48 protein-coding genes and 1 pseudogene (1 of these 49 running past the window's edge) are annotated in these 57671 nt (G+C 70.4%); 23 read left to right on the forward strand and 26 right to left on the reverse strand.

Annotation, left to right across the window (positions count from 1 at the left end; all coding sequences use genetic code 11):
* Positions 1–10: 10 nt before the first annotated feature.
* The gene (locus ACWBNA_RS06750) at positions 11–964 is read right to left on the reverse strand and encodes a heme o synthase (RefSeq protein ID WP_482703285.1); all 954 of its coding nucleotides are present in this window, start codon (positions 962–964) and stop codon (positions 11–13) included.
* 354 nt (positions 965–1318) lie between these two features.
* Here ACWBNA_RS06750 and tkt point away from each other — a divergent pair, with 354 nt between their 5' ends.
* Genes tkt through pgl form a run of 5 tightly spaced genes read left to right on the forward strand, consistent with a single transcriptional unit; the run spans position 1319 to position 7969 of the window.
* A complete protein-coding gene (gene tkt / locus ACWBNA_RS06755) occupies positions 1319–3406 on the forward strand; it encodes a transketolase (protein ID WP_482703286.1) in 2088 nt (695 codons plus the stop codon).
* Between the two features lie 34 nt (positions 3407–3440).
* Positions 3441–4559: a transaldolase gene (gene tal / locus ACWBNA_RS06760; protein ID WP_482703287.1), complete on the forward strand. Its 1119-nt coding sequence runs from the start codon at positions 3441–3443 to the stop codon at positions 4557–4559.
* A 4-nt stretch (positions 4560–4563) separates the two neighbouring features.
* Complete coding sequence (zwf, locus tag ACWBNA_RS06765; protein ID WP_482703288.1) at positions 4564–6087, forward strand: glucose-6-phosphate dehydrogenase; 1524 nt, start codon at positions 4564–4566, stop codon at positions 6085–6087.
* Complete coding sequence (gene opcA, locus ACWBNA_RS06770) at positions 6084–7190, forward strand: glucose-6-phosphate dehydrogenase assembly protein OpcA (protein WP_482703289.1); 1107 nt, start codon at positions 6084–6086, stop codon at positions 7188–7190. Before zwf ends, opcA begins: the two co-directional genes overlap by 4 nt.
* Positions 7187–7969 carry a 6-phosphogluconolactonase gene (gene pgl, locus ACWBNA_RS06775; RefSeq protein WP_482703290.1) on the forward strand — a complete coding sequence of 261 codons (783 nt, stop codon included), beginning with the start codon at positions 7187–7189 and terminating at the stop codon, positions 7967–7969. Before opcA ends, pgl begins: the two co-directional genes overlap by 4 nt.
* 235 nt (positions 7970–8204) lie before the next feature.
* Here the strand turns inward: pgl and pgi are convergent, their stop codons facing one another.
* The 12 genes from pgi to uvrC all read right to left on the reverse strand — a co-directional run bounded on the left by pgi (position 8205) and on the right by uvrC (position 23916).
* Positions 8205–9860 carry a glucose-6-phosphate isomerase gene (gene pgi / locus ACWBNA_RS06780; protein WP_482703291.1) on the reverse strand — a complete coding sequence of 552 codons (1656 nt, stop codon included), beginning with the start codon at positions 9858–9860 and terminating at the stop codon, positions 8205–8207.
* Between the two features lie 53 nt (positions 9861–9913).
* Positions 9914–11182, reverse strand: a complete 1269-nt coding sequence (locus ACWBNA_RS06785) for an MFS transporter (protein ID WP_482703292.1) — start codon at positions 11180–11182, stop codon at positions 9914–9916.
* Positions 11183–11319: 137 nt separating this feature from the next.
* Positions 11320–11655, reverse strand: a complete 336-nt coding sequence (locus ACWBNA_RS06790) for an RNA polymerase-binding protein RbpA (protein WP_082412914.1) — start codon at positions 11653–11655, stop codon at positions 11320–11322.
* A gap of 212 nt (positions 11656–11867) precedes the next feature.
* Positions 11868–12098, reverse strand: coding sequence for a preprotein translocase subunit SecG (gene secG, locus ACWBNA_RS06795; RefSeq protein WP_053753335.1), 231 nt, complete (start codon positions 12096–12098; stop codon positions 11868–11870).
* Positions 12099–12199: 101 nt separating this feature from the next.
* Complete coding sequence (tpiA, locus tag ACWBNA_RS06800; protein ID WP_482703348.1) at positions 12200–12955, reverse strand: triose-phosphate isomerase; 756 nt, start codon at positions 12953–12955, stop codon at positions 12200–12202.
* 42 nt (positions 12956–12997) lie between these two features.
* Entirely contained in the window at positions 12998–14209 is a 1212-nt protein-coding gene (locus tag ACWBNA_RS06805) for a phosphoglycerate kinase (protein WP_482703293.1), read from the reverse strand.
* A 292-nt stretch (positions 14210–14501) separates the two neighbouring features.
* Positions 14502–15512 (reverse strand): type I glyceraldehyde-3-phosphate dehydrogenase, encoded by a 1011-nt coding sequence (gene gap / locus ACWBNA_RS06810; protein WP_307673985.1) that lies wholly within the window; start codon positions 15510–15512, stop codon positions 14502–14504.
* 226 nt (positions 15513–15738) lie between these two features.
* The gene (locus tag ACWBNA_RS06815) at positions 15739–18687 is read right to left on the reverse strand and encodes a M14 family metallopeptidase (RefSeq protein WP_482703294.1); all 2949 of its coding nucleotides are present in this window, start codon (positions 18685–18687) and stop codon (positions 15739–15741) included.
* 153 nt (positions 18688–18840) lie between these two features.
* Entirely contained in the window at positions 18841–19830 is a 990-nt protein-coding gene (gene whiA / locus ACWBNA_RS06820; RefSeq protein WP_482703295.1) for a DNA-binding protein WhiA, read from the reverse strand.
* Positions 19821–20888 carry a gluconeogenesis factor YvcK family protein gene (locus ACWBNA_RS06825; RefSeq protein WP_482703296.1) on the reverse strand — a complete coding sequence of 356 codons (1068 nt, stop codon included), beginning with the start codon at positions 20886–20888 and terminating at the stop codon, positions 19821–19823. The genes whiA and ACWBNA_RS06825 overlap by 10 nt, the downstream gene beginning before the upstream one ends.
* Positions 20885–21844 carry an RNase adapter RapZ gene (gene rapZ, locus ACWBNA_RS06830; RefSeq protein WP_482703297.1) on the reverse strand — a complete coding sequence of 320 codons (960 nt, stop codon included), beginning with the start codon at positions 21842–21844 and terminating at the stop codon, positions 20885–20887. The genes ACWBNA_RS06825 and rapZ overlap by 4 nt, the downstream gene beginning before the upstream one ends.
* Positions 21841–23916: an excinuclease ABC subunit UvrC gene (gene uvrC, locus ACWBNA_RS06835; RefSeq protein ID WP_482703298.1), complete on the reverse strand. Its 2076-nt coding sequence runs from the start codon at positions 23914–23916 to the stop codon at positions 21841–21843. The genes rapZ and uvrC overlap by 4 nt, the downstream gene beginning before the upstream one ends.
* Positions 23917–24532: 616 nt before the next feature.
* Here uvrC and ACWBNA_RS06840 point away from each other — a divergent pair.
* The 3 genes from ACWBNA_RS06840 to ACWBNA_RS06850 all read left to right on the forward strand — a co-directional run bounded on the left by ACWBNA_RS06840 (position 24533) and on the right by ACWBNA_RS06850 (position 27758).
* On the forward strand, positions 24533–25480 hold the full coding sequence (locus ACWBNA_RS06840; RefSeq protein WP_482703299.1) for a hypothetical protein: 948 nt from the start codon (positions 24533–24535) through the stop codon (positions 25478–25480).
* A 218-nt stretch (positions 25481–25698) separates the two neighbouring features.
* Entirely contained in the window at positions 25699–26856 is a 1158-nt protein-coding gene (locus ACWBNA_RS06845) for a LacI family DNA-binding transcriptional regulator (RefSeq protein WP_482703300.1), read from the forward strand.
* The gene (locus tag ACWBNA_RS06850) at positions 26853–27758 is read left to right on the forward strand and encodes a carbohydrate kinase family protein (protein WP_482703301.1); all 906 of its coding nucleotides are present in this window, start codon (positions 26853–26855) and stop codon (positions 27756–27758) included. The genes ACWBNA_RS06845 and ACWBNA_RS06850 overlap by 4 nt, the downstream gene beginning before the upstream one ends.
* 135 nt (positions 27759–27893) lie before the next feature.
* On the opposite strand, the gene uvrA is transcribed toward ACWBNA_RS06850, so the two are convergent.
* Positions 27894–30977, reverse strand: coding sequence for an excinuclease ABC subunit UvrA (gene uvrA / locus ACWBNA_RS06855; RefSeq protein WP_482703302.1), 3084 nt, complete (start codon positions 30975–30977; stop codon positions 27894–27896).
* A 223-nt stretch (positions 30978–31200) separates the two neighbouring features.
* Between uvrA and ACWBNA_RS06860 the strand changes: the two genes are divergently transcribed.
* The 5 genes from ACWBNA_RS06860 to ACWBNA_RS06880 all read left to right on the forward strand — a co-directional run bounded on the left by ACWBNA_RS06860 (position 31201) and on the right by ACWBNA_RS06880 (position 35880).
* On the forward strand, positions 31201–31887 hold the full coding sequence (locus tag ACWBNA_RS06860) for a maleylpyruvate isomerase family mycothiol-dependent enzyme (protein ID WP_482703303.1): 687 nt from the start codon (positions 31201–31203) through the stop codon (positions 31885–31887).
* A gap of 47 nt (positions 31888–31934) precedes the next feature.
* Positions 31935–32591 carry an MBL fold metallo-hydrolase gene (locus ACWBNA_RS06865; RefSeq protein ID WP_482703304.1) on the forward strand — a complete coding sequence of 219 codons (657 nt, stop codon included), beginning with the start codon at positions 31935–31937 and terminating at the stop codon, positions 32589–32591.
* A 771-nt stretch (positions 32592–33362) separates the two neighbouring features.
* Positions 33363–34247: an ABC transporter substrate-binding protein gene (locus ACWBNA_RS06870; protein WP_482703305.1), complete on the forward strand. Its 885-nt coding sequence runs from the start codon at positions 33363–33365 to the stop codon at positions 34245–34247.
* The gene (locus ACWBNA_RS06875; protein WP_482703306.1) at positions 34244–35128 is read left to right on the forward strand and encodes an amino acid ABC transporter permease; all 885 of its coding nucleotides are present in this window, start codon (positions 34244–34246) and stop codon (positions 35126–35128) included. The genes ACWBNA_RS06870 and ACWBNA_RS06875 overlap by 4 nt, the downstream gene beginning before the upstream one ends.
* The gene (locus ACWBNA_RS06880; protein WP_482703307.1) at positions 35125–35880 is read left to right on the forward strand and encodes an amino acid ABC transporter ATP-binding protein; all 756 of its coding nucleotides are present in this window, start codon (positions 35125–35127) and stop codon (positions 35878–35880) included. Before ACWBNA_RS06875 ends, ACWBNA_RS06880 begins: the two co-directional genes overlap by 4 nt.
* A 23-nt stretch (positions 35881–35903) precedes the next feature.
* On the opposite strand, the gene aroQ is transcribed toward ACWBNA_RS06880, so the two are convergent.
* The gene (aroQ, locus tag ACWBNA_RS06885; RefSeq protein ID WP_482703308.1) at positions 35904–36377 is read right to left on the reverse strand and encodes a type II 3-dehydroquinate dehydratase; all 474 of its coding nucleotides are present in this window, start codon (positions 36375–36377) and stop codon (positions 35904–35906) included.
* 102 nt (positions 36378–36479) lie between these two features.
* Between aroQ and ACWBNA_RS06890 the strand changes: the two genes are divergently transcribed.
* Positions 36480–37526 (forward strand): S66 family peptidase, encoded by a 1047-nt coding sequence (locus ACWBNA_RS06890; protein WP_482703309.1) that lies wholly within the window; start codon positions 36480–36482, stop codon positions 37524–37526.
* Between the two features lie 60 nt (positions 37527–37586).
* Entirely contained in the window at positions 37587–38894 is a 1308-nt protein-coding gene (locus ACWBNA_RS06895) for an MFS transporter (RefSeq protein ID WP_482703310.1), read from the forward strand.
* A gap of 108 nt (positions 38895–39002) precedes the next feature.
* Here the strand turns inward: ACWBNA_RS06895 and ACWBNA_RS06900 are convergent.
* The 6 genes and pseudogenes from ACWBNA_RS06900 to ACWBNA_RS06925 all read right to left on the reverse strand — a co-directional run.
* Positions 39003–39158 (reverse strand): annotated as a pseudogene (locus ACWBNA_RS06900) (ionic transporter y4hA); the annotation flags it as partial.
* A gap of 92 nt (positions 39159–39250) precedes the next feature.
* Positions 39251–40252 carry a TerC/Alx family metal homeostasis membrane protein gene (locus ACWBNA_RS06905; protein WP_482703349.1) on the reverse strand — a complete coding sequence of 334 codons (1002 nt, stop codon included), beginning with the start codon at positions 40250–40252 and terminating at the stop codon, positions 39251–39253.
* Between the two features lie 226 nt (positions 40253–40478).
* A complete protein-coding gene (locus ACWBNA_RS06910) occupies positions 40479–42758 on the reverse strand; it encodes a TerD family protein (protein ID WP_482703311.1) in 2280 nt (759 codons plus the stop codon).
* Positions 42759–42806: 48 nt separating this feature from the next.
* On the reverse strand, positions 42807–43373 hold the full coding sequence (locus tag ACWBNA_RS06915; RefSeq protein ID WP_482703350.1) for a TerD family protein: 567 nt from the start codon (positions 43371–43373) through the stop codon (positions 42807–42809).
* A 238-nt stretch (positions 43374–43611) separates the two neighbouring features.
* Entirely contained in the window at positions 43612–45750 is a 2139-nt protein-coding gene (gene uvrB / locus ACWBNA_RS06920; RefSeq protein ID WP_482703312.1) for an excinuclease ABC subunit UvrB, read from the reverse strand.
* Between the two features lie 40 nt (positions 45751–45790).
* On the reverse strand, positions 45791–46654 hold the full coding sequence (locus tag ACWBNA_RS06925; RefSeq protein ID WP_482703313.1) for an MHYT domain-containing protein: 864 nt from the start codon (positions 46652–46654) through the stop codon (positions 45791–45793).
* A gap of 280 nt (positions 46655–46934) precedes the next feature.
* On the opposite strand from ACWBNA_RS06925, the gene ACWBNA_RS06930 reads away from it, so the two are divergent.
* Positions 46935–47804 carry a glycerophosphodiester phosphodiesterase gene (locus ACWBNA_RS06930; protein WP_482703314.1) on the forward strand — a complete coding sequence of 290 codons (870 nt, stop codon included), beginning with the start codon at positions 46935–46937 and terminating at the stop codon, positions 47802–47804.
* A gap of 90 nt (positions 47805–47894) precedes the next feature.
* Complete coding sequence (locus tag ACWBNA_RS06935) at positions 47895–48449, forward strand: methylated-DNA--[protein]-cysteine S-methyltransferase (protein WP_482703315.1); 555 nt, start codon at positions 47895–47897, stop codon at positions 48447–48449.
* A gap of 61 nt (positions 48450–48510) precedes the next feature.
* Here the strand turns inward: ACWBNA_RS06935 and ACWBNA_RS06940 are convergent, their stop codons facing one another.
* On the reverse strand, positions 48511–48939 hold the full coding sequence (locus ACWBNA_RS06940; protein ID WP_482703316.1) for a VOC family protein: 429 nt from the start codon (positions 48937–48939) through the stop codon (positions 48511–48513).
* Between the two features lie 100 nt (positions 48940–49039).
* Here ACWBNA_RS06940 and ACWBNA_RS06945 point away from each other — a divergent pair, with 100 nt between their 5' ends.
* Positions 49040–49948 (forward strand): pseudouridine-5'-phosphate glycosidase, encoded by a 909-nt coding sequence (locus ACWBNA_RS06945; protein WP_482703317.1) that lies wholly within the window; start codon positions 49040–49042, stop codon positions 49946–49948.
* 83 nt (positions 49949–50031) lie between these two features.
* Complete coding sequence (locus tag ACWBNA_RS06950) at positions 50032–51111, forward strand: carbohydrate kinase family protein (RefSeq protein ID WP_482703318.1); 1080 nt, start codon at positions 50032–50034, stop codon at positions 51109–51111.
* Between the two features lie 119 nt (positions 51112–51230).
* Here ACWBNA_RS06950 and ACWBNA_RS06955 read toward each other — a convergent pair whose 3' ends face one another.
* Positions 51231–52025 (reverse strand): methyltransferase domain-containing protein, encoded by a 795-nt coding sequence (locus ACWBNA_RS06955; protein WP_482703319.1) that lies wholly within the window; start codon positions 52023–52025, stop codon positions 51231–51233.
* Positions 52026–52266: 241 nt separating this feature from the next.
* Here ACWBNA_RS06955 and ACWBNA_RS06960 point away from each other — a divergent pair, with 241 nt between their 5' ends.
* Positions 52267–53394, forward strand: a complete 1128-nt coding sequence (locus tag ACWBNA_RS06960; protein WP_482703320.1) for a magnesium and cobalt transport protein CorA — start codon at positions 52267–52269, stop codon at positions 53392–53394.
* Between the two features lie 28 nt (positions 53395–53422).
* Here ACWBNA_RS06960 and ACWBNA_RS06965 read toward each other — a convergent pair whose 3' ends face one another.
* From ACWBNA_RS06965 to ACWBNA_RS06975, 3 genes are all read right to left on the reverse strand, one after another.
* On the reverse strand, positions 53423–53854 hold the full coding sequence (locus ACWBNA_RS06965; RefSeq protein ID WP_482703321.1) for a CBS domain-containing protein: 432 nt from the start codon (positions 53852–53854) through the stop codon (positions 53423–53425).
* 209 nt (positions 53855–54063) lie between these two features.
* On the reverse strand, positions 54064–54705 hold the full coding sequence (locus tag ACWBNA_RS06970) for a nucleoside/nucleotide kinase family protein (RefSeq protein ID WP_482703322.1): 642 nt from the start codon (positions 54703–54705) through the stop codon (positions 54064–54066).
* 197 nt (positions 54706–54902) lie between these two features.
* Complete coding sequence (locus tag ACWBNA_RS06975) at positions 54903–55106, reverse strand: hypothetical protein (protein WP_482703323.1); 204 nt, start codon at positions 55104–55106, stop codon at positions 54903–54905.
* A 113-nt stretch (positions 55107–55219) separates the two neighbouring features.
* On the opposite strand from ACWBNA_RS06975, the gene ACWBNA_RS06980 reads away from it, so the two are divergent.
* The 3 genes from ACWBNA_RS06980 to ACWBNA_RS06990 form a co-directional block, all read left to right on the forward strand.
* Positions 55220–55942, forward strand: a complete 723-nt coding sequence (locus ACWBNA_RS06980; protein WP_482703324.1) for a DUF2293 domain-containing protein — start codon at positions 55220–55222, stop codon at positions 55940–55942.
* Positions 55943–56099: 157 nt separating this feature from the next.
* Positions 56100–56579 carry an anthrone oxygenase family protein gene (locus ACWBNA_RS06985; RefSeq protein WP_482703325.1) on the forward strand — a complete coding sequence of 160 codons (480 nt, stop codon included), beginning with the start codon at positions 56100–56102 and terminating at the stop codon, positions 56577–56579.
* Positions 56580–56798: 219 nt separating this feature from the next.
* Positions 56799–57671, forward strand: the 5' portion of a protein-coding gene (locus ACWBNA_RS06990; RefSeq protein WP_482703326.1) for a glutamate synthase subunit beta. It continues 615 nt past the right edge of the window; 873 of the gene's 1488 nt are visible here — the first part of the coding sequence; its start codon is at positions 56799–56801; the stop codon falls past the right edge of the window.

A 57671-nucleotide genomic window follows, 5' to 3' on the forward strand; every position in this document is an offset into this window, starting at 1 on the left:
CCACGGGGAATCAGCGCAGGAAGGGGTCCACGGCGACCGCCACGAACAGGATGGAGACGTAGGTGATCGACCAATGGAACAGCCGCATCTCCTTGAGCTTGCCGCCGGTCACCTCGGCCTTGGCCCGGTTCTGCAGCCCGTGCGCCTCCCACAGCCAGAAGCCGCCCGCCAGCAGCGCGACCGCCGTGTAGAACCAGCCGGTGTAGCCGAGCGGCTGCAGCAGCAGCGACACCGCGACCATCACCCAGCTGTAGAGCACGATCTGCCTGGCGACCACCTTGTTGGAGGCCACGACCGGCAGCATCGGCACGCCAACGCGCGCGTAGTCCTCCCTGACCTTCATGGACAGCGGCCAGTAGTGCGGCGGCGTCCAGAAGAACATGACCAGGAAGAGGATGATCGGCGCCCACGACATCGAGTTGGTGACGGACGACCAGCCGATGAGCACGGGCAGGCAGCCGGCGATGCCGCCCCACACGATGTTCTGCGAGGTACGGCGCTTGAGGATCATCGTGTAGACGACGACATAGAAGAGGAGCGCTCCGAGCGACAGCCAGGCCGAGAGCCAGTTGACGGCGAGACCGAACAGCAGCGTGGAGACGACGGCGAGGGTGATGCCGAAGGCGAGGCACTCGCGTGGGCTGACCATGCCGGTGACCAGCGGGCGCTGCGAGGTGCGGTCCATCAACGCGTCGATGTCGCGGTCGATGTACATGTTCAGCGCGTTGGCGCCGCCCGCGGAGAGGTAGCCGCCGAGGCAGGTCAGCAGCACGAGCGTCAGGTCGGGTACACCCTGCTGCGCCAGGAACATCACCGGCACGGTGGTGATGAGCAGCAGCTCGATGATCCGAGGCTTGGTCAGAGCTACGAACGCCTTGACACGGGCCCCGAACGGCCGGTGGCTCGGGCTCTGGCTCGCACCGAGCACCCCCGCTGGACGGGATTCGACGGCCGTCACGCACACCCCTACAGAGACATCCCAGCAAGCCTCACCCGTGTGAAGTCCCGGTAAAGGCTCGCGCGTACCACGCCACTGTAGACGTTGCCCAGACCCGGACATTCGCGGGGGTCCGGTCGTGTTGGCAGGCGCCTGCGGAAGAGCCGCGCGGCACTCGATTGAGCACTCGTACGAGCGGTTCCGTATTCACATGCCGAACGCGGAACGGCCCAGTCGGCAGGCGGATCCCGCAGAGTCCCGACACTCTGGAATGACTCGAAAAAACGCACGTTCTTACAGGGGTAGGCTCGACAACGGCCGGAGCGTTCAGCACACCGGCATTCGACATGCGTGACATGTGGAGAGGAGCCCTGACCCAGGGTGAGCACCAAGCCGACCACCACAGACCTCGAGTGGACCGAGTTGGACCAGCGGGCCGTCGACACCGCCCGTGTCCTGGCCGCCGATGCCGTACAGAAGGTCGGTAACGGCCATCCCGGTACGGCGATGAGCCTGGCGCCCGCCGCGTACACCCTCTTCCAGAAGGTGATGCGGCATGATCCGGCGGACCCCGACTGGGTGGGCCGGGACCGCTTCGTGCTGTCCGCGGGCCACTCGTCCCTGACCCTCTACACCCAGCTGTACCTGGCCGGTTTCGGTCTGGAGCTGGATGACCTGAAGGCGTTCCGGACGTGGGGTTCCAAGACCCCCGGCCATCCCGAGTACGGGCACACCACCGGTGTGGAGACCACCACCGGCCCGCTGGGCCAGGGTGTGGCCAACGCGGTGGGCATGGCGATGGCCGCCCGTTACGAGCGCGGTCTGTTCGACCCGGACGCGCCCGCCGGTGAGTCCCCCTTCGACCACCACATCTTCGCGATCGCCGGTGACGGCTGTCTGCAGGAGGGCATCTCCGCGGAGGCGTCCTCGCTGGCCGGCCACCAAAAGCTCGGCAACCTGGTCCTTTTGTGGGACGACAACCACATCTCCATCGAGGGCGACACCGAGACGGCCGTCTCCGAGGACACCGTCAAGCGGTACGAGGCCTACGGCTGGCATGTGCAGCGGGTGGCCCCCAAGCCGGACGGCGACCTGGACCCGCAGGCCCTCTACGACGCCATCGAGGCCGCCAAGCAGGTCACCGACAAGCCGTCGTTCATCGCGATGCGCTCGATCATCGCCTGGCCGGCGCCGAACGCGCAGAACACCGAGGCCGCGCACGGCTCGGCGCTGGGTGACGACGAGGTCGCCGCCACCAAGCGGGTCCTGGGCTTCGACCCCGAGCGGTCCTTCGAGGTCGCCGACGAGGTCCTCGCGCACACCCGCGCACTGGGTGAGCGGGGCCGTCAGGCCAAGGCCGAGTGGGAGAAGTCCTTCCAGGAGTGGCGGGGCAACAACACCGAGCGGGCCGCCGAGTACGACCGGATCGCCCAGGGTGAACTGCCCACCGGCTGGGAGGAGAAGATCCCGGTCTTCGAGGCGGGCAAGGGTGTCGCCACCCGCGCCGCCTCCGGCAAGGTCCTCCAGGCGCTGGGCGCGGTCATCCCCGAGCTGTGGGGCGGCTCGGCCGACCTGGCCGGCTCGAACAACACCACCATCGACAAGACGTCGTCGTTCCTGCCCGCGGACAACCCGCTGCCGGAGGCCAAGCCGTACGGCCGCACGATCCACTTCGGCATCCGCGAGCACTCCATGGCCGCGGAGATGAACGGCATCGCCCTGCACGGCAACACCCGCATCTACGGCGGCACCTTCCTCGTCTTCTCCGACTACATGCGCAACGCGGTACGCCTGTCCGCGCTGATGCACCTGCCGGTCACGTACGTGTGGACGCACGACTCCATCGGCCTGGGCGAGGACGGCCCCACCCACCAGCCCGTCGAACACCTCGCCTCGCTGCGTGCCATCCCGGGCCTGAACGTGGTCCGCCCGGCCGACGCGAACGAGACGGCGATCGCCTGGCGCGAGATCCTGCGCCGCTACACCAAGGTGTTCGGCAAGGGCGCCCCGCACGGCCTGGCGCTGACCCGTCAGGGTGTGCCGACGTACGAGCCCAACGAGGACGCGGCCAAGGGCGGTTACGTCCTGTTCGAGGCCTCCACGGGGACGCCCGAGGTGATCCTGATCGCGACCGGTTCCGAGGTGCACGTGGCCGTCGAGGCGCGCGAGCAGCTCGAAGCCGACGGTGTGCCGACGCGGGTCGTGTCCATGCCGTCCGTGGAGTGGTTCGAGGAGCAGGACCAGGGGTACCGGGACAGCGTCCTGCCGCAGGCGGTCAAGGCGCGGGTCGCGGTCGAGGCCGGCATCGGTCTCACCTGGCACAAGTACGTGGGCGACGCCGGTCGCATCGTTTCCCTGGAGCACTTCGGTGCTTCGGCCGACGGCAAGGTGCTCTTCCGCGAGTTCGGCTTCACTGCCGAGAATGTGGCTGCCAAGGCCAGGGAATCCCTCACCGCCGCCCAGCGCTGACGCTCATATACGACACGTAGGAGATGCAATTTCCATGACAGACGCACTCAAGCGCCTCTCCGAGGAAGGCGTGGCGATCTGGCTGGACGACCTGTCGCGCAAGCGGATCACGTCCGGCAACCTCGCCGAGCTGATCGACCAGCAGCACGTCGTGGGCGTCACCACCAACCCGTCGATCTTCCAGAAGGCGATCTCCCAGGGAGACGGCTACGACCAGCAGCTGTCGGACCTGGCAGCCCGCAAGGTCACGGTCGAAGAGGCCATCCGCATGATCACGACGGCGGACGTCCGTGACGCCGCCGACATCCTGCGCCCGGTCTTCGACGCCACCGGCGGGCAGGACGGCCGGGTCTCGATCGAGGTCGACCCGCGCCTGGCCCACAACACGCACGCGACCGTCGCCGAGGCCAAGCAGCTCGCCTGGCTGGTCGACCGGCCCAACACGCTCATCAAGATCCCGGCCACCCGGGCGGGCATCCCCGCGATCACCGAGGTCATCGGCCTCGGCATCAGCGTCAACGTCACGCTGATCTTCTCGCTGGAGCGCTACCGCGAGGTCATGGACGCCTTCGTCGCCGGTCTGGAGAAGGCCAAGGCGGCGGGTCTGGACCTGTCGAAGATCCACTCCGTGGCGTCCTTCTTCGTGTCCCGCGTGGACACCGAGATCGACAAGCGGATCGACGCGCTCGGCACCCCCGAGGCCAAGGCCGCCCGCGGCAAGGCGGGCCTCGCCAACGCGCGTCTGGCCTACCAGGCGTACGAGGAGGTCTTCTCCTCCGACCGCTGGAGCCCGCTGGAGAACGCCGGCGCGAACAAGCAGCGCCCCCTGTGGGCGTCGACCGGTGTGAAGGACAAGGCGTACAAGGACACGCTGTACGTCGACGAGCTGGTGGCGCCGAACACGGTGAACACCATGCCGGAGGCGACCCTGTTCGCCACCGAGGACCACGGTGAGATCCGCGGCAACGCCGTCGCCGGCACCTACGAGCAGGCCCGCGCCGAACTGGACGCGGTCGAGAAGCTCGGGATCGGCTACGACGAGGTGGTCCAGCTGCTGGAGGACGAGGGCGTCGAGAAGTTCGAGGCGTCCTGGAACGACCTGCTCAAGTCGACCGAGGCGGAACTTCAGCGCCTCGCCCCTTCGGAGGGCTGAACTCTTGTCGAGCAGCAACCCGCTGCGTGACCCCGCCGACCGACGGCTCCCGCGTATCGCGGGGCCGTCGGGCCTGGTCATCTTCGGCGTCACGGGCGATTTGTCACGAAAGAAGCTCATGCCCGCCGTGTACGACCTTGCGAACCGGGGTCTGTTGCCACCGGGTTTCTCGCTGGTCGGATTCGCCCGGCGTGAGTGGCAGCACGAGGACTTCGCGCAGGAGGTCCACGACGCCGTCAAGGAGCACGCCCGTACGCCGTTCCGCGAGGAGGTCTGGCAGCAGCTCATCCAGGGGATGCGCTTCGTGCAGGGCACCTTCGACGACGACGACGCGTTCGAGCGGCTGCGCGGCACGATCGAGGAGCTGGACAAGGCGCAGGGCACGGGCGGCAACTTCGCCTTCTACCTCTCCGTGCCGCCGTCCGCCTTCCCGGTGGTCATCCAGCAGCTGAAGAAGCACGGGCTGGCCGACCAGTCGAGCGGTTCCTGGCGGCGCGCGGTGATCGAGAAGCCGTTCGGCCACGACCTGAAGTCGGCCGAGGAGCTCAACGCGACGGTCGAGGAGGTCTTCGCCCCGGACCAGGTCTTCCGCATCGACCACTACCTGGGCAAGGAGACCGTCCAGAACATCCTGGCGCTCCGCTTCGCCAACACGATGTTCGAGCCGATCTGGAACCGGTCCTTCGTGGACCACGTGCAGATCACCATGGCCGAGGACATCGGCATCGGCGGCCGGGCCGGCTACTACGACGGCATCGGCGCCGCCCGTGACGTCATCCAGAACCACCTCCTCCAGCTCATGGCCCTCACGGCCATGGAGGAGCCCGCCTCGTTCGACGCGGACGCGCTGGCCGCGGAGAAGACCAAGGTGCTCGGCGCGGTGAGACTGCCGAAGGACCTGGGCCGTGACACCGTCCGCGGACAGTACGCGGCCGGCTGGCAGGGCGGCGAGAAGGTCATCGGCTACCTCCAGGAAGACGGCATCGACGCCAAGTCGAAGACCGACACGTACGCGGCCATCAAGCTGGAGGTGGACAACCGCCGCTGGGCGGGCGTCCCCTTCTACCTGCGCACCGGCAAGCGCCTCGGCCGCCGGGTCACCGAGATCGCGGTCGTCTTCCAGCGGGCCCCGCACTCCCCCTTCGACCACACGGCGACGGAGGAGCTCGGCAAGAACGCGATCGTCATCCGCGTCCAGCCCGACGAGGGCGTCACGGTCCGCTTCGGCTCCAAGGTGCCGGGCACCTCGATGGAGATCCGGGACGTGTCGATGGACTTCGCGTACGGCGAGTCCTTCACGGAGTCCAGCCCCGAGGCGTACGAGCGGCTCATCCTCGACGTCCTGCTCGGCGACTCGAACCTCTTCCCGCGCACCGAGGAGGTCGAGCTGTCCTGGAAGATCCTCGACCCGATCGAGGTGTACTGGGACCAGCACGGCAAGCCCGCCCAGTACCAGGCCGGCACCTGGGGTCCCGGCGAGGCGGACGACATGCTCGAGCGAGACGGACGGAGCTGGCGCCGGCCATGAAGATAGACCTCACGGACACCACGGCCAGCAAGATCAACAAGGCGCTGGTGCAGGGCCGCAGGGCCATCGGCACACCCGCCGTCGGCATGGTGCTCACGCTGGTCGTCGTCACGGACGAGGAGAACGCGTACGACGCCCTGAAGGCCGCCAACGACGCCTCGCACGAGCACCCCTCGCGCACGCTCGTGGTCATCCGGCGCGTCTCGCGCTCTCCCCGCGACCGTACGCAGTCCCGACTCGACGCCGAGGTCCGGGTGGGAGTGGAGGCGGGCACCGGCGAGACGGTCGTGCTGCGGCTGTACGGCGAGGTCGCGAACCACGCCCAGTCGGTCGTCCTGCCGCTGCTGCTGCCGGACGCCCCGGTGGTGGTCTGGTGGCCGGTGAACGCGCCCCTGGACCCGGCGGGCGACGCGCTGGGCGCCCTCGCCCAGCGCCGGGTCACCGACACCTACGCCTCCGAGCAGCCGGTACGGGAACTCGGCGCCCGCGCCGACACCTACAAGCCCGGCGACACCGACCTCTCGTGGACCCGCATCACGCCCTGGCGCTCGATGCTGGCCGCGGCCCTCGACCAGGTCACCTGCGAGGTCGAGACCGTCGAGGTGGAGGGCGAGGAGTTCAACCCGAGCTGTGAGCTGCTGGCGATGTGGCTCGCGGACCGGCTGGACGTGCCGGTGAAGCGGTCCCTGTCGTCGGGCCCCGGTCTCACCGCGGTCCGCATGAACACCGACTGCGGCCCGATCGTCCTGGACCGCGCCGACGGCTCCCTCGCCACCCTGTCCATCGAGGGCCAGCCGGACCGTGCGGTCGCGCTCAAGCGGCGCGAGACGGCCGAGCTGATCGGGGAGGAGCTGCGGCGGCTGGACCCGGACGACACGTACGCGTCGGCGCTGCGCTTCGGCGTGGACCGGCTGCACGTAGCCAACGGCCAGGGCGTCAAGGGGTCCGGCACGGAGCCTGTCCCGGAGAAGACCGACGCTGCCGAGGGACCGGTGGCCAAAGGAGAAGCGACCGCGGTCCCTACTCCCCTCGAAGCGGCTGCGAAAGCACCCGCGAAGGAAGCGGCGGCGCCGGCCCCGGTGAAGAAGGCGGCCGCGAAGTGATCACACCGCAGCTGGTCGTGCACCACGACAAGGAGCTGATGGCCCAGGCCGCCGCGGCCCGCCTGATCACGAAGATCGTGGACGCGCAGGCCTCCCGGGGTTCGGCGTCCGTGGTCCTGACGGGCGGCCGCAACGGCAACGGCCTGCTGGCCGCGCTCGCCGCCGCGCCCGCCCGGGACGCCATCGACTGGGGCCGCCTGGACCTGTGGTGGGGCGACGAGCGGTTCCTGCCCGAGGGCGACCCGGAGCGCAACGTCACGCAGGCCCGCGAGGCCCTGCTGGACTCCGTGCCCCTGGACCCGAAGCGCGTGCACGCCATGCCCGCGTCGGACGGGCCGTACGGCTCCGACGCGGACGCGGCCGCCGCCGCCTACGCGGAGGAGCTGGCCCGGGCGGCCGGCCCCGAGAACCACGGTGCCGCCCCGACCTTCGACGTCCTGATGCTGGGCGTCGGCCCGGACACCCATGTGGCGTCGCTGTTCCCGGAGCTGCCCGCCGTACGGGAGACCGAGCGCACGGTCGTCGGCGTCCACGGGGCCCCGAAGCCCCCGCCGACCCGCGTCACCCTCACCCTCCCCGCGATCCGCGCCGCCCGCGAGGTCTGGCTCCTCGCGGCCGGCGAGGACAAGGCGCAGGCCGCGGTGATCGCCCTGTCGGGTGCGGGCGAGATCCAGGCTCCGGCGGCGGGCGCGTACGGCAGGCAGCGCACCCTGTGGCTGCTGGACTCGGCGGCGGCCTCGCAGCTGCCGAGGTCGCTGTACCCGCCGGCGTCGGCCTGACCTCTGCCGTGGGGGGGGGCCCCCNATCGCCCTGTCGGGTGCGGGCGAGATCCAGGCTCCGGCGGCGGGCGCGTACGGCAGGCAGCGCACCCTGTGGCTGCTGGACTCGGCGGCGGCCTCGCAGCTGCCGAGGTCGCTGTACCCGCCGGCGTCGGCCTGACCTCTGCCGTGCGGAAAGCCCCAGGCGACCGGCCTGGGGCTTTCCGCTGTCCGGAACACCCTCTCGGGAGCGGGCTCACTGCCTGTCGCGCAGCTCCCGGTACGTCGCCACCAGGGCCTTCGTGGACGCGTCCAGGCCCGGCACGTCGGCGCCCTCGGTGAGCGCCGGTTCGACGCGCTTGGCGAGGACCTTGCCGAGCTCGACGCCCCACTGGTCGAAGGAGTCGATGTTCCAAACGGCCCCCTGGACGAACACCTTGTGTTCGTAGAGCGCGATGAGCTGGCCGAGGACCGACGGGGTCAGTTCGCGGGCGAGGATCGTCGTGGTGGGGTGGTTGCCCTGGAAGGTCTTGTGCGGGACCAGTTCCTCGGGCACGCCCTCCGCGCGCACCTCGTCGGGCGTCTTGCCGAACGCCAACGCCTGCGTCTGCGCGAAGAAGTTGGCCATCAGCAGGTCGTGCTGCGCCTCCAGCCCGGACCGGAGGTCGGCGACCGGCTCGGCGAAGCCGATGAAGTCCGCCGGGATCAGCTTCGTGCCCTGGTGGATCAACTGGTAGTACGCGTGCTGCCCGTTGGTGCCCGGCGTGCCCCACACGACCGGCCCGGTCTGCCACTCGACCGGGTTGCCGTCGCGGTCCACCGACTTGCCGTTGGACTCCATGTCCAACTGCTGGAGGTAGGCGGTGAACTTGGACAGGTAGTGGCTGTAGGGCAGCACCGCGTGCGACTGGGCGTCGTGGAAGTTGCCGTACCAGATGCCCAACAGGCCCAGCAGCAAGGGCACGTTGGACTCGGCGGGCGCGGTGCGGAAGTGCTCGTCGACGAGGTGGAAGCCGTCCAGCATCTCCCGGAAGCGGTCCGGCCCGACGGCGATCATCAGGGAGAGGCCGATCGCCGAGTCGAAGGAGTACCGGCCGCCCACCCAGTCCCAGAACTCGAACATGTTCGCCGTGTCGATGCCGAACTCCGACACCTTCTCGCCGTTCGTCGACAGCGCCACGAAGTGCCGGGCGACGGCCTCCTGGTCTGCCTTGAGCTCGGTGAGCAGCCAGTTGCGCGCGGAGGTCGCGTTCGTGATCGTCTCGATCGTGGTGAACGTCTTCGAGGCGATGACGAACAGCGTCTCGGCCGCGTCCAGGTCGCGGACGGCCTCGTGCAGGTCGGCCCCGTCCACGTTCGACACGAAGCGGACCGTGAGGTCGCGGTCGGTGTACGCGCGCAGCGCCTCATAGGCCATCGCGGGACCCAGGTCGGAGCCGCCGATGCCGACGTTGACCACGTTCCTGATGCGCTTGCCGGTGTGGCCGGTCCAGGCGCCGGAGCGGACGCGCTCGGCGAAGTCGGCCATCTTGTCGAGGACGACGTGCACGCCCGGCACGACGTTCTCCCCGTCGACCTCGGTCACCGCGTCGCGCGGCGCCCGCAGCGCGGTGTGCAGGACCGCCCGGTTCTCGGTGGTGTTGATCTTCTCGCCGCGGAACATGGCGTCCCTGAGGCCGAAGACATCGGCCGCGGCGGCCAGTTGGCGGAGCAGTCGCAGCGTCTCGTCGGTGACGAGGTGCTTGGAGTAGTCGACGTACAGGTCACCGACCTGCACCGTGTACCCGCTGCCGCGCCCGGGGTCGGCGGCGAACAGCTCGCGCAACTGCACCTCGCCGAGCTCCTCGCGGTGCTCGGCCAGAGCGGTCCACTCGGGCGTCTGGTTGAGTCTGGTACGGCCGTCAGCGTTCATGTCGGACTTCAGCCCTCTTTCCTACCTGTCCCTGCCGGTCCCAACCTAGTTGATCAGCGCGTGACGGGACCTGTCCTGACGTCGTCGTCCGGCGCGACAACTGGTACGTCCCGCATGCCCACGGGTATCAACGAGGTCACCGCGAGGGCGAAGAGGACGGCACCCAGCAGGGCGGGCGCGTTCAGCCCGAAGGCCCCCGCCACGGCACCGCCGAGCAGGGCGCCGAGCGGCGCTCCGGACGTCGAGGCCGTGCGGAAGGCGGCGGCGATGCGGCCCACCATGGCCTCGGGACTGCGCTGCTGCATCAGGGTGACCTGGTTGACGTTCCACACCATGTTCATGGCGCCGAGCAGCAGCATGCCCACCATGAGCGCGGCCAGGTGGCGGACGGTGCCCATCAGGAGCAAGGACGCCGTCTGGACGCATCCGGCCAGGAGCAGGGCGCGCGCCCTTCCTGTCCGGCGCGCCACCCGCTGCGCGACGAAGCCGCCAGCGACGCTGCCGACCGAGAAGGCCGTCAGCACAGCCGCGTACTCCGCTTCGCCCCCGTGCAGCCAACGCGTCACGTGCAGGACCAGCGTGGCGATCAGCGAGCCCACACCGATGTTGCAGAGCAGCGTGGCCACGCAGGTCGCCCGCAGCACGCGATCGCGCCACAGCGCGCGCAGACCTTGGCGTATTTCCGCCCGGAGGGTGCTTCCGGCCGGGCGCGGCTCCCGGTCCGGCGGCGTCACCCGCAGCGATGCCACGAGGACGGCGGCGAGCAGGTAGGTGCTCGCGTCGGCCGCGAAAGGCATGGCCGCCCCGACCGTCAGCAGCAGCGGCACCAACGGGGCCGCCAGCAGGCCGCCCGCGAGCTGCTGCCCGGTCATCAGCCGGGCGTTGGCGCTGCCGAGGACCGCGCGGTCCACCAGGGAGGGCAGCAGCGCCGTGGAGGCGTTGTCGAACAGTGTCTGGAGCGTGGTCAGGGAGAAGGCGAGTACGAGCAGCAGGGGGATCGAGGCGTGCCCGAGGCCGACGGCGAGCGCGAAGCAGGCGACGAGCAGCCCTCGTACGGTGTCGACCGCCCACATCGCCCGCCGCTGGTCCACCCGGTCGGCGACGGCCCCGCCGAGCAGCCCGAACAGCAGCCAGGGCACATAGCCGCAGGCGGTGACGGACGCGATGACGAGGGGATCGCGGGTGAGCTGCACGGCGAGCAGGGGCAGCGCCGCGTTGCGCAGCGCGTCGCCGAACCGCGACACCACAGCCGCGCTCCACAGCCGCCCGAATCCCCCGCGCCATGCGGGCGCACCCACGCCCGTCACGCCGACCGTCGCCACAGCCTCCCCCTCACGATTCGCCTGTGCACAAACCGTAGAGGGCACCACTGACAACCGGCCTCGGCGCGACAGCCTGCCCGCGGGGCGCCGTACAAGTCCGGCCGGGCATCCACGGATGCCCGGCCGGCTCTCAATTCCTAGATTTCGCCCCGCAGTTTGGCGAGTGCCTCGGCGAGGATCGCCTCGCCGTCCGCGTCGCTGCGCCGCTCCCTTACATAGGCGAGGTGCGTCTTGTAGGGCTCGGTGCGCGGCGGGGCCGGCGGGTTGTCCCTATCCTGACCTGCTGGAAAGCCGCAGCGCGGGCAGTCCCAGGTTTCGGGGACCTGCGCGTCGCTGGCGAAGCTGGGCACCGTTTCGTGCCCGTTGGAGCACCAGAAGGAGATGCGCAGCCGGGGCGCGGACTCGCCCCGCTCGGCCTCGCCCATCGGCCCCGCCCCGACCCGGCTTCCTCGGATCGCGTTGCCACTTGCCACGGTCGTAACTCCCTGCGTGATGGTGCCGCAAAGCGAGTCGGCGTTTCGCTTCACTGCGAGCGCCTCAGTCTACGTAAGGCCCAACGCGCGTCCAGTGATTGGAGTTACAGCTCCCACACAAGACGCAAGCCCCATGATAGGCCGCGCTCAGGTGCGCGTACCGAACATGGGGCCTTACGTGCGGAATGGACGTGCTGCGTGTGCGCCGCTGATCAGTTGTTGGCCTTCATCAGCAGGCCCAGCACGACAATGCACGCGAACCACAGCAGACCGACCACGACGGTGATGCGGTCGAGGTTGCGCTCGGCGACCGAGGAACCACCGACGGACGACTGCATGCCGCCACCGAACATGTCGGAGAGGCCGCCGCCCTTGCCCTTGTGCATCAGCACCAGCAGCATCATCAGCAGGCTGAAGACGATCAGGGCGATCGAGAACCCCATAACCACGGCTGGACCAACTTCCTCGGATTCTGATGGACGACGGGGTCCAGCAACGAGCGCTGGACCCCGCAAGGGTACGACGGAACGCCGCTACCGCATACTCACTGGTCGCGGAAGCGCGCGATCTTGACGAACTCGTCCGCGTCCAGCGAGGCGCCGCCGACCAGGGCGCCGTCGATGTCGGCCTGGGCCATGATCTCGGCGACGTTGCCGGACTTCACGGAGCCGCCGTACTGGATGCGGACCTTGTCGGCCAGCTCCTGCGTGTAGAGCTCGGCGATCTTGCCGCGGATGGCCGCGCAGACCTCCTGGGCGTCCTCGGCACCGCAGACCTTGCCGGTGCCGATGGCCCAGACCGGCTCGTAGGCGATCACGACGGACTCGGCCTGCTCGGCCGGGATGTCCTTGAGGCCGCCCTCGACCTGGGTGAGCGTGTGGGTGACGTGGTTGCCCGCCTCGCGGACGTCCAGCTCCTCGCCGACGCACAGGATCGGGGTCAGGCCGTGCTTGTAGGCGGCCTTGACCTTGGCGTTCACCACGTCGTCGGTCTCGTTGTGGTACTGGCGGCGCTCGGAGTGGCCGATCGCCACGTACGTGCACTTCAGCTTGGCCAGCATCGAGCCGGAGATCTCACCGGTGTAGGCACCGGAGTCGTGCGCCGAGATGTCCTGGGCGCCGTACTTGATCTTGAGCTTGTCGCCGTCGACCAGGGTCTGCACGGAGCGCAGGTCGGTGAAGGGCGGCAGGACGGCGACCTCGACGGCGTCGTAGTCCTTGTCGGCCAGGGCGAAGGCGAGCTTCTGGACGTGGGCGATGGCCTCGAGGTGGTTGAGGTTCATCTTCCAGTTGCCCGCCATCAGCGGCGTGCGCCCCGAAGAAATAGATGCAGCCATAAAGGGTCAGTCCTCCAGTGCGGCGAGCCCGGGGAGCGTCTTGCCCTCGAGGTATTCGAGGGAGGCGCCGCCGCCGGTCGAGATGTGGCCGAATGCGTTCTCGTCGAAGCCCAGGATGCGGACGGCCGCGGCAGAGTCGCCACCGCCGACGACCGTGAAGCCCGGGGAGTCGAGGAGGGCCTGGGCAACCGCCTTGGTGCCCTCGGCGTAGTCGGGGTGCTCGAAGACGCCCATGGGGCCGTTCCAGAAGACGGTGGCGGCGTCGGCGAGCTTCGAGGCGTACAGCTTGCGGGTCTCCGGGCCGATGTCCAGGCCCAGCTGGTCGGCGGGGATGGCGTCCGCGGCGACGGTGTTGGGGTTCCCGGGCGCCTTGGTCTTCAGGTCCGGGAAGTCGGTGGAGGTCAGTACGTCGACGGGGAGGACCAGCTCGACGCCGTTCTTCTGCGCCCGCTCGATGTACTCCTGGACGACCGGGATCTGGTCCTCCTGGAGGAGGGAGGCGCCGACCTCGTAGCCCTTGGCCTTGAGGAAGGTGAACACCATGCCGCCGCCGATGAGGAGGCGGTCCGCCTTGCCGAGGAGCTGGTCGATGACGGCGAGTTTGTCGGAGACCTTGGAGCCGCCGAGGGCGACGACGTAGGGCCGTTTGACGTCCTCGGTGAGCTTCTTCAGGACGCCGACCTCGGTGGCGATGAGGTAGCCGGCCGCGTGCGGCAGGCGGGCCGGGAGGTCGAAGACCGAGGCGTGCTGGCGGTGCACCGCGCCGAAGCCGTCGCCCACGTACACGTCCGCGAGGGCGGCGAGCTGGTCGGCGAAGGCGCCGCGTTCGGCGTCGTCCTTGCTCGTCTCGCCGGCGTTGAACCGCAGGTTCTCGATGACGGCGACCTGGCCGTCGGCGAGGCCGGCGACGGTCGACGTGGCGGACTCGCCGACCGTGTCCGTCGCGAAGGCCACCTCGGCGCCGAGGAGTTCACCCAGGCGGACTGCGGCCGGTCCGAGCGAGAAGGCCGGGTCCGGGGCGCCCTTGGGGCGGCCCAGGTGCGAGGCGACTACCACCCGGGCGCCCGCCTCGGCGAGGGCCTTGACGGTGGGCAGGACGGCGCGGATGCGGCCGTCGTCGGTGATCGTGGTGCCGTCCAGCGGCACGTTCAGGTCGGCGCGCACGAAGACCCGCCGGCCCGTGACGCCTTCGGCGAGAAGTTCGTCGATCGTCTTCATTGAGGGAACTCCTGAGGGAGGGCTCGTGATGCTCGTGATCGTAAGAGGGCTGGTCTGTACGTGAGTCAGGGGGGGGGGGGCCCGTCCCAGCGCTGGCCCAGNCGAAGACCCGCCGGCCCGTGACGCCTTCGGCGAGAAGTTCGTCGATCGTCTTCATTGAGGGAACTCCTGAGGGAGGGCTCGTGATGCTCGTGATCGTAAGAGGGCTGGTCTGTACGTGAGTCAGGGCTCGGGCAGCGCGTCCCTGCGCTGCCCGAGCCCTGCTCTCACATCAAAGTGCCTGCTCTGTTGATCAGAGCTGGTTGCCGACGAAGACCGTCAGGTCGACGAGGCGGTTGGAGTAACCCCACTCGTTGTCGTACCAGCCGAGGATCTTCACCGAGTTGCCCTCCTGGACCATGGTCAGGGAGGAGTCGAAGGTGCAGGAGGCCGGGTCGCCGACGATGTCCGAGGAGACGATCGGGTCCTCGGTGTAGGTCAGGTAGCCCTTGAGGTCGCCGTCGTCGGAGGCCTTCTTGAACGCGGCGTTGACCTCGTCCTTGGTGACCTCGCGCTGCAGCGTCACGACCAGGTCGGTGGCCGAGCCGGTCGGGACCGGGACGCGCATCGCGATGCCGTCCAGCTTGCCCTTGAGCTGCGGGAGCACCAGGGCGGTGGCCTTGGCGGCACCCGTCGTGGTCGGGATGATGTTCTCGGCGGCGGCGCGGGCGCGGCGCAGGTCCGAGTGCGGGAAGTCCAGGATGCGCTGGTCGTTCGTGTACGCGTGGACCGTCGTCATCAGGCCCTTGACGATGCCGAAGTTCTCGTCGAGAACCTTGGCCATCGGCGCCACACAGTTGGTGGTGCAGGAGGCGTTGGAGATGACGTGGTGGTTCGCCGCGTCGTACTTGTCCTGGTTGACGCCCATCACGATGGTGATGTCCTCGTCCTTGGCCGGAGCCGAGATGAGGACCTTCTTGGCGCCGCCGGTGATGTGCTTCTCGGCGTCGGCCTTCTTGGTGAAGATGCCGGTCGACTCGATGACGATGTCGACGCCGAGGTCGCCCCACGGGATGTCGGCGGGGTTGCGCTCGGAGAGCACCTTGATCGTCTTGCCGTCGACGGTGATCGTGTCGGCGGTGTGCGACACCTCGGCCTTCAGACGGCCCAGGATGGTGTCGTACTTGAGCAGGTGAGCGGTGGTCGCGGTGTCACCCAGGTCGTTGACAGCCACGATCTCGATGTCAGCACCCTGCTCCAGCAGCGCGCGGAAGTAGTTACGACCGATGCGGCCAAAGCCGTTGATGCCTACGCGGATCGTCACGAAACCGATCTCCTCGTTGGTACGCCGGGTTCGACTCCGGCGAGCTGTATGGGATGTCCCCGACCGCCTACGACCCTACCCCCCTGAGCCCTGCGGAGTGACATCGAGACGGCCCATACACGGCAGTGCGGTCCGTACCCGCCAGTAGGGGTACGGACCGCCCTGGCCCGAAGACCGGATCACCCGATCTGATCACGAAGGATCACACGCTGTTGACCGGGTGGATTCACCCGTCGAGGGCCGCGAGCGCCTTCTTCATCAGAGTCGTCCGCTCGGCCGCCGAGGCGACGTGTTCCAGACCGAAGCCCAGCAGCACGGTGTCGTCCGTGGTGACCGCTCCGTACGTCTGGAAGAGCGCCCCGGTGCGCGCCCAGTCCTTGAGGACGGCCGGGCTGCCCGCGGGCGGTCCGGGCACGCGCCAGACGCCCAGCGACGTCTCGAAGCCCTCGGTCTGGCCGGCGGTGCCGCCGACGACCAGCGAGGCCTCGTCGGCGAGGACGCCGTGGCCGCCGCTGCCCGGGTCGGTGACGTAGCTGATGGAGACCTCGACCGACTTGCCGGCGTACGCGCTCAGGTCGAAGTTCACCTGCTGCCAGCCGCTGGAGGCGCCGGTGAGGGCGTTCCACGCACCGGTGGTGCCGGTCGCGGTGCAGCCGTCGGCCGCCACGGTCAGGTAGTGCTCGAGCTGGGGGTGCTCGCCCACGTAGTACCCGGCCGTGCAGTCCTCGGGTACGGCGGTGCTGCTGGCGCCGCCCGCCTCCGGGAGCGTGGTCCAGTCGCCGGCCCCGGTGGTGTGGGCCTCGACCAGCACGTTGTCGTAGCCGGGCTCGGTGTCCCACAGCAGCCGGGTCCGCAGGGTGGGCGTGTCGGCCGCACTCACCCCCGTCAGGTCGACGGTCCGGGTGAGTCGCTTGTAGGCGTCGTCGGTGTGGACGGCGGCGGCCATGGAGGAGCCCGCGTACGGCCCGTACGGGTTGGGCGTCCCGGCGAACTGCCCCGCGCCCGCACTGGCGAACTGCGGGTGCGTGTCCGCCGGCAGTTCGTCGGACGTCACGCCGTACGTCCCGGCCCGGTCCAGCGGGTTGCCGGCGGCGGGGCCGAGCGCGCCGGTGAAACCGCCGAGCTTGCCGGAGCCGGTGAAGCCGGTGGCCCCAGGGGTCGACGTACGCGTGTAGGCGCCCAGGTAGTACTGACCGAAGTCGTTCGACAGGGTGCCGCCGCCGAGGTCGACGCTGCCGCCGGCCAGCTCGCCGGCCTCGACCAGCTTGCCGCCCTCGTTCAGGAAGGCACGCAGCTGCAGCTGGGTGGCGACGCCCGGGGTGCTCGCGCCGGTGTAGTGGACGACGGTGTCGAAGTGGCTCAGCACGCCGAGCGCGTCGGGCGCGCCCTGGGTGGCGACGTCCCACACCAGCGCCTTGTGGCCGTTCGCCTTCAGCGCGTCGACGTAGGTCTGCGCCTGCGTGGCGGTCGCGCCCTCCTCGGCGACGACGAGGACGTCCGCTCGGGGCCGCTCGGCGATCGTGTAGGTGAAGCGCTCGCTGGAGACCTTCTTGCCGCTCCTGGTCTCCCCGGTGAACCACACCTCGACCGTGTCGCCCGGTTCGCCGTCCTGGACCTCGGCCCGGTACTCGTCGAAGTAGAGGTTGTCCTCACCGCCGTAGGTCTCGCCGCCCTTCCAGGGCTTGAGCGCCTGGTCGTACGTGCGGCCGTCGACGCGGTACTTGAGCTCCTTGTCGCGCACCGACTTGCGGGCGACGACCGAGATCGCCTGGTCGGCGCCGCGCGAGTACGACGTGGAGAACGCCGCCGGGGTGAAGTCGGCGGCGCTCAGGCCGGCCGCGGACTTCGGCTGGTCGGGCTTGGCGGCGGTCTCGGCGAGGGAGAGCGCGAAGGGGATGTTCTTGGCGAACTCCTGCTGGATCAGCTTCTCGTCGTCGGGGAAGTTGAAGACCGACTGGCAGTCCTTCGCGTTCCAGGCGTCGTTCGGATCGAGGTCCGAGGCGGTCTGACAGGTCGACATCTCGGGGGTGAACATCGCCATGCCGTTGACGTTGGCCGCGTGGCCGTCGGCCTCGCCGTTGGTGGTGTACAGCTCCGAGGAGACCTGCGGGTGGTAGCCGGGGATCGCGGAGTTCTCCGGGGTGCCGGCGAGCGCCTCGTAGAGCACGTCGTCCGGGGTGGGGGTGGCGACCTGCCAGCCGACCCCGTAGAGCAGGAGTTCGGCGGCGGAGTGGTAGTTGATGCCGTACGTGAAGCCGATCCGCTTCTGGAAGGCGTCCAGAGCCTGGGTCTCGGGCTCGGAGCCGGGGGCGCTGCCGCGGTAGGTCTGGCTGGTGGGGTTGGGGGACGAACCCTCGTCGTCGTAGCCCCACTTGTAGGCGAAGTTGCGGTTGAGGTCCACGCCGTCGCCGGTGGTGATGGCCCCGTCGCCGTTGTTGTCGCGCAGGTTCTTGCGCCACAGCCGGTTGTCGGAGTTCTGGAAGGTGTAGTCGTAGCCGTCGGGGTTGGCCGAGAGCACGAACCACAGCTCGGTCGAGTCGACGAGCTTCTTGATCTTCTTGTCCGTCTTGTAGTTGTCCAGGTAGTGGTGCATCAGCCGGCGGGTCATCTCCGGCGTGATCCACTCGCGCGCGTGCTGGTTGGACAGGTACAGGACGGACGGCTTGGAGCCGTCCTCGGACTTCTTGGCGCCCTTGGTCATCTTCAGGGCCAGGATGTCCTGGCCGTTGACCGTCCTGCCGATGGAGACGACCTTGGTGAGGTCGGGGTTCTCCTGCCCGGCCTTGACGATCTCCTCCTTCAGACCGCCGCTTCCGCTGTACGGGCGGAACACGCCCTCGGCGGCGGCCTCGACGCGGTTCTCGGCCTTGGCGGTCAGCTTGTTCTCGGTGAGGTCGACGCCCTGGTCCTCGAGCTTCTGGGCCTGCTGGTCGGTGAGGTAGACCTCGACCGTGCCCTTGCCCTTCTCGGGTACCTGCTCACCGAGTTCGTGGCCGTCCTGGCCGGCCGCCAGCAGCAGGGGTACCTGCTTCTGCGTGACGTCGGCGCGGAAGACCTTGACCTCGTTCGGATCGGGAGAGCCTTCGCTCCCTGCGGCCTGGGCGATGGGTGCGATTCCCGCACCGCCCAGCAGGAGCGCGCCAACAGCGAGGATCGGTCTCGCTTTTCGTCTCATGAACCCCCCTAGCAGTGGTTCGCCACGTCGGCGAACAGATGCCAGGCTCATGTCAGTCCATGATCCAGTCAAGGGTGCCTCAACGACACGCAAACGCCGGTGCAGATCACCCAAGTGGGCGTCGGCACCGGCGTGTTGAACGTACCGCGCGGGTCACCCCACGAGGTTGTCCGCCATCTCCTCGGTGATGCTGGACTCCGTGCCCGGGATGCCGAGGTCCTGGGCCCGCTTGTCGGCCATCGCCAGCAGGCGGCGGATACGGCCGGCCACGGCGTCCTTGGTCAGCGGCGGGTCGGCGAGCGCGCCCAGCTCCTCCAGGGAGGCCTGCTTGTGGTCCATGCGCAGCCGGCCGGCGGCGGCCAGGTGCTCGGGGACGTCGTCGGCGAGGATCTCCAGGGCGCGCTGGACGCGGGCACCGGCGGCGACGGCCGCGCGCGCGGAGCGGCGCAGGTTGGCGTCGTCGAAGTTGGCGAGACGGTTCGCCGTGGCCCGCACCTCGCGGCGCATCCGGCGCTCCTCCCAGGCCAGCACCGACTCGTGGGCGCCGAGCCGGGTCAGCAGGGCGCCGATCGCGTCACCGTCACGGACGACGACCCGGTCCACTCCCCGCACCTCGCGGGCCTTCGCGGCGATCGACAGGCGGCGGGCCGCGCCGACCAGGGCGAGCGCGGCCTCGGGACCCGGGCACGTCACCTCCAGGGAGGAGGAACGGCCCGGCTCGGTGAGCGAGCCGTGCGCCAGGAAGGCACCGCGCCAGGCGGCCTCCGCGTCACAGGTGGCGCCGGAGACGACCTGCGGGGGCAGGCCGCGGATCGGGCGGCCCCGGCCGTCGACCAGGCCGGTCTGCCGGGCCAGCTGGTCACCGCCGGCGACCACCCGCACCACGTAGCGCGAGCCGCGGCGCAGTCCGCCGGGCGCCATCACGATCAGTTCGGAGCTGTGGCCGAAGATCTCCAGAGTGTCCCGCTTGAGGCGGCGGGCCGCCATCGCGGTGTCCAGCTCCGCCTCGATCACGATGCGCCCGCTCACCAGGTGGAGGCCGCCGGCGAACCGCAGAATGGCGGAGACCTCCGCCTTCCTGCAGCAGGTACGGGTGACGGGGAGCCGGGAGATCTCGTCCTTCACCGCTGCCGTCATCGCCATGGGCCGATCCTTCCATGCATCCGAAAAATACGGTCGTACGCGGCGGCCAACAGCTCCGGGTCGTGCCGAGGAGTTTCGTCACCCCGGGCGACCGGGGCCAGCTCGACCGCGGCACCGAGCCGCTTGGCGGCCTCGGTCAGCACTTCGCGGTCGGGCACGGCGGCCTCGTCGGCCAGCACCACGTCCAGGGCGAGTTTAGGGGCGTGTCGTCCCAAAACCTCCAAATGACGCTGCGGGGAGAAGCCATCGGTTTCTCCCGGCTGCGGGGCGAGGTTCAAGGAGAGCACCCGCCGCGCCTTCGTCTGGGTGAGCGCGTCCAGGAGTTCGGGCACGAGCAGATGCGGGATCACCGAGGAGAACCAGGAGCCCGGACCGAGAACCACCCAGTCCGCGTCGAGGACGGCCGCCACCGCCTCCGGCACCGCGGGCGGGTCGGGCGGCACCAGGTGCACGGACTGCACCTCGCCCGGCGTGAGGGCGACGGTCGCCTGTCCCCGCACGGTCTCGACGTCCTCAGGCCGGTCCGGGTCATGGCCCTTGACCAGGGCCTGGAGCTCCAGCGGTACGGCGGACATGGGCAGCACGCGCCCGTGCGCGCCCAGCAGCCTGCCGACCAGGTCGAGAGCCTGGACGTGGTCGCCGAGCTGCTCCCACAGGGCCACGATCAGCAGATTGCCGACCGCGTGTTCGTGCAGATCGCCCTTGGACTGGAAGCGGTGCTGGATGACCCGGGCCCAGGTCTGGCCCCAGTCGTCGTCTCCGCACAGCGCGGCCAGGGCCTTGCGCAGGTCCCCCGGCGGCAGCACCCCCAGCTCGTCGCGCAGGCGTCCGCTGGAGCCGCCGTCGTCGGCCACGGTGACGACGGCGGTGAGATCGCCGGTGATCCGGCGCAGTGCGGCGAGCGAGGCGGACAGGCCCATGCCGCCGCCGAGGGCGACCACCTTGGGCTGGGCGCCACGACGGCGGGGTTTGGCGCCACGGGCCTCGACGGGCCGGCTCGCGCGCCCCTCGGGCACGGCCCGGCGCAGCTTGCTCAGCCGCGGAGTACGTCCCGTCATTCCCGTCCCATGTCCCGGTGCACGACCACCGTCTCCACGCCCTCGGCCGCGAGGCGCGCGGCCAGCTTCTCCGAGGTGGCGACCGATCGGTGCTTGCCGCCGGTGCAGCCGATGGCGATGGTCACGTACCTCTTGCCCTCACGGCGGTAGCCGGCCGCGATGAGCCTGAGCAGCTCGGCGTACCGGTCGAGGAACTCCTTGGCGCCGGGCTGGTTGAAGACGTACGCGGCGACCTCCTCGTTGAGGCCGGAGAAGGGGCGCAGCTCCGGGACCCAGTGCGGGTTGGGCAGGAAGCGCATGTCCGCGACCAGGTCGGCGTCGACCGGGAGGCCGTACTTGAAGCCGAAGGACATGACGGTGGCCCGCAGCTCGGGCTCCTCCTCGCCCGCGAACTGGGCGTCCATCTTGGCGCGCAGCTCGTGCACGTTCAGGCTGGAGGTGTCGATCACCAGGTCGGCGTCGCCGCGCAGCTCGCGCAGCAGCTCCCGCTCGGCGGCGATGCCGTCGACGATGCGGCCGTCGCCCTGGAGGGGGTGCGGGCGGCGCACCGACTCGAAGCGGCGCACCAGGGCGTCGTCCGAGGACTCCAGGAAGACGATCCGCCGGGTGACCTGCCTGCTGTCCAGGTCGGCGAGGGACTCGCGGAGGTTGTCGAAGAAGCGGCGCCCCCGGACGTCGACGACGACCGCGATCCGCGCCACGTTGCCCTGGGAGCGGGCGCCGAGCTCCACCATCGTGGGGATCAGCGCGGGCGGGAGGTTGTCGACGACGAACCAGCCGAGGTCCTCCAGACACTTGGCGGCCGTGGAGCGGCCGGCCCCGGACATGCCGGAGATGATCACCAGCTCGGGGATGGCCGCCTCCGGGACCGCGGCCGTCTCGTTGGGCGTGCCCGTACTCACCTGTGCTCCGTCTCCGGCTTGGTTTTGTTGCACATCGCGCTCGTTCACATTCATGTCTCCTGCCCCCGTCGTTCGTCCGGGGCGCCCGTCGTCACGGGCTCCCCACTGGAACCCATGGTGTCGGGTTCCTCTTCCATGATCTCTCCAGTCGCCGTGTTCACCGCCGGCGTGGCCGGAGCCGTCCGGGCAAGGGCCACGGCGATCGTCTCGGCCGTCTTGCGGCCTATGCCGGGAACCTCACAGATCTGGTCGATGGTGGCGGATCGCAGTTTCTTCAACGAACCGAAATGCTTCAGCACTGCCTGCTTGCGCGCATCCCCGAGCCCCGGGACGTCGTCCAGAGGGCTCGCCCGGAAGCGCTTGGCGCGTTTGGTGCGCTGATAGGTGATCGCGAAGCGGTGCGCCTCGTCGCGGACGCGCTGGAGGAGGTAGAGGCCCTCGCTGCTGCGGGGCAGGACCACCGGGTCGTCGTCGTGCGGCAGCCAGACCTCCTCCAGGCGCTTGGCCAGGCCGCAGACGGCGATGTCGTCGATGCCGAGCTCGTCGAGGGCCTTCTTGGCGGCGGCCACCTGGGGCTGCCCGCCGTCGACGACGACGAGCTGGGGCGGGTAGGCGAAGCGCTTGGGGCGGCCGTCGTCGTCCTTGAGGCCGTTGCCGTCGTTGAGGCCGTTGCCCGCCAGGCCGTCGTCGAGGCCGTCCTCTCCGTCGGTCCACTCCCCCGTCCGCTCCTTCTCGGCGAGGTAGCGCCGGAAGCGCCGGGTAAGCACCTCGTGCATGGAGCGGACGTCGTCCTGTCCCTCGAAGCCCTTGATCTGGAAGCGGCGGTACTCGCTCTTGCGCTGGAGCCCGTCCTCGAAGACGACCATGGACGCCACCACGTCGTCACCCTGGAGGTGCGAGATGTCGTAGCACTCGATCCTGAGCGGGGCGCTGTCCAGGTCCAGGGCCTCGGCGATCTCCTCCAGCGCGCGCGAGCGCGTGGTCAGGTCGGACGCGCGCTTGGTCTTGTGCAGGGCGAGCGCCTGGAGCGCGTTGCGCTGCACGGTCTCCATGAGGGCCTTCTTGTCGCCCCGCTGCGGGATGCGCAGCGACACGTTGGAGCCTCGGCGCACGGTCAGCCACTCCTGGACCGGTTCCACCGGGTCGGGCAGGGCCGGGACGAGGACCTCCTTGGGGACCGAGTCGCCGGTCTCCTCGCCGTAGAGCTGCTGGAGGGCGTGCTCCACCAGGGCTCCGGTGGTGATCTCCTCGACCTTGTCGGTGACCCAGCCACGCTGGCCGCGTACTCGTCCGCCGCGGACGTGGAAGATCTGCACGGCGGCTTCCAGCTCGTCCTCGGCGACCGCGATGAGGTCGGCGTCGGTCGCGTCGGCGAGCACGACCGCGCTCTTCTCCATGGCCTTCTTCAGGGCCTCGATGTCGTCGCGCAGGCGGGCCGCCCGCTCGTACTCCATCTCCTCGGCCGCGTCGGTCATCTGCTTCTCGAGGCGGCGGATGTACGTGCCTGTACGGCCCGCCATGAAGTCGCTGAACTCCTCGGCGAGTTCGCGGTGCTCTTCGGCGGAGACGCGGTCGACGCAGGGTGCGGAGCACTTGCCGATGTAGCCGAGCAGGCAGGGGCGGCCGGTGCGGGCGGCGTTCTTGAAGACGCCGGCCGAGCAGGTGCGGACCGGGAAGACGCGCAGCAGGAGGTCGACGGTGTCACGGATCGCCCACGCGTGGCCGTACGGCCCGAAGTAGCGCACGCCCTTCTTCTTCTGACCGCGCATCACCTGTACGCGCGGGAACTCCTCGTTCATCGTCACCGCGAGGTACGGGTAGCTCTTGTCGTCGCGGTACTTGACGTTGAACCGGGGGTCGTACTCCTTGATCCAGGAGTACTCCAGCTGGAGGGCCTCGACCTCGGTGGACACCACCGTCCACTCCACGGACGCTGCCGTGGTGACCATGGTGCGGGTGCGGGGGTGCAGGCCCGCCAGGTCCTGGAAGTAGTTCGCCAGGCGCTGGCGCAGGCTCTTCGCCTTTCCGACGTAGATCACCCTGCGGTGCTCGTCACGGAACCTGTACACCCCGGGAGAGTCCGGGATCTGTCCCGGCTTGGGGCGGTAGCTGGAGGGGTCGGCCATGTCTCACACCCTACTGGCGGGGGGTGACAGCGCGGCGAGCCCGTGGACGGGCCGACGCTCTCAGCGAGACTCCTGAAGGGTGCGAACCGCCGGTACCCGTCAGTGGCCGCCGGTGTCCTCCTGGAGGGCGAGCAGCTGCCCGGGATGGTGCGGGCGGGCCCCCTTCCCAGCTTTCGGCTTCCGGATACCTGCATCCGGCTTCCGGCTTCCGGCTTCCGGCTTCCGGCATCAGGCATCAGGCTTGGCCTGGTCCTCGGGTGGAGTCGTCCGCATCCGTGACCCGGCTCACAAGGAGATGGCCGGCCGACCTTGCGTCTGCTCGCCGACAGCTGCCGGAGGGCTCGTCGGCGACCGGGCCGAGGAGCCGGTCGCATGAGCGGATTCCCGCCCAGCGGATTTCCGCCCAGGTCGGCGTGGCGCGAAGTCGGCCAGGGGTGCACCACGGTTGGGCATCAGGTGTTGTCGGGGCTTGGTCAACACGCTTCAATGCGGGGGAACTCGGGGCCCTGAACGTCGGCGTACGGATGTGAAGACCCCCGGCGCCGCACCGGTGGTCCTGACGACTCCCGCGAACGGTCTGACCAGCCGTTGTGAACTTTCACAGAAAGGCCCCTGCATGCCGCACGCCACACAGCACGCGGACGTCGCCACCGCGGAACTGGACGCGGCCCTGCGTGTCGGCCCCTTCCATGTCGCGCTGCGCGCCGCGATCGCCGCCCGCGGGCTGCCGCTGCAGCGCGTGCAGCACCATCTGTCGCGTCACGGGGTCAAGGTCGGCGTGACTAGTCTGAGTTACTGGCAACAGGGCGCCCGGCGCCCGCAACGCCCGGAGTCTCTGCGGGCCGTCCGGGCGCTGGAGGAGATCCTCCAGCTGCCGGAGGAGTCGCTGATCCGGCTGCTCGCCCAGACCGACGAGGATCCGGCCGCACCGCGGCCCGCGGCACGCTCCTACCGTTCCCTCGTCGAGGCCTCCGGCGTCCTGGAACACCTGCTGGCCGAGCTGGGCTCGCCGCTCGACGGCGGGCTGCACACCCTCGGGCACCACGAGCGGGTTCGGATCGGCGGGCGCCGCGAGCTGGCGGGGCGCGAGTCGCACCACATCGTGCGCGCCCACCGGGACGGCGTCGACCGCTTCCTGGCCGTCCACCACGGGGACCCGGGGTGCGCCCCGGAGCGCATGACCGTCCACGCCGTGGAGAACTGCCGGACGGGACGTGTGTGTTCCGACCACGACACCGGGGTGCTCGTGGCCGAACTGCTCTTCGACACCCGGCTGCGGGCCGGTGACACGTTCCTCTTCCGCTACGGAGTCGAGGACGGCACGGCCGGTGTCTCACGGGAGTACGTGCGCGGTTTCGGTCCGGCGGGCGGCCAGTACGCGCTCCAGGTGCGCTTCGACGAGCACGCGCTGCCGGTGCGCTGCCACCGGTTCGCCCAGCACTCCGCCGCGGCGCCGCGCAGCGGGCGTCAGGAGCTGGCCCTGACCGGCCGGCATCACTCCGTGCACCTCGTCGAGCCCCGGGTCCGGTCCGGGGTCGTGGGGATCGGGTGGGACTGGGAGTGACCCGTCGCCCTTGGACCGGTGACCGCAACCGCACGTAAGCGTTTGCGCAAGCGTTTACGTGGAGCTCGGTATGCGATACGTTCCCGGGGGGCTGGTGCCGGGGCTGGTGTCTGGCTGGGTGTCTTGGCCGGTGCCTGGGCAGCTTCCGCGCCGGTGCAGCTCTCGCTGCCTCTGCTCTGCCGCTTCCGCTTCCGCTACCCGTTCCGGGAGGAGGGCCCATGCCGACCATGGCCGACGTCGCGCGCAGCGCCGGCGTGTCCGTGGCGACCGTCTCGCACGTGCTGAACGGCACCCGGCCGGTCCTGCCGCACACCCGCCAGGCCGTGCTGGACGCCGTCGAGGAGCTCGGCTACACGCCCAACACCCTCGCCCGCTCCCTGGTGACCTCCCGCACCCGGTCGGTCGGCCTGGCGGTGTCGGCGATCAGCAACCCGTACTTCACGGAGATCCTCCAGGGAGTCGAGGCCGCCGCCCTGGAGCACGGCTACAGCCTGCTCATCGCCGACCCGCACGACGACCCGGAGCACGAGCTCAAGGTCGTCCAGCTCCTGCACGAACGGCGGGTGGACGGCATGATCGTCGCGCCCTCCGCCGACCCGCGGGAGCTCGTCGCCTACCTCACGCGTCATGACGTACCGGCTGTTTTCCTCGACCGGGTGATCGACTCTTCCGAGGACCGCACACCGCGCTTCGACCAGGTCTGCGCCGACAGCGCCGAACCCACGGCCCAGCTGGTCACCCATCTCGCCGGGCTCGGTCACCGGCGGATCGCCCTGGTCGCGGGCCGGGCCGGGCTGAGCACCACCCGCGAGCGGATCACCGGGTACCGGCACGGCCTGGCCGCCGCCGGGTACCCCTATGACGAACGCCTCGTCGTGCACGGCGACTCCGACTCGGACGGGGGCGAACGGGCCACCGCGGACCTGCTGTCCCTCGCCGCCCCGCCCACCGCGCTCGTCACCGCGAACAACGCGATGACCATCGGCGCCCTGCGCGCTCTGCGCGGGCGCGGCCTGTCCGTGCCGGACGACATCGCGCTGTGCTGCTTCGACGACTTCGTCTGGGCCGACCTGTTCACTCCGCGGCTCACCGCGATCGCCCAGCCCAGCAAGGAGATCGGCGCCCGGGCGTTCCACGTGCTCCTGGAGCGTCTCGCCACGCCGGACCGGCCGGCCCGCACCGTGCGGCTCGCCTGCACGTTCGTCCACCGCGCCTCGTGCGGCTGCGCCGACGAGCCGAAGCCGTCGGCGCGGGACTCCCAGCTCCCTCTGTCTTCGCGGTCCGCTCAGCCGTCCCAGTCCCCTCAGTCGCTGCGGTCCTCACAGCCGTCACAGCCCTTGCAGCCCTCGCAGTCCGAGAGAGGAACCGTCGCGTGATCGTCGTCGCCGGAGAGGCCCTGATCGACCTGGTGCCGCAGGGTACGGGCGCCCTCGCGGGCCTGAAGCCGGCGCTCGGCGGCGGCCCGTACAACACGGCCCTGGCCCTCGGCCGGCTCGGCTCCCCCACGGCCTTCTGCTCCCGCATCTCGTACGACGCCTTCGGCGAGGCGCTGCTCGACGGGCTGCGGGCGGCGGGGGTGGACGTGACGGCCGTACAGCGCGGCACGGAGCCGACCACGCTCGCGGTCGCCACCGTCGACACGCACGGCTCGGCCGCCTACTCCTTCTACGTCGACGGCACCGCGGACCGGCTGTTCACCACGCCCTCGGAGCTGCTCCCGGAGACCCGGGCGATCTCCTTCGGAACCTGCTCACTCGTCCTGGAGCCGGGCGCGAGCGCCTACGAGGAGCTGATGCGGAGCGCGTCCGCGCACGGCGTGTTCACCGCGCTCGACCCGAACATCCGGGCGGGTCTGATCCCCGACGCGGACGCCTACCGGGCCCGCTTCAAGAGCTGGCTGCCGTCGGTGTCGCTGCTCAAGCTCTCCGAAGAGGACGCGCTGTGGCTGGGCGGTACCCCGCGCGAGTGGCTGGCCGCGGGGCCCTCGGCCGTCGTGATCACGCAGGGCGGCGACGGACTGACGGCCTTCACCAGGGACGGGGCGGTGCACGCGGTGCCGGGCGAGAAGGTCGACGTCGTGGACACGATCGGCGCCGGTGACACCGTGAACGCGGCCCTGCTGCACGGCCTGTCCGCCCGTGACGCCCTGTCTCCGGAGGCGCTCGCCGGCCTGGGCGCGGACGGCTGGGCGGAGCTGTTGAGGTTCGCGGCGCGGGCGGCGGCGATCACGTGCTCACGCGCGGGGGCGGAGCCGCCGTACGCGGCGGAGCTGGCCTGAGGCCCCGCGTTCTGTTGGACGGGGCAGCCTTCGCAGGTGGTCTGGGCCGCTGCGGGCTGTTTGCCCGCACCCCGCAGCGGTCCCTCTCGGCGCTCCCTTGTCCGGCTCTCCCTGCCAGGTGTCCGGCTCTGCCCGTCAGGCCTTGCGGGCCCGGGTCGCCTTCTTCGCAGGCGCCGCCTTCTTCGTCGCCGCGGTCGCCTTCTTGGCCGCCGTGGTGTCGACGACCTTGGCGGTCTTCGCGGTGGTCGTACTGGCCGTCGCCGTCTTCCTCACCGCCGATGTGGCCGCCACCGCCTTCTTGGCAGCCGCCGTCTTGGCCATCGTCTTCCTGGCCGCCGTGTTGCGCGGGGCCTTCACCGGCGCCGCGTCACTGATCCGGTCGGAGTCGAGGATCTCCCGGAGGAACTTGCCGGTGTGGCTGGCCGGGACCCCGGCGACCTGCTCGGGCGTGCCCTCGGCGACGACCAGGCCGCCGCCGGCGCCACCCTCGGGTCCCATGTCGACGACCCAGTCGGCGGTCTTGATCACGTCGAGGTTGTGCTCGATGACGATGACCGTGTTGCCCTTGTCGACGAGACCGGCCAGGACGGTGAGCAGCTTGCTGATGTCCTCGAAGTGCAGACCGGTGGTCGGCTCGTCCAGGACGTAGACCGTGCGTCCGGTGGAGCGCTTCTGGAGCTCGCTGGCGAGCTTCACCCGCTGGGCCTCGCCGCCGGAGAGGGTGGTCGCCGACTGACCGAGACGGACGTAGCCGAGCCCGACGTCGTTGAGCGTCCTCAGGTGGCGGGAGATCGCCGGCACGGCCTCGAAGAAGTGCATGGCTTCCTCGATCGGCATGTTCAGGATGTCGGCGATGGACTTGCCCTTGTAGTGGACGTCCAGGGTCTCCCGGTTGTACCGGGCACCGTGGCAGACCTCGCACGGGACGTACACGTCCGGGAGGAAGTTCATCTCGATCTTGATCGTGCCGTCGCCCGCGCAGTTCTCGCAGCGGCCGCCCTTGACGTTGAAGGAGAAGCGGCCGGGCAGGTAGCCGCGGACCTTCGCCTCGGTGGTCTCGGCGAACAGCTTGCGGACGTGGTCGAAGACGCCGGTGTACGTCGCAGGGTTCGAGCGGGGCGTACGGCCGATGGGCGACTGGTCGACGTGTACGACCTTGTCGACGAGGTCGTCGCCGTCCACGCGCGTGTGCCGTCCCGGAACGCTCCGGGCGCCGTTGAGCTCGCGGGCCAGGTGCGTGTACAGGATGTCGTTGACCAGCGTCGACTTGCCGGAGCCGGACACGCCCGTGACCGCGGTGAACACGCCCAGCGGGAAGGACACGTCGATGTCCTGGAGGTTGTTCTCGCGGGCGCCGTGCACCGTGAGCCGGCGGGACGGGTCCTGTGGGCGCCGCACGTCGGGCAGCGGGATGGCCTTCTTGCCGGACAGGTACTGACCGGTCATCGACTCGGGGTTGGCGAGCAGCTCCTTCAGGGAGCCGCTGTGCACGACCTTGCCGCCGTGCTCGCCCGCGCCGGGGCCGATGTCGACGATCCAGTCGGCGACCTTGATGGTGTCCTCGTCGTGCTCGACGACGATCAGCGTGTTGCCCATGTCGCGCAGCCGGACCAGCGTCTCGATGAGCCGGTGGTTGTCGCGCTGGTGCAGGCCGATGGACGGCTCGTCGAGGACGTACAGGACGCCGACGAGGCCGGAGCCGATCTGGGTGGCGAGGCGGATGCGCTGGGCCTCGCCGCCGGAGAGGGTGCCGGCCGCGCGGTTCAGCGAGAGGTAGTCCAGGCCGACGTCGACCAGGAACTTGAGCCGCTCGTTGACCTCCTTCAGCACGCGCTCGGCGATCTTCTTGTCGCGGGCGCTCAGCTTCAGCTCGCCCAGGAAGTCCGCGCAGTCGCTGATGGACATCCCGGAGACCTCGGCGATCGACTTCCCCATGACGGTGACCGCGAGGACCACCGGCTTGAGGCGCGTGCCCTCACAGGTGGGGCAGGGCACCTCGCGCATGTAGCCCTCGAAGCGCTCCCGGCTGGCGTCGCTCTCTGACTCGCTGTGCCGGCGCTTGACGAACGGGACGGCGCCTTCGAAGGGCGTGGTGTACACGCGCTCGCGGCCGTAGCGGTTGCGGTAGCGGACCTCGATCTGCGTCTTGTGGCCGTGGAGCAGGGCCTTCTTGGCGCGCTGCGGCAGACCGGCGAAGGGGATGTCCGTACGGAATCCCAGGGCGTCCGCGAGGGCACCGATCAGGCGGCCGAAGTAGTCCTTGGTGTGACCGTGCGACCAGGGGTGGATGGCGCCCTCGTCGAGGGACTTGTCCTCGTCCGGGACGATCAGCTCCGGGTCGACCTCCATGCGGGTGCCGATGCCGGTGCACTCGGGGCAGGCGCCGAAGGGGGAGTTGAAGGAGAAGGAGCGGGGCTCCAGCTCTTCGAAGGACAGGTCGTCGTACGCGCAGTACAGGTGCTCGGAGTACATGCGCTCGCGCTCCGGGTCGTCCTCGGGGAGGTCGACGAAGTCGAGTACGACCATGCCGCCGGACAGGCCGAGCGCGGTCTCCACGGAGTCGGTGAGGCGACGCTTGGCTGAGTCCTTCACCGTGAGGCGGTCGATGACCACCTCGATGGTGTGCTTCTCCTGCTTCTTCAGCGTGGGCGGGTTGGAGAGCTGGATCGTCTCGCCGTCGACCCGCGCGCGGGAGTAGCCCTTGGTCTGCAGATCGGCGAAGAGGTCGACGAACTCGCCCTTGCGCTCACGGACGAGCGGCGACAGCACCTGGAAGCGGCTCCCCTCCGGCAGCTCCAGGACCTTGTCGACGATGGCCTGCGGCGACTGGCGCGAGATCGGGCGGCCGCACTCGGGGCAGTGCGGCTTGCCGATGCGCGCGAAGAGCAGTCGCAGATAGTCGTAGACCTCGGTGATGGTGCCGACCGTCGAGCGCGGGTTGCGCGAGGTCGACTTCTGGTCGATGGAGACCGCGGGCGAGAGGCCCTCGATGAAGTCGACGTCCGGCTTGTCCATCTGACCGAGGAACTGGCGGGCGTACGAGGAGAGCGACTCCACGTAGCGCCGCTGGCCCTCGGCGAAGATGGTGTCGAAGGCCAGGGAGGACTTGCCCGACCCGGACAGGCCCGTGAAGACGATGAGCGAGTCGCGAGGCAGGTCGAGCGAGACGTTCTTCAGGTTGTGCTCGCGCGCGCCACGGACGATGAGACGGTCGGCCACGCCGGTCCGCACCTTTCTTGAGAGAAGTGACAGGGGCGGGGCCCCCGTGCTTTCTCAGACTAGGGGGAGCCACTGACAACGCCGGTCGGATTCCCGGATGCATAACAATCCCCGGCTCTCCAGCATGCCCGACGCCACGCCCGACCATATAGCACGTGCATTCGATTTACGGCGCTGCTTCACCACCTTCACCCGAAGGTGTGGCGGAGCTAGGGTCAGCACCATGATTGATCACGCGCATGACCTGGCGTCTGTACGTGACGCTACCGAACGCTTGCTCATCGCAGTCGCCAAACTGGACAACTCGGCTGTGACGGAGATGTCACGGCTGCCCGGCTGGAGCCGCGGCCACATCCTCGCCCACCTGGCCCGCAACGCGGACGCCCTGGTGAACGTCCTCGAAGGCCGTCCCATGTACGCCTCCGCCGACGCCCGGGACAGCGACATCGAGCGGGACGCCCCACGCCCCCTCGCCGTCCAGCTCACCGACCTCCGCGACAGCGCGGCGCGCTTCCAGGAGGCGGGGGCCGGACCGGTGGACTGGTCGCGCACGGTGGAGCTGCGCAACGGGGTCACCGACTCCGCGTCCCGGGTGCCGTTCCGGCGCTGGATCGAGGTGGAACTGCACCACGTCGACCTCGCCATCGGGTACGAGCTGGAGGATCTCCCCGAGGAGTTCACCCGGCGCGAGATCGACTTCCTCGCCGACCGCTTCCGGGGCCATCCCGGCGTACCCGCCGTGCTGATCGAGCAGGACGACCATCGCCCCATCCGAACCGGCCGCGACGGGGCGGCCCGGATCACCGTCACCGGCAGCCGGGCCGACCTGCTGGGCTGGCTCGCGGGGCGCCGCGACGGATCCGGTCTGACCGCGGCCGGCGGCGCGCTGCCGGCCCTTCCCCCGCTGTAGTCCGCTCCGCCTCGGCCGGGCCCCTCCCCCGCTATAGGCTGAACGTCATGACGTACAGCGGAGCGGTGACGGTCGGCGGCCCGGCCGATGTGCACGAACTGCGAGACCTGATGATCACGAAGATCGCGGTCGGTCCGATGGACAACAACGCCTATGTGCTGCGCTGCCGGGCCACGGACGAGCAGCTGCTCATCGACGCCGCCAACGACGCCGGCACCCTCCTCGGCAGCATCGGCGAGGACGGCATCGCCTCGGTCGTCACCACGCACCAGCACGGTGACCACTGGCAGGCGCTCGCCGAGGTCGTCGCGGCCACGGGCGCGCGCACGTACGCGGGACGGGACGACGCCGACGGCATCCCGGTACCGACCGACGTCCTGGTCGACGACGGCGACATCATCCGCGTGGGGCGTGTGGAGCTCACCGCGCGCCATCTCGTCGGCCACACGCCGGGCTCGATCGCCCTCGTCTACGACGACCCGCACGGGCATCCGCACGTGTTCACCGGCGACTGCCTGTTCCCCGGCGGGGTGGGCAACACCCGCAAGGACCCGAAGGCGTTCGCCAGCCTGATCCACGACGTCGAGACGAAGATCTTCGCCGCCCTCCCCGACGAGACATGGGTGTACCCCGGACACGGCAACGACACGAGCCTGGGCGCGGAGCGGCCGCACCTGCCGGAGTGGCGCGCGCGGGGCTGGTGAGCGCCCGTCAGGCGGGGCACATGAGCACCCGGCGCCCCGCTCGATGAGAGCTGGACCCGCGCGAACCCGGCGTGAACCCTTGCGCACACGGCACTGTGCGCGCTCCCGGCGCGCATGGGTTCGCAGTCAACTGGTGGCAGCCCCCGCACCGGATGATCTCCCCCGAGCGGAGCCGGTGAGCATCCCGCGCGCGGGAGTGGTGAGTACCCGGCGCGTTGCGTAGATGAGGGCCACGCGCGCGAGGTCGACCAACAGCAGGCGCGCGGCGATGAGTGTGCGCCCCGCGTCCACTCCGCGCACGCGCCCCGTGTGAACGCTTCACACGCGTTGGTGCCATGCGCGCGCTCCCGGCGCACGTGGTTGCGCAGTCAACTGGTGGCAGCCCCGCACAGGACGACGGCTCCTGCGCGGTACGGGCCGCCGGTCTTTCGATCCCCGCCCTCGACCGGCGGCCCCGGCGAGCAGCGCGTCGCGGGACGCGTTCACATGAACGCAACGCCCGTTCCGCTCGACCGGCGGCCCCGGCGAGCGGCGCGTCGCGGGACGCGTTCACATGAACGCAACGCCCGATCCGCTCGACCGGCGGCCCCGGCGAGCGGCGCGTCGCGGGACGCGTTCACATGAACGCAACGCCCGATCCGCTCGACCGGCGGCCCCGGCGAGCGGCGCGTCGCGGGACGCGGTCACATGAACGCAACACCCGTTCCCACCATGCGGACGAATGCCGCCATGACCTCGACAAACGGGGCGGCGGACTGTCACTCTCCCGCCATGCCTCTTGCCTCGCGCGCGCTGCGCCGCGCCGTCGCCGCCGCGACCACCGCCCTCCTCGCCACCGCCGTCGGCTGCGCTCCGCAGCCGGAGGAGAAGGCGGCCGTCACGCCTTCGGGGTCGGCCGGGACCACCTGCGCCAAGGGCAAGCCGGCCACCGAGACCTCCGGCAAGCTGACAATCGCCACCGACGAGCCCGCGTACGAGCCGTGGTTCAAGGACGGCAAGCCCGCGAACGGCGAGGGCTTCGAGTCGGCGGTCGCATACGCCGTGGCGAAGGAGCTCGGCTACGACAAGAGCGCCGTCGTCTGGCAGAGCGTCCCCTTCAACAAGGCCTTCGCGCCCGGCGAGAAGACGTTCGACTTCGACATCAACCAGGTGTCGATCAGCGACGAGCGCAAGAAGGCCGTGGACTTCTCGTCCGGCTACTACGACGTACGTCAGGCCGTCATCGCCCTCAAGGACAGCAAGGCCGCGAAGGCGACGAGCATCGCCGGCCTGAAGGGCCTCAAGCTGGGCGCCCAGGTCGGCACCACCAGCCTCGACTACATCAACGACGTGGTGAAGCCGACCCGGGATCCGGCTGCCTACGCCAAGAACGACCAGGCCAAGTCCGCCCTGCAGAACGGTCAGGTCGACGCCATCGTCGTCGACCTGCCCACAGCCTTCTACATCACCGCGGCCGAGGTCACGGACGCGACGATCGTGGGGCAGTTCGAGAACCAGGGCGGTACACCGGAGCAGTTCGGGCTCGTGCTCGACAAGGGCAGCTCGCTCACCCCGTGCGTGACGAAGGCCGTCGACGCCCTCCGCGAGAACGGCACGCTGGCGAAGATCGAGCAGCAGTGGCTGTCCGACGCCGTCGACGCCCCCGTACTCAAGTGACGCTCACCAAGGACGAGTCCGGCCGGGAGAGCGAGGGGTACGTCCCCTCGCAGCGGCGCATCGACCGCGAGGCCTACAAGCGCGCCCGCTCCCGCCGTGCCACCGCCGTCGCCGCTCTCTCGACCCTGATCACCGGCGTCGTGCTCTACCTGGTCGTCGTCAACGCACCCGGCTGGGCGCGCACCAAGGAGACGTTCTTCAGTGGCCAGTACGCGCGCGAGGCGTTGCCCAAGGTCCTCGAAGGACTGTGGCTCAACGTCCGGCTGCTGCTGATCTGCGGTGCCGCCGTGCTGGTCCTCGGGATGCTCATAGCCGTCGCGCGCACCCTGCGCGGCCCGGTGTTCTTCCCGCTGCGGGTGCTGGCCGCCGCCTACACCGACTTCTTCCGGGGCCTGCCGCTCATCATCAACCTGATGATCGTGGTCCTCGGGGTGCCCGCTCTGCGGCTGCAGGGTGTCACCGTCGACCCGGTGCTGCTGGGCGGTACGGCGCTGACGCTGACGTACTCGGCGTACGTCGCCGAGGTGTTCCGCGCCGGCATCGAGTCCGTCCACCCCTCGCAGCGCGCCGCGGCACGCTCACTCGGCCTCAACAACCGGCAGGCGCTGCGGTACGTCGTCCTCCCGCAGGCCGTACGCCGTCAGGTGCCGCCTCTGCTCAACGACCTGGTGTCGCTCCAGAAGGACACCGGGCTCGTGTCGATCGGCGGCGCGGTGGACGCCGTACGGGCCGCCGACATCATCGTCGGCCGCAGCCTCAACTACACGCCGTACATCGTCGCGGGCCTGGTCTTCGTGGCGCTGACCATTCCCATGACCCGGTTCACGGACTGGGTGACGGCCCGGATGGACCGTAAGCGGGCCCAGGGAGGATCCCTATGAGTGACGTCCCCGTGCTGCGCATGGAGTCGGTCCGCAAGACGTTCGGCGGCACGGTCGTCCTACGGGACGTCGACCTGGAGGTCGCCCCTCACACGGTGACCGCGCTGATCGGCGCTTCCGGCTCCGGCAAGTCGACGCTGCTGCGGTGCGCCAACCTCCTGGAGGACATCGATGACGGCGCGATCTGGCTGGACGACGAGGAGATCACCGATCCGCGTGTCGACCAGGACGCGGTGCGCCGCCGTATCGGCGTGGTCTTCCAGGCGTACAACCTGTTCCCCCACATGACCGTCCTCGAGAACATCACCCTGGCCCCGCGCCGGGTGCACGGCGTGTCCCGCGCCGAGGCCGAGGCACGCGCGCGTGAGCTGCTGGAGCGGCTCGGCCTCGGCGCCAGGGCGGGCGAGTACCCGGACCGGCTGAGCGGCGGACAGCAGCAGCGGGTCGCGATCGCGCGCGCTCTGGCCGTACGTCCCCGGCTGCTGCTGCTCGACGAGGTCACCGCCGCGCTGGATCCCGAGCTGGTGGGCGAGGTCCTCGCCGTCGTACGCGATCTGAAGGACGACGGCATGACCATGGTGCTGGCCACGCACGAGATGAGCTTCGCCCGCGAGGTGGCCGACCAGGTGTGTTTCCTGGACGGCGGTGTGGTCCTGGAGCGCGGCAGCGCCGAGCAGATCTTCGGCGATCCGCAGCAGGAGCGCACCCAGCGCTTTCTGCGGCGGATCGTGGAGGCCGGCCGGCTGCCCTAGGGCACGCGGGGCGCCGTAAACGCTTACGCGTCCGCCTGCCCCGCCCCCACCAGCGCCGCGACCCGCTCCACTCCGAACACGTATCCCTGCACTCCGCATCCGGCGATGACGCCGTTCGCGCGCAGCGAGACGTACGAGTGGTGCCGGAACGACTCGCGCTGGTGGATGTTGGAGATGTGGACTTCCAACACCGGAAGCCCGTCACAGGTGTTGAGCGCATCCAGGATCGCGACCGAGGTGTGCGAGTAGGCACCCGGGTTGATCACGATCCCGCAGTGGTTCAGCCGCGCCTCATGGATCCAGTCGACCAGCTCACCCTCGTGGTTGGACTGGCGGAGGTCCACGGTGCCCCCGTGCACGGCCGCCGCCTTGGCGCACAGGGCCTCGACGTCGGCGAGGGTGTCGGAGCCGTAGATCTCCGGCTGGCGCTGGCCGAGCAGATTCAGGTTGGGGCCGTTGAGGATCATGATCGGGGCGTTGGCCAGGGTGCGGGGCACGGTTCCTCCGGTCCGTTCAGGGTGGGCGATCCGGTGAGGACCGCTGCTCAGACCCGGTTTATCACGGTGCGGGGCCGGGTCGGCCGCCCGTACCCTCCCCGTATGACGACGCCCTCGTACCCGCCCAAGCCGTCACCCGGCGACCGCATAGCCGTGATCTCGCCCTCGTCCGGCCTGCCCGGGCTCTTCCCGCGCCCTCACGAGCTGGGACTGGAGCGGCTGAGCAAGGAGTACGGGCTCGAACCCGTCGAGTATCCGGCGACGCGCAAGATGGGCTCCACGCCGCAGGAGCGTGCCGACGACATCCACGCCGCCTTCGCCGACCCGGACATCAAGGCGATCGTCGCGTCGATCGGCGGTGACGACCAGATCACCGTACTGCCGCTGCTGGACCGGGAGTTGATTGCCGCGAACCCGAAGCCGTTCTTCGGGATGAGTGACAACACGAACCTGCTCGCGTTCCTGCGCAACGCCGGAATCGTCGGTTACCACGGTGCGACCGTGATGTGCGAGCTGGGCCGGCCCGGCGCCATGCACCCGCAGACCGCCGAGTCGCTGCGCGCGGCCCTGTTCACCTCGGGCGAGTACGAGTTGCGGCCCGCCGAGCGATGGAACGACGTCAACGGCGACTGGGCCGACCCGGCGACCTTCGACGCGGAACCGGAGACCCGGCCCGGCACCGGATGGACCTGGGTGAACCCCGACAGGGTGGTCGAGGGCCGCAGTTGGGGCGGATGTCTGGAGATCCTCGGCTGGCTGCTGATGGCCGACCGCGAGGTCGCGCACGACCTGACCGAGTACGACGGCGGTGTGCTCCTCCTGGAGACCTCGGAGGACCTGCCGAGTGCCACGGAGGTCTTCTCGACGATGCGCAACATGGGTGAGCGCGGCCTGCTCCAGCGGTTCTCCGCGCTGCTGATGGGCCGAGCGAGGACCTGGTCCCTCGAACGCCCCAACAGCCCACGGGAGGCCGCTCGTTACGCCGCCGGACAGCGCGAGGCCGTGCTGCACGCCATGCGGGCGTACGCCCCCCACGCCACGATCGTCCTCGATGTCGACTTCGGTCACACCGACCCCCAGCTCGTCATCCCCTACGGCGGCATCGTCCGCGTCGACGGTCCCGCCCGGCGCATCACCGTCACCTACTGACGCACACCGCGACCCCGCGCGCCCCCGTAACCCGTGATCACCGTGGGTAGTTGACGCGGCATGCACGACGTACGCACCGTAAAGGCACCCTCCATGCTGCGGCTCGCGGCCGCCTCGCTCGCCGGGACGGCCATCGAGTTCTACGACTTCTTCGTCTACGGGACCGCCGCGGCGCTGGTCCTGGGGCCGCTGTTCTTCCCGACGTTCTCGCCGGTGGCGGGGACGCTGGCCGCCTTCGGGACGTTCGGCGTGGGGTTCGTCGCCCGGCCGCTGGGATCGGTGCTGTTCGGGCACATCGGAGACCGGCACGGGCGCCGACCGGTCCTGGTCGCCTCCCTGTTGTTGACGGGCGCGTCCACGGTCGCGGTCGGCTGCGTGCCGGCCTACGACACCATCGGCGTCGCCGCTCCCGTGCTCCTCCTCGTGCTGCGCTTTCTGCAGGGGCTCGGGCTTGGCGGGGAGTGGGGCGGGGCCGTGCTGCTGACCGTGGAACACGCGCCCGCCGAACGGCGTGGCCTGTGGTCGAGCTTCCCGCAGATCGGGCCGGCGCTGGGTTTCCTGCTCGCCAACGGCGTGGTGCTGGCGCTGTCGGCGACGCTGTCCGAGGCGCAGTTCACGCAGTGGGGCTGGCGGGTGCCGTTCTGGGCGGCCGGGGTTCTGGCCGTGATGGGGCTGTGGCTGCGTTCCTCGCTCCCCGAGAGCCCCAGCTTCCTCGGGATCGACGACCACGCGCGCGTTCCGCTCGCCGAGGTGGCGCGTGACCACTGGCGGCTCGTCCTGCTCACCGCGGGGGCGCTCGCGGTCGGGTACGCGATCTTCTACGCCGTGACGACCTGGTCCCTCGCGTACGCCACGGAGCGGCTCGGAGTGAGCCGTACCGTCATGCTGACCTGCATCATGGCCGCGGTGTTGGTGAAGGGCTCGCTGACACCGGTGGCGGCACTGCTCGGCGACCGGTACGGACGGCGGCCACTGTGCCTGGCCGGGTGTGCGGGCGCCGCCGTGTGGATGTTCCCGATGGTCGCGCTCCTCGCTACGGGAGAGCCGGTGCTCATGTTCCTCGGTTTCCTGGGGGCGATGCTCGCCTTCATCACCATGTTCGCGGTGATCGCCGCGTATCTGCCGGAGCTGTACGAGCCTCGCGTGCGCTGCACGGGCGCCGCGGTCGGCTACAACCTCGGCGGGGTCGTCGGGGGCGCGCTGACGCCCCTCGTGGCGACCGCTCTCGTCGAGCAGGGCGGGCGGGTGCCGTGGGGTGTGGGCGCGTATCTGACAGGGGTCGCCCTGCTCAGCCTCGGGTGCTTCGCGCTGTTGCCCGAGACGCGGCCGGTGCCGGTCGTGGTGGCGGCGGAACCGGCCACCGGATGAGCGCGCGCGGTGCGGCTAGGGATTGATCGCCAGCTCCGGATACGCCGCGAACAGCACCAGATGGTCCCCTCCCTGGAGTGGCGTGGCCCGTCCCGGCACCACCGTCAGCACGGCGGCCAGGACAGCTCCCGCCAGGACCACGGTCGCCAGCGCGACGACCGCGCCGGGAAGGTCTCGGCCCCAGGTGAACAGCAGCATGACGACCGCGAGTACCGGCACGACGGACGTCCACCGTGTCGTGGACGACGCGAGCCGAGCGAGCATGCGGTGATCGTCGCAGAGGCGAACTGGCCCCGCACTCCAGGAGCGCGGGGCCAGTCGGCGTCACGTGAACTCGGTCACCGCGCCCGATGTGGTCAGGCCTCGATGCTGTCCTTCGGAGCGCCTTCGCCCTCCGCCTTCTCGGCCTCGGCTGCCGCCTGCTTCTTGGACGCCCGCAGGCTGGTGATCGTGGTGACGATCAGGACCGAGCAGATCACGCCGAGGGAGACCGGGATGCTGATCTCCGGGACGTGGACCCCGGACTCGTGCAGCGCGTGCAGGACCAGCTTGACGCCGATGAAGCCGAGGATGATCGACAGGCCGTAGCTGAGGTGGACCAGCTTCCTGAGCAGGCCGCCGATCAGGAAGTACAGCTGCCTCAGGCCCATCAGCGCGAACGCGTTGGCCGTGAACACGATGTACGGGTCCTGGGTCAGGCCGAAGATCGCGGGGATCGAGTCGAGGGCGAACAGGACGTCCGTCGTACCGATCGCGAGCATCACGACCAGCATCGGGGTCATGACCCGCTTGCCGTTCTCCTGGATCCACAGCTTCGTGCCGTGGTACCGGTCGGCCACACCGAAGCGGCGCTCGGCGGCCTTGAGCAGCTTGTTCTCCTCGAACTCCTCGTCCTCCTCGTCGGCCCGGGCCTCCTGGATGAGCTTCCAGGCGGTCCAGATCAGGAAGGCGCCGAAGAGGTAGAAGACCCACGCGAAGCTGGCGAGGATCGCGGCACCGGCGGCGATGAAGATCGCCCGGAGCACCAGGGCTATGAGGACACCGACCAGCAGCACCCGCTGCTGGTACTGCGAGGGCACCGCGAACTTCGCCATGATCAGGACGAAGACGAAGAGGTTGTCGACGCTCAGGGACTTCTCGGTGATGAAGCCCGCGAAGAACTCGCCGGACGGCTGACCGCCGGCGAAGACGAGCAGACCGAGACCGAAGAGTCCGGCCAGGACGATCCAGACGATCGTCCAGATCCCGGCTTCCTTGATGGACACGTCGTGCGGCTTGCGGCCGATGAAGAAGTCGACCGCGATGAGCGCGGCCAAGCCCAAGATCGTCAGGACCCACAGGGTCGGGGAAACATCCACTGCTGCCTCCGGCATTACGTAACGGCAAGTAACCAGCGTCGTCGCGCTGCCGGAGGTCTCTTCCACCCAGGATGGGCCGGCGCCCCGGGATCAGGCCTGATCCGTATTGACGGGTACGCCGCAGTCGACAGGGAGTACTCCCCTCCGTGGGAACAACGGTACCCAATCCCCAAGGAAAGGTAAAGCGATAAGCAAAAGAAAGGTCAAAACAGCTGGTCAGACGACTTTACGAGTACTTGGTACGAGCCATCGCGACCTGGCTGAGCACCTGCTGGAGTACCTGACTGCCGGACGGCACGAGCGAGGGCTCGTACGTCCAGGCGTGCCCGACCCACGGGTCGGCGAGGTGGTCGTCGGGCACCGGGGTGAGTCGCAGCAGCGAACGCCACAGAGGGTCGAGCAACGGGCCGTAGCCGGCAGCCTCCTCACGGTCCGCGACCATCATCAGGTGGACTCCGACGGCCGAACCCTCGTCCGCGAGGTAGCGGAGCTGGGTCACGGCGCGGTCGTCGAAGCCGTGCGGGAAGTCGTTCACGATCAGCAGCTGCTCGGCGGTGTCGAGGCCGGGCGGGAGCGAGTCGGCCGCGCCCGCGCGCACCGCCATCTGCACCAGATCGACGCGCTCGGTCAGCCGCGACAGAACGTCCGCCACCCCTGCCGCGCCGACGGCGGGCGGGGCGGCGAGCACGCCCGTCCGCACCAGTGGCGCGAGCGCCTGCGCGGCTGAGCCGGCGGGGTCGATGACGTGCACGGTGAACTCGCCCGCCGGATACACGGCCAGGAGCCGGGCCGCGTGCGCCACCGCCGTCTCCATGGCGAGGCGTCGCAGGTCGTGGGAGTCGGTGAACGAGCCGTCGAGCGATCCGGCGCGTCCGCTGTCGATCCACAGGCCCCGCTCCAGCGGCAGGCGGACCAGCAGCGGTATACGCAGCTCGGCGGCCTCGGGCAGATGGACGTCGCCCAGGCGCAGTGCCATGGGGACCTCCATCGGCACGCGATAGCCGTGCCACACGGGGTTGTCCCAGCGTGCGTACGCCGGCGGCAGCGCGGGCTCGACGACGTCGGCCTCGGCGGTGAGCTGGGCGAGGTCCCGGTCGAGGACCGCTCTGGCCTGGTCGACGAGCTGCGCGCGCTTGGCCTGGGCGGCCTCGCGTGCGGCGTCACCCTGCCCGCCGAGCCGGCTGCGCGGGTCGGAGAGAACCTGGTCGAGTTCCTTCTCCATCCGCGAGTCGGCGAAGTCGACGGCACTGCGGTACGCGGCCATGGTGCGGGCCAGGTCCTCGAACATGCCCCACACCTGGTTGTAGAGCCGCTCGTCCATGGACCACCCGGTGGCGTCCCCGGCGACCGGTTGTGGGGGCTGCCCGGGCTGCCCGGGCTGGGCCTGGGTCGGTGTCGTCGGAGGAGGAGGCGCCGCCTTCCGCCGGCGCGGGTGGCTGTAGTCGATCGGACCGCCGGGGGCGGCGCCGGGCGGTTGGGCGACGTGGGAGTGGTCCGCAGGCCCCGGCCCCTGCGGGTCTCCGGGCGGCTGTGGTGCTGCGGCCGCCGGGGTGCTCTGCGCGCCGTAGGGCGAGGCGGGCTGCTGGGGCCCACCGGCCACGGGAGTGCCCGATGTGCCATAGGGCGAGGCGGGCTGCTGAGGTGCACCGGGCTCCGGGGTGACCGGCGGGGCGTACGAAGGTGTGGGCTGCGGCGGGACGCCGGGAACCTGCCCGCCTGACGGGGGCGTGGGGTGCGGTGCGATGCCGGGGGTCTGCGGGCCGGACGGAGGCGTGGAGTGCGGTGCGACGCCGGGGGCCTGGGTTCCGTAGGCATTCGCCGGCAGTGGCGGTACGGCGGCGGAGGCGCCCTGGGCGGCGGGGTCGCCCTGGTCGCCGCCGGTGGCCGGTGCGGTCGTCTGGCGGGAACGGTCGGCCTCGGCCGGGCGCGGCGGTGCCGGGAGTGAGCGGGCCACTCCCTGGGCCACCGCTTCGTTGATGCCGCTCGCCAGTCGGTGCGCCTCGGACAGTCCCTGGTCGGCGAGGAGATCGCCGAGCCCGCCCGCGTACCCCTGGCCGACGGCACGCACCTTCCAGGCGCCCTGCCGGCGGTACAGCTCCAGGGCGACGACAGCCGACTCGGCGTCCAGGCCGGTGATCGTGTAGCTGGCGATCTCGGTGCCGTCGAGGTCGGTGACCGCGACGAACGGGGCGGCGACGGCGCCGAAGCCCATCGGTCCCGCACCGCCCGCCGCGGGCAGGGCGAGCAGCACGTCGACCCGGTGCACGGCCTCCGGCACGGCGCCGAGGTCGACCGCGAGGCGATGGTCGGCGGCCGCCTGACGGGAGACCTCCAGCCCCGGCAGGGTGGGGGCGCCCGGGTGGGCGACCCACTCGACGCCGTGCACCTTGCCGTGCTCGTCGCCGAGCGTGGCCCCCACCACGACCGGCGTGCCGGCCGCGACCCTGATCTCCAGACGGGCCTGGGAGAGCGGGTGGTTCTGCCCCCGCACCAGCTCGGCCGCCATCGCCTTCCCCCTGTGTCCTTGTGTCGTGTGCTGCCCGCCGAGCCGCCCCTACAGGTGCGGCAGGATGGCCGGCATCAGGTCCTGGAAGGTGCGGCCGTTGGCAGGAGTGCCAAGGGCCGTCATCGTCCAGCCGGGGCCCGTGCGGTGCACCTTGGCCATGATCTGGGCCGTGTACGCGCCGCCGCCCGCGAGCGTGTAGCGGGCGAGCTCCTGGCCGTTCGTCTCGTCGACCAGACGGCAGAACGCGTTCTGCACTTCCTGGAAGGTCTGGCCCGTGAAGGAGTTCACGGTGAAGACGATCTGGTCGATGTGGACCGGCACCCGTGACAGGTCGACGAGGATCGCCTCGTCGTCGCCACCCTGGCCCACGCCGCCGACCAGGTTGTCGCCGGTGTGGCGCACCGAGCCGTCGTCGCTCACGAGGTGACGGAAGAAGACGACGTCGACCGGCTGCTTGTCCGCGAACAGGACGGCCGAGGCGTCGAGGTCGACCTCACGGGTACGCGAGCCGAACAGCCCACGCCGGGGAGCCGCCTGCCAGCCGAGGCCCATACGTACCGCCGTCAGGCTGCCGCCGTCGGACTTCTGCAGGCTGATGGCCTGACCCTTGGTCAGATTGACGCCGCCACCGGGCGCGCCGCCCTTGGATACGTCCACCACGCGCTGATCCCCTCTCGTATTTCCCCTGTTGCCGCGGGATCCGCGGATGACCAGCACCCTATGCAGAGCCACTGACAGTGCCGTACCCCGGTCCACACTTTGTGTCGGTCTTGCAACACAGCGCGTGTGCGCGGGGTGGCGGGCACCTCCGGTGGCGCCGGTTCCGGCCGGTGACCGGCGCCCTGTCGGTCCGTCAGGCCAGGCCGGCTTCCCTCATCTGGCGGAGTTCCTTCTTCATCTCGGAGACCTCGTCGCGCAGTCGGGCCGCGATCTCGAACTGGAGGTCGGCGGCGGCGGCGCGCATGCGCTCGGTCATCTCCTCGATCTGCCCGGCGAGCTCGGCCGCGGGACGGTCGGTCGGCACCGTCTCCTTGGACTTGCCCTTGGCGGCCTTGGTGCCCTTGGCCGCCTTGCCACCGAGGGCGGGCACGGGTGCCTTGGCGCCCTTGCCCTCCTTCAGCTTGCGGTAGCCGGAGCCGAGCAGCTGCTCGGTGTCGATGTCCTCGCGGGCGATCTGCGCGACGATGTCGTTGATCTTCTTGCGGAGCGGCTGGGGGTCGATGCCCCGTTCCTTGTTGTACGCGACCTGCTTCTCCCGGCGGCGGTTGGTCTCCTCGATGGCCTTCTCCATCGCCGGGGTGATCTTGTCGGCGTACATGTGGACCTGGCCGGAGACATTGCGCGCCGCGCGGCCGATGGTCTGGATGAGGGAGGTGCCGGAGCGCAGGAAGCCTTCCTTGTCGGCGTCGAGGATCGCCACCAGGGACACCTCGGGCAGGTCGAGGCCCTCGCGGAGGAGGTTGATGCCGACGAGCACGTCGAACTCGCCGGACCGCAGTTCGCGCAGCAGTTCGACGCGGCGCAGCGTGTCGACGTCGCTGTGCAGATAGCGGACCTGGATGCCGAGTTCCAGGAAGTAGTCAGTGAGGTCCTCGGACATCTTCTTGGTGAGGGTGGTGACCAGGACGCGCTCGTCCTTCTCGACGCGCTCCCGGATCTCGTGCACCAGGTCGTCGATCTGGCCCTCGGTGGGCTTGACGACGACCTCCGGGTCGATCAGGCCGGTGGGGCGGATGATCTGTTCGACGGCGCCCTGCCCGCGGGAGAGCTCGTACTTGCCGGGGGTCGCCGAAAGGTAGACGGTCTGTCCGGTGCGCTCCTGGAACTCCTCCCACTTCAGGGGGCGGTTGTCCAGGGCGGAGGGCAGCCGGAAACCGTGGTCGACGAGGGTGCGCTTGCGGGAGGCGTCGCCCTCGTACATGGCGCCGATCTGCGGGACGGTGACGTGGGACTCGTCGATGACGAGCAGGAAGTCGTCGGGGAAGTAGTCCAGCAGCGTGTTGGGCGGGGAGCCGGGCTCCCGGCCGTCGAAGTGCATGGAGTAGTTCTCGACACCGGAGCAGGAGCCGATCTGGCGGAGCATCTCCAGGTCGTACGTCGTGCGCATCCTCAGGCGCTGGGCCTCCAGGAGCTTGCCCTGCTTCTCCAGCTCGGACAGGCGCTCCCCCAGCTCCTTCTCGATGTCGTTGGCGGCCCGCTCCAGGCGCTCGGGGCCCGCGACGTAGTGGGAGGCCGGGAAGACGTACAGCTGCTGGTCGTCGCTGATGATCTCGCCGGTGAGCGGGTGCAGGGTGGACAGGGCCTCGATCTCGTCGCCGAACATCTCGATGCGGACGGCGAGCTCCTCGTAGACCGGGAAGATCTCGATGGTGTCGCCGCGGACGCGGAAGGTGCCGCGGGAGAAGGCCAGGTCGTTGCGCGTGTACTGGATGTCCACGAAGCGGCGCAGCAGTTGGTCCCGGTCGACCTCGTCTCCGACTCTGAGGGGGACCATGCGGTCCACGTACTCCTGTGGGGTACCGAGACCGTAGATGCAGGAGACCGAGGCGACCACGACGACGTCACGGCGGGTGAGCAGCGAGTTCGTCGCGGAGTGGCGCAGCCGCTCGACCTCCTCGTTGATCGAGGAGTCCTTCTCGATGTAGGTGTCCGACTGGGGGACGTAGGCCTCGGGCTGGTAGTAGTCGTAGTACGAGACGAAGTACTCGACGGCGTTGTTCGGGAGGAGCTCCCGGAACTCGTTCGCCAGCTGGGCGGCCAGGGTCTTGTTCGGCGCCATCACGAGCGTGGGACGCTGGAGCTTCTCGATCATCCACGCCGTGGTGGCGGACTTGCCGGTGCCGGTCGCGCCGAGCAGGACGACGTCCTTCTCACCGGCCTCGATGCGCCGGGCGAGCTCGGCGATGGCCGCGGGCTGGTCGCCGCTGGGCTGGTACGGGCTGACGACCTCGAAGGGCGCCACCGTGCGTTCGATGTGGGAAACGGGCCGCATGCCACCAACCGTACGACCCCCCACTGACAACGCGGCCGGATCAGCGGTTCTGCGGGGTGCGGTAGTCCTGGTGGTCCATGCGGCGGGTGCGCAGGGAGGGGCGGCGGGCGGGCGGGTGCGAGACGAGCTCGCGCGCGGGGACACCTGGCTTGTTCTCGACGGGTGGGGAGGGCTTCCCCATGATCATCAGCGGATCGAACATCACGACGACGCCCGCCAGCAGCAGGAAGGCGAGCGGGCCGATCATCATCGGCGCGATCAGGGAGGCCGCGGAGTCGCCCCCGGTGGGGGCCGTGGAGCTGTGCAGATGAACCCTGAGGGCGGCCATGCCCGTGTAGTGCATACCGGTCACGGCGAGCCCCATGACGAGGCTCGCGCCGACGCTCCACAGGAACCCCCGCACCTGTCCGGCGGCCCACAGGGCGGCCGTGGCGGCGACGACCGCTATGACGACGGACGCGGCCACGGTGAAGGTGTTGTACTCCAGCTTGCCGTTCAGACGCATACCCGCCATGCCCAGGTAGTGCATCGAGGCGACTCCGAGACCGGTGATGGCGCCCCCGGTCATCAGGGCCGTACCGGACGCGCCCCGGTAGCCGACGATGAAGATCCCGAGGCCCACCATGACGATGGCGACGCCCAGACTCGCGAAGGTCATCGACCTGTCGTAGTGGATCGGCGCCTGCTCGACCTTGAAGCCCATCATCGCGATGAAGTGCATGGTCCATATGCCCGAGCCGATCGCGGCCGAGCCGAGGGCCAGCCAGGCGGGGCGCCAGGAGTTGCCGACCAGCATGGATCTGGTGGTGCAGCGCAGGCCGAGGGCACCGCCCAGGCAGGCCATGAGATAGGCCACCACCGGTGTGACGAGTCCGTAGCTGAATCCGTCGACCGTGCCTTGCATGCGCGGCTGTCCTTCCGCCCTCTTGCGTCCCGGAATGCCCTGATGTTCGCCCCTTCCCAGGACCGCCCGAGCGGTCGGGGTTGAGGCAGAGAGTATGACCCCCACCGGAATGGTCGAACGACTTTCCGGCAAAGAAACACGCCCTTGCCGCAGTTGTGCGCTACCCGTGTGCGGACTTGGGGCAACCCCATTCAAGTTGTGGCCATTCTGTACCCGCCTCCCGTTGACTCTCTGCTGTCACAGTTGAGCTGTCCGTGATCGCTCGACGCGAGGAGTACGCATGCACGCGCGCGCAGTTGCCGCCACGACCACCGCGCTCGTGGGGGCCGCCGCCTTCCTGCCTCCCACCTCCGCCGTCCGGGCCGACGGCGAACGGCCCACGGTCATCGCCCACAGAGGCGCCTCCGCCTACGCACCCGAGAACACCCTGGCCGCCGTCGACAAGGCGGCCGCGCTGGGCATCGACTGGGTCGAGAACGACGTCCAGCGCACCAAGGACGGCCGGCTCGTCGTCCTTCACGACGACAATCTGCGGCGCACCACCGACGTCGAGGAGGTCTTCCCCGACCGGGCGCCATGGAAGGTGCGGGACTTCACCGCCGCCGAGATCGCGCGCCTCGACGCGGGAAGCTGGTTCGGCCCCGCCTATGCGGGCGCGCGTGTGCCCACGCTCGAGCGGTACGTGCGTCGCGTCGAGGTTCACCACCAGAAGCTGCTCCTGGAGATCAAGAACCCGGACCTGTACCCGGGCATCGAGGGCCAGACCCTCAAGGTCCTCGGCAACGAGGGGTGGCTCGACCAGCGGCACATCGCGGGCCGGCTGATCGTGCAGAGCTTCAGCGCGGCCAGTGTGCGCGCGGTCCACAAGCTGAAGCCCGGCGTGAAGACCGGGCTCCTCGGTACGCCGCCCGTGGCGGACCTCGACGCTTACGCGGCCTTCGCCGACCAGATCAACCCCTCGCACGGCTCCCTCTCGAAGGGGTACGTCTCGGCCGTCCACGCCTTCACCGGTCCGCACGGCAGGCCGCTGCAGGTCTTCGCCTGGACCGTCGACACCGCTGCCGCCGCCCACCGGGTGGCCCGGTACGACGTCGACGGCGTCATCAGCAACAAGCCGGACCTGGTGGGCGCGGCACTGCGCCGGGGCTGACGGCCCTCACCCGAGCAGCCCCGGGGGCCCTCGCCGGGGGCTCCCGCGCTCCCCCGGGCGTTGTCAGTGGCGGGTCGTACGGTGGGTCGCATGAACAGCCATGGGCAGGACGAGCAGCAGGTCGTGTGGACCGTCGTCGCCACCGGCATCGGTCCGCTGCTGCTGGCCGCGACCCGCGAGGGTCTGGTCAACGTGGTGTTCCACGCCACGGACGCGGTCCGCGACAAAGCGTTGGACCGGCTGGCGTCCCGGCTGGGCGGCGAGCCCGTCGAGGCGCCCGGCTCCCCGCTGCTGGCCGAGGCGATACGCCAGGTGGAGGCGTACTTCGCGGGCGATCGGCACGACTTCGAGCTGCCGCTGGACTGGTCACTGATCTCGGGGTTCAACCGGCAGGTGCTGCGCGAACTGGCGTCCGGCGTCCCGTTCGGCAAGGTCGTCGGGTACGGCGATCTGGCGGGGCGCGTGGGGCAGCCGGGCGCGGCCCAGGCGGTGGGCGTGGCGATGGGCTCCAATCCGCTGCCGGTCGTCGTGCCCTGTCACCGGGTCGTGGAGAGCGACGGCGGCATCGGCGGGTTCGGGGGCGGCCTGGAGACCAAGCGGAAGCTGCTGGCCCTGGAGGGCGTGCTGCCCGAGCCGCTGTTCTAGCCGAGGCCGGCCTGACGTCCCGCGCGGGGGCCACGCCACGTGCGCGTGGCCCCCGCGCACGCTAGGCGTAGTGCCGCGCCTCGAAGACGTTCCCGTCCGGGTCGCGGAAGTAGAAGCTCCGCCGGGCCGACCCGCGGGCGCCGAAGGAGTCGTACGAGAAGTCCGAGACGGGGACCGACCGTTCTTCCAGGCGGGCGCGCAGTTCCTCGAAGGCGTCGCCGGGCAGGGCCAGGCAGACGTGGTTGACCGGGTGGCCCGCACTGTCGGCGGCGCCGGGGACCATCTTCATGCGCTCCGCCATGGCGAGCGGCATGAGGTCGAAGATGGTCTCGTCGTTGAGCCGTACGGAGGGAAAGGGTTCCCTCCCCGCGGCGAATTCGGTGAGCCTCATGGGTTCCAGGCCGACCGCCTTCTCGTAGAAGTCGGCCGCCGCCACCGGGTCGTGCACCCAGAGGACGACATGGTCGAGACGTGTGGTGTTGTCCGTCATGGACCCCAGGCTGGTGTCGTCCCCCACAGGCCCGCAAGGGTTTGACCGGGCGCGCCGCCCGCCAGAGATGAGGGAAGACCGACCGACGAGAGGCAGGCACGTGGTGCTGGTGGTGTCCGAGGAAGTGCGTGACGCGATCAACGCGCGTCGACCCGTGGTGGCGCTGGAGTCCACGATCATCGCGCACGGGCTGCCGCGCCCGCGCAATCTGCAGGTGGCACTGGAGCTGGAGGACGTCGTACGGCAGGAGGGTGCCGTGCCCGCGACGATCGCCGTGCTGGACGGGCGGCCCCATGTCGGCCTGGACAAGCAGCAGTTGGAGCGGGTCGCGAACGAGGACGGCATCCGCAAGCTGGGTCATCGCGACCTGCCGCTCGCGGTGGCCGGCGGCGCGAGCGGGGCGACCACGGTGTCGGCGACCGCGTTGCTGGCGGCCCTGGCGGGCGTACGGGTGTTCGCCACCGGTGGGCTCGGCGGGGTGCACCGGGAGTGGACGGTGACGCAGGACGAGTCGGCCGACCTCGGCCTGCTGGCCCGGACGCGGATCACGGTGGTGTGCGCGGGCGTGAAGTCGATCCTGGACGTGCCGGCGACCCTGCAGCGGCTGGAGACGCTGGGCGTGGCGGTGGCCGGGTACGGCACGGACCGGTTCCCCGGCTTCTACCTGTCGGACTCGGGACATCCCGTGGAGTGGACGCTGGACAGCCCCGGGCAGGTGGCGGACGTCATGCGGGCGCAGGACGCGGTCGGCGGGCCAGAGTCGGCGCTGATCGTCGCCAATCCGGTGCCCGAGCGGGAGCAGCTGGATCCCGAGCTGCACGCGCGTGTGCTCGCCGACGCGTTGCACGCGTGCGAGGAGGAGGGGGTCACGGGGCAGGGAGTCACGCCGTTCCTGCTGAACCACCTGGTGCGGCACACCGACGGTGCCTCGCTGGCCGCGAATCTCGCGGCGGTGCGCGGCAACGTACGGCTGGCCGCGCGGATCGCGGCGGCCTGGGCCGGAGCGTGACGGCGCGGCGACCTGGGCGCGGTGGGGCCGCCGCGCCGGATCACCGGCGCGGCGGAGGGTCCCCGGACGGCGCGCTACTGGTCGTGGGGGACGTCATCACGGACGTCGTGGCCCGGCACCGGGGTCCTCTCGCGACGGGTACCGACACGGCGGCGACGATCCGGACGGTGCCGGGCGGCGCGGGTGCCAACGTGGCCTGCTGGGCCGCTCACCGGGGCAGTGCCGAGGTGCGGCTGCTCGGACGAGTGGGCACGGACTCGGTNGACGGCGCGCTACTGGTCGTGGGGGACGTCATCACGGACGTCGTGGCCCGGCACCGGGGTCCTCTCGCGACGGGTACCGACACGGCGGCGACGATCCGGACGGTGCCGGGCGGCGCGGGTGCCAACGTGGCCTGCTGGGCCGCTCACCGGGGCAGTGCCGAGGTGCGGCTGCTCGGACGAGTGGGCACGGACTCGGTCGCCTGGCACGAACGCGAGCTGGCCGCGTGCGGTGTACGGCCCCGGCTGGTCGTCGACCCCGAGGCGGCGACCGGGACGGTGATCTGCCTCGTCGACGAGGGGGCCGCCGCGGAGCGGACGCTCATCACGGACAGCGGGGCGTCGCTGCGGCTCGCGCCCGACGACTGGTCGGACACGCTGCTCGACGGGGTGGCGTGGCTGCATCTGTCGGGCTACCTGCTGTTCTCCGAGCCGAGCCGCGCGCTGGTGGCGGTCGCCACGGAGGCGGCACGCGCGCGTGGAGTGCCGGTGAGCCTGGATCCGGCGTCGGCCGGTTTCCTCGTGGAACTGGGGGTCGACCGCTTCCTGACGTGTGTCGAGGGCGTCGACGTTCTGCTGCCCAGCCGTGACGAGGCATGCCTGCTGACGGGATTGTCCGAGGCGGCGGACGCGGCGGCCAAGCTGAGCCGTCACGTCCCGCTGGTCGTCGTCAAGCACGGCGCGGAGGGTGCGCTGGTGGCCCGCTCCGGCACCGTGATCGCCCATGTTCCGGCGGTACCGGCGACGCCCCGGGACACCACCGGGGCCGGCGACGCCTTCACGGGTGCCTTCCTCGCCGCCCTCCTCGGGGGCGCCGGACCCGAGGCCGCGGCGGCGGAGGGCTGCCGGGCGGGGGCCGTGGCGGTCGGGCTGGTGGGGGGCCGGCCGCCGGTGGAGGAGTGACGTGAGCGGACGGCTCGGATCGGACGGCCCGATACTACGGCCGCCACGCTGCTCCGGCCCGTACCGCCGCCGGCTGCCGGCGTCCTTTCCAGGGCGTCCTCCGGTTCCCTGTCAGCCTTCTAAGCCTTGCGCCCCCACGCCGAGATCATCGGTGCCGTGGCGAGGTCCATGCTGCCGGAGGCCACGTTCGTGAGGTGCTGGTCGATGTCCTGGTCCGTGGCGATGCCCTCGGTGACGAGCTGTCCGCGGATCTGGCGGATCGTGGCGGATTCCAGCGCGGCGCAGGCGGGCGAGGTGACCGGGAAGTACGCGTCGGCCTCCACCCGGCGCAGGCCCGCCTCGCGGAGCAGACGCGGAAGCCTGCGGCCGTAGGCGAGGTCCGCGCCCCGGTCGGCGAGCAGTTGCCGGAAGCCCTGCCGCAGCCGGTTCGCCAGCTGCTGCTCGGGGCCGTGCTCGTCGGGGCAGAGCAGCGGCTGCAGTGAGGGGTCGGCGTCCTCGACCAGGATCCGGCCGCCGGGCCGCAGGGCCTTGACCATGGACCGCAACGCCTTTTCACGGTCCGGCACATGGACGAGGACGAGACGGGCGTGGACCAGGTCGAACCCCTCTCCCGGCGGCTCCTGCGCGCCCACGTCGTGGACGCGTACCTCGACCGGCGGCCGGGCGGCCGCGGCAAGGCGGGAGGTCTCGATGTCGGTCGCGACGACCCGTCCGGTCGGGCCGACCTTCTTGGCCAGCCAGGACACCACGGAGGTGCCGCCGGCACCGACCTCCCAGCACCGCCAGCCCGATCCGATGCCGAACGCTTCGAGGTGCCGGAAGGTCGTGGGGTCGAAGAGGGTGGCGAAGGCGTCGAAACGCTCCGCCGCCTCGCTCTGCCGGTTGTCGAGGAGATACCCGTCGGTTCGCGTCATGCCGCGATCATCCCAGTTGCCCGTCTTGTTCGGAGTGGTCGACGCGGCGCCCACGACGAGATGGCGGACGCCCGGCCCGTCAGGGTCCGCCCTGGCCACGGCCGAATCCGTCGTCCACAGCCGGGAACAAAGCGGAACCCCTTGTTCCCACAGGCTTACCCGGCCCACACCCCGAGCTGGCAAACTGGCTCGCCAGGGCGCGGAAACGCGGCACGGGGGAGATCCACGCAAGGAGATCCAGATGTCCATGGCAGGGAATCTGCGGAAGGTCACAGGCCTCGGCAGGGTCGGCGGCCTCCGCAAGGTGGCACGGCTGGCACGGCGGCGCCCGCGCGTCGACCTGAGCCACCCGGCCCGGTCCCCGCTGGGCTCCTCGGTGGTGAACTGCGTGACGTACCGGGACGGCGTCCGGATGCCGGCCGGCGTCGATCTGGTGGACGCCGTGGACCGGGTGCGCAAGAACCGTCACGGCTTCGTCTGGCTCGGTCTCCACGAGCCGACGGACGAGGAGTTTGCGGGGATCGCGGAGCTTTTCGACCTGCATCCGCTGGCGGTCGAGGACGCGGTCGAGGCCCACCAGCGCCCCAAGCTGGAGCGCTACGACGAGACACTGTTCGCGGTGTTCAAGACGGTCTGCTACGTGGAACACGAGGAACTCACGGCCACCAGCGAGGTGGTCAACACCGGCGAGATCATGGTGTTCGTCGGCCACGACTTCGTGATCACGGTACGACACGGACGGCACGGCTCACTGGGCCCGCTGCGCGAGGAGCTGGAGGCCGCTCCCGAGCAGCTCGCCAAGGGACCGGCCGCCGTGCTGCACGCGCTCGCGGACCACGTGGTCGACGACTATCTGCACGTCACCGATGCCGTGCAGGCGGACATCGACCTGGTCGAGATGGCCGTCTTCGCGGAGAACGGCGCGCGCGTCGACGCCGGGCGCATCTACCAGCTCAAGCGTGAACTCCTGGAGCTGAAGCGGGCGGTGGTCCCTCTCACCCGGCCGCTCGAGGATCTCGCCACCCGGCCGATCCGGGTGGTCGATCCGGAGATACAGGCCTACTTCCGCGACGTCTCCGACCATCTGCTGCGGGCCAAGGAACAGATCGCCGCGTTCGACGAACTGCTCAACTCGATTCTGCAGGCGCACCTCGCGCAGGTGACGGTCGCGCAGAACGAGGACATGCGGAAGATCACGGCGTGGGCCGCGATCGTCGCCGTACCCACGATGATCTGCGGGGTGTACGGCATGAACTTCGACCACATGCCGGAGCTGCACTGGCGGTACGGCTACGGCATGGTGATCGGCGTGATATCCGTCGGGTGTCTGGCGCTGTATCGCGGCTTCCGGCGCAACGGCTGGCTCTGAAAACAGGAGCCGTCGCCCGGCAACGGAGTCAGTGGCGGCCGGGTGTCCTGGCGTAGACGCTCTCGGCCCAGGTCGCGATCTGGTCCTCCGCCAGGTTCCGGGCCAGGTCGGCCTCGCTGATCATGCCGACGAGGCGCTTGTTCTCGATGACGGGCAGTCGGCGGATCTGGTGCTCCTGCATCTCGTGGAGCACCTCGCTGACATCGGCGTCGGCGTCGATCCAGCGTGGGGTTCCGTGGGCCATCTCACCCGCCGTGACCCTGGCCGGGTCGTGGCCCAGGGCCACGCAGCCGACGACGATGTCGCGGTCGGTGAGGATGCCGCAGAGCCGTTCGTTCTCGTCGCTGATGGGCAGTGCTCCGACGTTCAGCTCGCGCATCAGCTGGGCGGCGCGGTCCAGGGTTTCGTGGGCGGGGATCCACTGGGCACCACGGTGCATGATGTCTCCGGCGGTGGTCATGAAGTACCTCCCGGTGCCGGGCTGGCCGGCGCGGCACGAGGGAGAGCACCGCAGGTCCCGGCCCCCTACATTCTCGCCGCGCGGCCAGGCGCACGCACCCCGGAGCTCACGCACCCGAGAGGCTGATGCGGGGGCGCGACGGAGATCGCGCGCCTACTGGCGTCCGTCGGTGGAGGAGACGCCGAAATCCCTGGCCGACGCCGGCTCGATCAGCCCTTCCACGCCGGGTGTCGTGGGTCGTCGGCGCGTACCAGGACGTCGGCCGTGCCGGCCGGGTCGGTCTCGTCCTCGTAGCGCTCGAAGGCGGGGAGGGTCCACTGCTCGGCCTCCGGGGTGCGGCGGCGCAGGGCGCCGGACGAGAGGAGGACGTGGACGGCCAGGTCGAAGGGGAACCAGTGACGCAGCAGGAGGGGGCCGTGCAGCAACAGGAAGCCACCTGGAGGGAGTTGGACATAGGGGCTGCGGGTGGCGCGATCGGTGGCCGGGTCCCACAGGTCGGGCAGGACGCGACCGTCGCCGTCGGGTTCGAGGGGGCCGAAGACCTCTCGCCAGAGGGCACCGGTGTCGAACCAGCCGTCGTAGTAGGCCTCCACGTCCTGGTGGCCGTACTCCAGGCGGAGCGAGGCGGGACGCAGGAAACCGTGCGTGCCGACGACCAGCGAGGGGCGGCCGCGCAGGCGCAGGGCCTCGCAGACGCGGTCGGCGAGGTCTCCCGGGCGGGCGGCAGGGGCGCCGTCGAACGCGATGCGCGGCCAGGGGCTGCCGTCAGCCGGCTTCAGGTCGAGCAGTCGCTCGGCCAGGAGGTCGCCGAGCCGGTCCCAGGTGATCGCTTCGAGTCGCACAGGGCCCATGATGCGTCAGGCCGCGGCGGCTGGTCGCCGTCGGACTGTGCACGGACCGGGCCGCCGGACGGCCGGGGAGCCGGACTCCCGGGTCGCCGGACGGCCGAGGCGACCAGGGCGGCCGGGACGGACCGGGTCGCCGGGGCAGCCGGTGGTGGACGGCCCCGAGGCGTCCCCGCCGACGACACGTGCCTTCGCGCCGACGCTCACGGCAGGTCTCGGGCGTCGACGGCGGCTGCGGGGCCGGCGAGGGCCTTGTCGCCCGGGTGCTGCTCACGCCGGGCGGCGGCCGTACGGAGCCGGCAGTACAGGCTCGGGGCGAGCGGGCTCCCGAGGGTGCCGGTTCGGCCGCCTTGGCTGTCCAGCCGTGTGCCCGTCTTGCGGTTCCGGTGCCGGAGATGCCGGGACACCGGAACCGCGACATCGGAAGCCGGTGTCGGTGGCCTGTCCTGAGGGCACGGGTGTGGCCTAGTCGGGCGCGGAGCGCGTAGTTCGGGGCGTCCGCTGCGGGCATGAAGACCGTATGGCAGCTCTCACAACTCCCGCGCCTCGGACCGGGCTTCTCGTCATCCAGCCGCTGCGCGGACGGCACTGCGCGGAGTGCCGCGGCGGGCCGTTGTCACTGCTCGTGCTGGAGGACGGTGCGCCGCGGTGCCTCGACTGTGCGGATCTCGGGCACCTGGTGTTCCTGCCGCGCGGCGACACGGCCCTGACGCGCCGGTCGCGGGAGGAGAGTGCGTTGTCGGCGGTGGTCGTACGGTTCAACCGGCGCAAGGGCCGTTACGAACGGCAGGGCGTGCTCGTCGAGGAGGCGGGGCTCGCCCGGGCCGAGAGGCGGTGCCTGGCGGACGCGGAGGCACGTCGGCGACGCCGGGTGCGGGACGCCGCGCGGCGGGCGGCTCAGGACTCGCGGTTCGCCGATGCCTTCGCGGCGGAGATACGGCGGCTCTTCCCGGGGTGCCCGGCGGACAGGGCGCGGGCGATCGCCGAACACGCCTCGGCTCGGGGCAGCGGGCGGGTGGGGCGGAGTGCGGCGGGCCGCGCGTTGTCCGACGGGGCGGTGATCTCGGCGGTCGTGGCGTCCGTACGGCATGTGGACACGCCCTACGACCAGTTGCTGATGAGCGGGGTGGCACGGCACGAGGCGCGACGGCGGATCGCGGCGGGGGTGGAGACGGTGCTGCGGGGATGGCGGGCGGAGGCGGTGACGGGGGCGGAGGCTGAGGCGGAGGCGGAGGTCGGCTGAGGGATGGACGCCGCGGGCGGAGCCCTGGACGCTCGCGCATGCCCGCGCGCTGTTCGGGCATGGTTCGTGGGTCCGGGCCGGGGATTCACTTGTGGTGACCGGTGGTGCCGGGCGGTGCCGGGCGAGAGCTCGGCTGGACGTGGGAGTGGGTGTCGGGATGATCGAGGGACCGTATTTCGCACTGACCGTGCTGGGTGTGCTGGGGACCGGGCTGGTGGCCGGGGTCTTCTGCGGGTTCTCGACGTTCGTGATGCGGGGGCTCGCCGCACTGCCGCCCGCGCAGGGGGTCGCCGCGATGAACGCGATCAACGTGAGTGCGGTGCGGCCGGCGTTCATGGTCGTGTTCGCCGGGTCGGCGGTGCTGTGCGCGGTGATCGCGGTGGTGACGTTCGTGCTGTGGCCGGACGAGGGGACGGTGGAGCTGCTGGTGGGCAGCGGGCTGTACCTCTTCGGCGTGTTCGGGCTGACCATGGTGGCGAACGTGCCGCGCAACGACGCGCTGGCCAAGCTGGATCCGGGCACGCGGGAGGCGGCAGCGTACTGGCCGACGTACGTCCGTGAATGGACGCTGTGGAACCACGTCCGCACGGTCGCCTCGGCCGCCGCGGCGGTGGCGTACATGCTGGCTCTCACCTGATGACTCACCTGATGACAGGGCCCTGCAGCCGTGTGGAAGGCACTGTCCGACGCTCTGCGCGAGTGGCCGACGGGACGTATCGTGGCCGGAAGAAGTTGCGCAGCAGTACCGGAGGAGAATCCGACACAGCGCCGGAAGACGTTCCGAAAGAGTGCCGCCCGATGACGCACGGCCACGTCGGACGCGCAAGCGTCGCACGCGTACGCAAGGAAGACGCTCATGGCCGATCCCAAGGGATTCATGACCACGCCTCGCCAGGACTGGCCGCGCAGGCCGGTGGAGGAGCGGGTCCGGGACTGGGACGAGGTGTACGTCCCCGGGGCGCTGCTGCCCATCATCAGTAAGCAGGCCGACCGCTGCATGGACTGCGGCATCCCCTTCTGTCACGACGCCTGTCCGCTCGGCAACCTGATACCCGAGTGGAACGACCTGGTGTCGCGGGAGGACTGGCGTGCGGCCGCCGACCGGCTGCACGCGACCAACAACTTCCCCGAGTTCACCGGCCGGTTGTGCCCGGCGCCCTGCGAGACGGGGTGTGTGCTGGCCATCAACCAGCCGGCGGTCACCATCAAGAACGTCGAGGTCGCCATCGCCGACCGGGCATGGGAGTCCGGGTTCGCGCCGCCGCGGCCGCCGGACCGGCTGTCCGGGCGGACGGTCGCGGTGATCGGGTCGGGGCCCACCGGGCTGGCCGCGGCACAGCAGTTGACCCGGGCGGGGCACACGGTCGCCGTGTACGAGAGGGACGACCGGCTCGGCGGGCTGATGCGGTACGGCATCCCCGGGTTCAAGATGGAGAAGCACCATCTGGAGCGGCGGATCGAGCAGATGCGGGCCGAGGGCACGAAGTTCCGTACGTCGACCGCGGTCGGGCAAGACATCGGCGCCGCCGAGCTGCGGGCCCGCTACGACGCCGTGGTGATCGCCACCGGAGCGACCGCCTGGCGTGAACTGGACGTACCTGGGCGGGAGTTGACCGGCATCCACCAGGCGATGGAGTACCTGCCGCTGGCCAACCGGGTGTGCGAGGGAGATCTTGAGGTCTCGCCGGTGTCCGCCGCCGGGAAGCATGTCGTGATCGTCGGCGGTGGT

It is taken from the genome of Streptomyces sp. Q2, from assembly GCF_056820935.1.

What these genes read in the sequence shown, in the direction of transcription:
- whiA (WP_482703295.1), bottom strand. Translation starts at nt 19,830, where the DNA reads ATGGCGATGACGGCAGCGGTGAAGGACGAGATCTCCCGGCTCCCCGTC.
- ACWBNA_RS06895 (WP_482703310.1), top strand. Translation starts at nt 37,587, where the DNA reads ATGCACGACGTACGCACCGTAAAGGCACCCTCCATGCTGCGGCTCGCG.
- ACWBNA_RS06860 (WP_482703303.1), top strand. Translation starts at nt 31,201, where the DNA reads ATGATTGATCACGCGCATGACCTGGCGTCTGTACGTGACGCTACCGAA.
- rapZ (WP_482703297.1), bottom strand. Translation starts at nt 21,844, where the DNA reads ATGAATGTGAACGAGCGCGATGTGCAACAAAACCAAGCCGGAGACGGA.
- uvrC (WP_482703298.1), bottom strand. Translation starts at nt 23,916, where the DNA reads ATGGCCGACCCCTCCAGCTACCGCCCCAAGCCGGGACAGATCCCGGAC.
- ACWBNA_RS06955 (WP_482703319.1), bottom strand. Translation starts at nt 52,025, where the DNA reads ATGACGCGAACCGACGGGTATCTCCTCGACAACCGGCAGAGCGAGGCG.
- ACWBNA_RS06985 (WP_482703325.1), top strand. Translation starts at nt 56,100, where the DNA reads ATGATCGAGGGACCGTATTTCGCACTGACCGTGCTGGGTGTGCTGGGG.
- ACWBNA_RS06870 (WP_482703305.1), top strand. Translation starts at nt 33,363, where the DNA reads ATGCCTCTTGCCTCGCGCGCGCTGCGCCGCGCCGTCGCCGCCGCGACC.
- ACWBNA_RS06840 (WP_482703299.1), top strand. Translation starts at nt 24,533, where the DNA reads ATGCCGCACGCCACACAGCACGCGGACGTCGCCACCGCGGAACTGGAC.
- tpiA (WP_482703348.1), bottom strand. Translation starts at nt 12,955, where the DNA reads ATGGCGGGCAACTGGAAGATGAACCTCAACCACCTCGAGGCCATCGCC.
- ACWBNA_RS06815 (WP_482703294.1), bottom strand. Translation starts at nt 18,687, where the DNA reads ATGAGACGAAAAGCGAGACCGATCCTCGCTGTTGGCGCGCTCCTGCTG.
- ACWBNA_RS06845 (WP_482703300.1), top strand. Translation starts at nt 25,699, where the DNA reads ATGCCGACCATGGCCGACGTCGCGCGCAGCGCCGGCGTGTCCGTGGCG.
- ACWBNA_RS06880 (WP_482703307.1), top strand. Translation starts at nt 35,125, where the DNA reads ATGAGTGACGTCCCCGTGCTGCGCATGGAGTCGGTCCGCAAGACGTTC.
- ACWBNA_RS06935 (WP_482703315.1), top strand. Translation starts at nt 47,895, where the DNA reads ATGAACAGCCATGGGCAGGACGAGCAGCAGGTCGTGTGGACCGTCGTC.
- ACWBNA_RS06970 (WP_482703322.1), bottom strand. Translation starts at nt 54,705, where the DNA reads ATGGGCCCTGTGCGACTCGAAGCGATCACCTGGGACCGGCTCGGCGAC.
- ACWBNA_RS06805 (WP_482703293.1), bottom strand. Translation starts at nt 14,209, where the DNA reads ATGAAGACGATCGACGAACTTCTCGCCGAAGGCGTCACGGGCCGGCGG.
- tal (WP_482703287.1), top strand. Translation starts at nt 3,441, where the DNA reads ATGACAGACGCACTCAAGCGCCTCTCCGAGGAAGGCGTGGCGATCTGG.
- ACWBNA_RS06960 (WP_482703320.1), top strand. Translation starts at nt 52,267, where the DNA reads ATGTCCATGGCAGGGAATCTGCGGAAGGTCACAGGCCTCGGCAGGGTC.
- ACWBNA_RS06825 (WP_482703296.1), bottom strand. Translation starts at nt 20,888, where the DNA reads ATGACGGGACGTACTCCGCGGCTGAGCAAGCTGCGCCGGGCCGTGCCC.
- opcA (WP_482703289.1), top strand. Translation starts at nt 6,084, where the DNA reads ATGAAGATAGACCTCACGGACACCACGGCCAGCAAGATCAACAAGGCG.
- ACWBNA_RS06940 (WP_482703316.1), bottom strand. Translation starts at nt 48,939, where the DNA reads ATGACGGACAACACCACACGTCTCGACCATGTCGTCCTCTGGGTGCAC.
- ACWBNA_RS06910 (WP_482703311.1), bottom strand. Translation starts at nt 42,758, where the DNA reads ATGGCGGCCGAGCTGGTGCGGGGGCAGAACCACCCGCTCTCCCAGGCC.
- ACWBNA_RS06865 (WP_482703304.1), top strand. Translation starts at nt 31,935, where the DNA reads ATGACGTACAGCGGAGCGGTGACGGTCGGCGGCCCGGCCGATGTGCAC.
- ACWBNA_RS06930 (WP_482703314.1), top strand. Translation starts at nt 46,935, where the DNA reads ATGCACGCGCGCGCAGTTGCCGCCACGACCACCGCGCTCGTGGGGGCC.
- secG (WP_053753335.1), bottom strand. Translation starts at nt 12,098, where the DNA reads ATGGGGTTCTCGATCGCCCTGATCGTCTTCAGCCTGCTGATGATGCTG.
- ACWBNA_RS06980 (WP_482703324.1), top strand. Translation starts at nt 55,220, where the DNA reads ATGGCAGCTCTCACAACTCCCGCGCCTCGGACCGGGCTTCTCGTCATC.
- ACWBNA_RS06890 (WP_482703309.1), top strand. Translation starts at nt 36,480, where the DNA reads ATGACGACGCCCTCGTACCCGCCCAAGCCGTCACCCGGCGACCGCATA.
- ACWBNA_RS06925 (WP_482703313.1), bottom strand. Translation starts at nt 46,654, where the DNA reads ATGCAAGGCACGGTCGACGGATTCAGCTACGGACTCGTCACACCGGTG.
- uvrB (WP_482703312.1), bottom strand. Translation starts at nt 45,750, where the DNA reads ATGCGGCCCGTTTCCCACATCGAACGCACGGTGGCGCCCTTCGAGGTC.
- pgi (WP_482703291.1), bottom strand. Translation starts at nt 9,860, where the DNA reads ATGAACGCTGACGGCCGTACCAGACTCAACCAGACGCCCGAGTGGACC.
- ACWBNA_RS06965 (WP_482703321.1), bottom strand. Translation starts at nt 53,854, where the DNA reads ATGACCACCGCCGGAGACATCATGCACCGTGGTGCCCAGTGGATCCCC.